This is a genomic window from Marinobacter zhanjiangensis, from assembly GCF_014651935.1.
Taxonomy (GTDB): Bacteria; Pseudomonadota; Gammaproteobacteria; order Pseudomonadales; family Oleiphilaceae; genus Marinobacter; species Marinobacter zhanjiangensis.
This window is the reverse complement of record NZ_BMXV01000004.1, coordinates 57,672-115,342: the sequence shown is the minus strand read 5'-3', so window position 1 is coordinate 115,342 and position 57,671 is coordinate 57,672. Positions and strand designations below refer to the sequence as shown.

Genomic DNA, 57,671 nt, shown 5'->3' with positions numbered 1-57,671 from the left:
TGATGTCCACCCCGGCTGTGGCCGTGGACGGCAAGGTCGTCCACAGCGGCTCCATACCCGAGCACGACAAGATTGTCAGCTGGCTAGAAGCCTGAGCCTGGCGAATGACCGATAGTGCTGCAGGGGCGGGCCTGATCGTCGCGGGATTCGCTTTTTTTGACATTTAAACCGTGTTGAAGTCCATTAATGCCAACCTTTATTTGCTGAATGGAATTGTTCTCTGGTCTCCCACCGCTTCGCTATAGGGCTTTTCGATATTCAACGAAGTTCCGACATCAATTATGCGCTGCGGTGACGGGTTGCAGCTCGGCGCCGGGACCCGGCTTGAACGGAAAATGTCCCGTAAAGAACGACGACCATCAAAACAGGAGACTGTGGTGGCACTGGAAGTAACGCTTTTTACTGTATTTATCGCTGCGCTGATTACCGCCCTGACCACAGGCCTCGGTGCCTTGCCTCTGGTTTTCAGCAACAAAGTCGGTAAGAAATGGCTCAGCGTCGGCGCTGCCATGGCCGCTGGCCTGATGCTGGCTGCCAGTCATAGCCTTACCAAGGAAGGAATAGCAAAACAGGAGTGGCTCGCTCTTGCCGGCATGGTGACCGGACTGATTCTGGTTTACCTCGCTTACCAATGGATTGAAAAGCAGGGAGCGCCAGATGTCAGTGAACTGAATAATGCCGACGCCAAAAAAGCACTCATGATCGTCGGAGTCATGACAGCCCATTCTTTTGCAGAAGGGATCGGTGTTGGTGTGTCTTATGGCGGCAGTCAGCAGCTTGGCGTATTTATCACCGCTGCAATAGCGGTTCATAATATTCCGGAGGGTCTGGCCATTGCATTGATTCTTGTGCCACGCGGAATGTCGGTCACGAAGGCCGCGGGCTGGAGCATTTTCAGCAGCCTGCCCCAGCCACTCGTGGCCGTACCTGCGTATATGTTTGTGAATACGTTTAAACCGGTTCTGCCCTTTGGACTCGGCCTGGCTGCGGGCGCGATGATCTGGATGGTATTTGCGGAACTTTTGCCCGATGCTAACAAAAAGCTACAGCCCGCGACCGTCGGCGCCATTGTGGTTCTTGCCTTTCTGGGCATGATGGTTTTTCAGGTTTCTATTCAATGACAATTCCTGATCAGCCGCTCATCCCAGTGGCCGGCACGGTTCTTACCGGCAGCATCATCGAAAGCAACGCTGCCATGGCCACCAGCCCGGACGAAATCCACAGACAGGCCTCCAGCCCATACGCCTGATATATCCAGCCGGACAGAATGGTCCCCAGCAGCCGGCCGGCGGCGTTGGACATGTAGTAGAAGCCCACATCCAGCGACACGCCATCCCCCCGGGCATAGCTGACGATAAGGTAGCTGTGCAGGGAGGAGTTGATGGCGAACAGCACACCGAACAGCAGCAGGCCGCCGATCACCACCACCTGCGAGGGCCAGCCTGCCATCAGGCCAACCGCAATCGCCGCCGGCATCAGTGCCAGGGCGGCGGCCCAGAGCACGGCGGGCTGTTTGCCTTCCATGTTGCCGGTGATGCGGGGTGCGATGGTCTGGATGAAGCCGTAGCCAATGATCCAGGTGGCCATGAAACCACCCACTTTCCAGAAGTCCCAGCCGAACACCGTGTGCAGATAGACCGGCAGGGCCACCACAAACCACACGTCGCGGGCACCAAACAGGAACATTCTGGCGGCCGACAGCACGTTGATGGCACGGCTCTTCGACAGGATTTCACTGAACTTCGGCTTGGCCTTGCTCTTGCCCAGTTCCTCTTTGAGCAGGAACAGACTGAGCAGCCAGACCAATCCCAGGGCCACGGCCATGATGATCACGGCACCCGTGAAGCCGGCTGCCATCAGCAATACGCCACCCAGGAAGAAACCGACGCCCTTGAGGGTGTTCTTGGAGCCGGTAAGAATAGCCACCCACTTGTAGAGCTTGCCCTGTTCGGCATCCGGCACCAGCAGCTTGATGCCGCTCTTGGCGGACATCTTGTTGAGATCCTTGGCAATACCGGACAGCGCCTGCGCTGCCATTACCCAGGGCACGATCAGCATGGAGGCGGGCACGGTCAGCATACCCAGGGCCACTATCTGCAGGAACAACCCGATATTCATGGTGCGGTTGAGGCCCATTCGGGCACCCAGGTAGCCGCCCACAAGGTTGGTCACCACTCCGAAGAACTCGTAGAAGATGAACAACAGGGCGATTTCCAGCGGCGAATAGCCAAGCTGGTGGAAGTGGAGCACCACCAGCATCCGCAGGGCCCCATCCGTCAGGGTAAATGCCCAGTAGTTGCCGGTAATGACCAGGTACTGTCGGATGGAGGGCGTCATATCAGGCCGCACCCACCTTGCGGGCCAGTTCCACGGTGCGGTTGGCGTAACCCCACTCGTTGTCGTACCAGGCGTAGATTTTCACCTGGGTGCCATTGACCACGATGGTGGACAGGGCATCAACGATCGACGAGCGCGGGTCCGTCTTGTAGTCGATGGACACCAGCGGGCGCTCTTCATAGCCCATGATGTCTTTCAGTTCACCTTCCGCCGCTTCCTTCAGCATCTGGTTCACCGCCTCACGATCGGTAGCCTGCTCCACCTCGAACACGCAGTCAGTCAGGGAGGCATTGGTCAGCGGCACCCGCACCGCATGGCCATCCAGGCGGCCCTTCAGTTCCGGGAAGATCTCGATAATGGCGGTGGCCGACCCGGTGCTGGTGGGAATCAGCGAACTGCCACAGGCCCGGGCCCGGCGCAGGTCCTTGTGGGGCGCATCGAGGATGGTCTGGGTGTTGGTCAGGCTGTGGATGGTGGTGATGGAGCCGTGCCTGATACCCAGCTTTTCGTGAATCACCTTCACCACCGGCGCCAGGCAGTTGGTGGTGCAGGAGGCGGCCGTCACGATACGGTCGGTGGCAGGATCAAAAATGTCGTCATTGACACCCAGCACGATGTTTTTGGCACCAGCCTCCTTGACCGGTGCTGTGACCACCACCCGCTTCACACCCTGGTCCAGGTAGCCCTGCAGCACGTTCACGGTCTTGTTGACGCCGCTGGCCTCGATCACCAGGTCGCAGCCCGACCAGTCGGTTTCGCCGATGGCCTTGTTGCGGGTCACGGCGATGCGCTGGCCTTCGATGACCATATCGCTGCCGTCGGCCCTGGCCTCGTGGCTCCAGGTGCCGTGCACGCTGTCAAAGTTGAGCAGGTGTGCCAGTGTTTCAGCGTCGCCGCCGGGATCGTTGATGGCAACAAATTCCATGTCCGGCCATTCCCAGGCCGCGCGCAGCGACAGTCGCCCCATGCGACCGAATCCGTTAATACCTACCTTGATCTTGCTCATCGATGACTCCCATGTGAGTTGTCTGGTTACCCCGCCAGGCTGCCCTCAGATTGCACGTAGCACCGGTCGGTCAGTCATGGCGTGCAGCCGCTCCATCTCCCGTTCTACCAGCGACGTGTTACCGTCCGACGTCTCATCCAGCACCTTCGTCAGCCATTGCGGCATATGAGGATTGAGAAAATAGTAGATCCACTGCCCCTGACGTTCCGTCTCAAGAAGACCCGCCTCTTTCAGATTTGCCAGATGCCGGCTGACTTTGGGCTGTGATGAATCTAGCGCGGTGGTCAGTTCATACACACAGAGTTTTCTCTGGTCGCGGACCAACAGCAGAATGGCCAGCCGCAACTCATCGCCAAGGGCGCGGAAAACAGTAACCGGATTGTACCCAATGGCCTTCATGCCCGTTTCTTTCTGATGGACCATCGTGAACAGGCTAATACGGTCCTTCAACTCCTTGAGTGTCAGCGCGAAAGTGGCGTGCCGTCCGGTCGATACCGGATCGGGAAAATCCCAGGCAATCTGTTGGGCGGGTTCACACACAGTGCCGCACTCTCTGGATGCTTTTTCGCACAGGGTAATGACGTAATCCCAGTTTTCGCCCTGAAGATCTGCCAGTTCCTTACTGTGCAACCCATAGACAGCAACGCCTGATTCCTGCAGAACCTGCAGTGCCATGGGGTGTGGCTCGGTCGGTTCGGTACCGGCACTGGCCACTTCAAACTGGTCCCCTGCCATGTCTTTCAGCAAAGCCTCCGCCATCAGGGACCGGGCGCTGTTGGCAGTGCAGACAAACAATACGCGACGCTTCATATCCGATTCTCCATATATATTATTTTATGGATATCTGTAATTCCGGATACTAGATCGGTATGATGATGAAGTAAAGTCTGCGGGGATTAAAAATATCCTCTCAACCGAGCCAGATCCGCTGCATCCTTTCGGCAGGTTATTCGTCTACCTGGCAGCTATGCTTTGCGACTCAATCCAGATCCATACATTCCACGAGGTGACAGAAAGCGCGCCATGAGTGATCCAGAGCTTCCCAATATTGACCGGGCGCTGTTCAACGCTCCCACGGCCGATAACGTATTTGCCGTCAACACGTCCACTCATCGGCCCAGAATCCTGCTCCTCTATGGCTCCCTGCGGGAGCGATCCTTCAGCCGCCTGGTGGTGGAGGAAGCCGCCCGCCTGCTTGAGGGCATGGGCGCCGAGCCGCGTATCTTTAACCCGAAGGGACTTCCTCTCGCCGATGCCGAGGAGGATTCCCATCCCAGGGTTCAGGAACTGAGGAAACTCGCGGAATGGTCCGAAGGCATGGTGTGGTGCTCCCCCGAACGCCACGGCGCCATGACCGGCATCATGAAAACCCAGATCGACTGGATACCCCTGTCCATCGGCGGTATGCGCCCGACCCAGGGCAAGACCCTGGCGGTGATGCAGGTGTGTGGTGGCTCGCAATCGTTCAACGCGGTGAACCAGCTGCGGGTGCTGGGCCGCTGGATGCGGATGGTGACCATCCCCAACCAGTCGTCAGTGCCCAAGGCGTTTACGGAATTCGATGACAACGACCGCATGCTGCCGTCGCCCTATTACAACCGCATCGTGGACGTAATGGAGGAACTGGTGAAGTTCACCCTGCTGACACGGGACCGCAGCGACTATCTGACGGACCGCTATTCCGAGCGGGTGGAAAGCGCGAAGGAAGTTTCGAAACGTGTCAATCAACGATCCATGTGAGAGGTAAGTGATGAGCAGCAAGACAGAAGTCACGACAGCCGAAGAACCCAGTGGCGGCATGGATCTTTTCGGCAAATACCTGTCGGTCTGGGTGGCCCTGGCTATCATCGCCGGTGTTGCCCTGGGACAGCTGGCGCCCGTGGTGCCGGAAACACTGTCCCGTTTCGAATACGCCCAGGTGTCGATCCCCATCGCCATTCTGATCTGGGCCATGATCTTCCCGATGATGGCGCAGATTGATTTCACCGCCATCGTGGACGTGAGAAAAGAGCCGAAAGGCCTGGCCATCACCACCACCGTGAACTGGCTGATCAAGCCCTTCACCATGTTCGCCATCGCCTGGTTCTTCCTGATGGTGGTGTTCGAGCCGCTGATTGCACCGCAGCTGGCCAGCGAATACCTGGCCGGCGCCATACTGCTGGGCGCCGCTCCCTGCACCGCCATGGTGTTTGTCTGGAGCTACCTGACCAAAGGCGATGCAGCCTACACCCTGGTGCAGGTATCCCTGAACGACATCATCATGCTGTTCGCCTTCGCCCCCATCGTGGTATTTCTGCTGGGCATTTCCGACATTCAGGTGCCCTGGAACACTGTGTTCCTGTCCGTGGTGCTGTATATCGTCATTCCGCTGGTCGCAGGCTACCTGACCCGCCGCACCCTGATCGCCCGCCGCGGCCAGCAGTGGTTCGATGACGTGTTCATGAAACGCCTGGGCCCGGTGCCGCCAGCAGCACTGATTGTCACCCTCGTACTGCTGTTCGCCTTTCAGGGTGAAGTCATTCTGGAAAACCCGCTCCATATTGCCCTGATAGCGATACCCCTGATCGTGCAGACATTTCTGATGTTCTTTCTGGCTTACGGATGGGCCAGATTATGGAAGGTGCGCCATTGCATCGCCGCCCCCGGCGCGATGATTGGTGCCAGTAATTTCTTCGAGCTGGCGGTTGCGGCGGCCATCGCCATTTTCGGCCTGCAATCCGGCGCCGCTCTGGCGGCAGTGGTTGGCGTGCTGGTGGAAGTGCCCGTGATGCTGATGCTGGTGCGCATTGCCAACAAGACCCGGGATCATTTCCCGGCCTGAATTGATCCGCCTCAATAAAAGTCGAAAACGACCCCGGGGCCGCTGGCGTATATTGAGACCCCCTCCTAGATTTGTACAGGGATCGTACACAAAATTCGGGGCCGTGGATCGTTGTAGCATGACCCCGAAAAAACAAAAAAGGGGAGAGTGCAATGAAACTTTCAAGGAGGCGGTTCCTCGCCTTTACCGGCACAACAGCGGCAGGCTCCGCTGCCTTTGCCGGCGGCCTGATCCTCAACCCGGCCCATGCCGCCGAAGGCAGCACACAGCCCGGCAAGGTCAACCTCGATTATCCGCAAACCACCATCACCAGGGCGGGCGACCTGAAGGTCGGCCAGCCGGTTTCCTTCACCTACCCGGATACCTCTTCGCCCTGCACGCTGGTTAAAACCGGCGAGAAAACCCCCGGTGGCGTCGGCCCGGATGGCGATATTGTGGCTTACAGCGTCCTGTGTACGCATATGGGCTGCCCGGTCAACTATTCCACCGAGGAGCGCACCTTCAAGTGCCCCTGCCATTTCAGCGTTTTCGATGCCGAACTCAATGGCCAGATGGTGTCCGGCCAGGCCACCGAAAACCTGCCCCGGATTCTGCTGAACTACAAGGATTCGGATGATGCCATCGAGGCGGTTGGCGTGGAAGGTCTGATCTATGGCCGCCAGGCCAATATATTGCCGAGCTAAGGGGAATGCGTCATGTATGAACACAAGAAAGACCGGATTGCATTGCCACCGGCCAACGCCCGGAAAACCCAGACCTGTTGCCATTTCTGCATTGTCGGCTGTGGTTACCACGTCTATAAGTGGCCCGCTGACCAGGAAGGAGGGCTGGCCCCCGACCAGAATGCCCTGGGCCTGGACTTCCGCCAGCAGCTGCCGGCTCTCAGCGTCACAATGACCCAGGCCATGACCAATGTTATCCAGGACGATGATGGAAGCTATAAACGGATCATGATCGTGCCGGACAACGACTGCAAAGTGAACAGTGGCCTGTCGTCCACCCGGGGTGGTCAGATGGCGTCGATCATGTACTCACCGCAAACGCCAGTGGGCAGTCAGCGACTGAAATACCCCCGGGTCTTTGCCGGCGACGAATGGCGGGATACCAGCTGGGATCAGGCCATGGCCCTGTATACCCACCTCACCAAGCTCATTCTGGACGACGACGGCCCTGACCAGTTGATGTTCAACCTGTTCGACCATGGCGGTGCCGGGGGAGGCTTCGAGAATACCTGGGGCACCGGCAAGCTGATTTTCACCGGCCTCGGTACCAAGATGGTGCGGATTCATAACCGCCCAGCCTACAATTCGGAGTGTCACGCCACCCGGGACATGGGGATCGGCGAGCTGAACAACAGCTATGAAGACGCCCAGATGGCGGACTGCATATTCTCCGTCGGTGCCAACGCCTACGAGACCCAGACCAACTACTTCCTCAACCACTGGTTACCCGGTCTCCAGGGCCAGTCAACCGACAGGAAGCATGAAGTCTACGAAGACGGCGAAACCGTTCAGCAGACGAAGATCATTCTGGTGGATCCTCGCCGGACGCTTACCGTTGCCCTGCTGGAACAGGCCATCGGCAAAGACCGACTATTGCACCTGGATATTGAGCCGGGTACGGACACTGCCCTGTTCAATGGCCTGCTGACCTACGTGGTCGATCAGGGCTGGCAGGACAGCGAGTTTATCGAGGCAAGCACTACAGGCTTCGAGGATACGGTAAAAGCCAACCGCCTGAGCCTCGATGAAACCAGTCGGATTACCGGCATCAGCAAGGACAAGATCATCAAGGCCGCGGAATGGGCCTACAAGCCCAAAGCTTCCGGCCACCTGCCCCGTACCATGCATGGCTACGAAAAGGGCATCATCTGGGGCAACGATAACTATCGCATCCAGTCGGCGCTGGTGGACCTGGTGCTGGCCACCCATAACGTGGGCCGCCGGGGCGCGGGTGTCGTACGGATGGGCGGCCACCAGGAAGGCTATTGTCGCCCGCCCTACCCGGGTGGCCGTCCGGCTCCGTACGTGGACCAGGAAATCATTCAGGGCAACGGGCAAATGCTCACAGCCTGGGCCTGTAATGCCTTCCAGACCACCCTGAACGCCGAGCAGTATCGTAACGAAGTGCTGCGCCGCAGCGACATAGTGAAACAGGCCCTGCGCAAGGTACGCGGGGCCACTCCGGAGGAAATGGCGAAGGTAATCCACAAGGCAGTCAAGGAAGATGGCGGCCTGTTCGTGACCGTGATCAACCTGTACCCCACCAAATTTGCCGAGGCCGCCCACCTGGTGCTGCCAGCTGCACACACCGGCGAAATGAACCTGACATCCATGAACGGCGAGCGGCGCTTACGCCTGTCCGAGAAGTTCATGGACCCTCCCGGCACCGCAAAGCCGGACTGCCTGATTGCCGCCGACATGGCCAACGCCCTGCGCAAGCTCTATGAAGCCGAAGGCAATGCAGAAATGGCCAAACGTTTCGAGGGCTTTGACTGGCAAACCGAAGAGGACGCATACAACGACGGCTTCCGTCGTGCTGGCCAGCCCGGTGCACCAGTCATCCACAGCCAGGGCGGTTCCACCGGCCATCTGGCTACCTATGAACGGCTACGCGCTGCCGGTAACAATGGCGTGCAACTGCCGATCAAGGAATACAAGGATGGCCAGTTGATCGGAACAGAAATGCTCTATACCGACGGCAACTTCGATACCGACGACGGCAAGGCCCACTTCCAGGGCGCACCATGGAATGGCATGCCGGATGTCGTGGAAGAGCAGCGCAAGAAGTACCGCTTCTGGATCAACAACGGCCGGACGAATCAGATCTGGCAAACCGCTTACCACGACCAGTATGTGGAATTCCGCCGTGGTCGTTATCCGATGGCCCCGCTGGAAATCAATCCGGAAGATGCCAGGGATCTTGGCATCGAGTCGGGTGACATTCTGGAACTGTTTAACGACTATGGCGCCACAACGGCCATGGCGTACCTGGAGCCTGACATCAAACAGGGCCACGTATTCATGGAGGCGATGTATTTCAACTCGGTGATGGGTGACCTGGTAACGCCCTGGACGGACCGGAATATCATCCCCTACTACAAGGGAACCTGGGCCGATATCCGCCGTGTCGGCCGGATTGACGATTTCGCAGACAAGGTAAGCTTCAAGCGCCGGCGATACGTTTGACTGACAGGGGCAGGCCGGCCCGGCCTGCCCCTGTCAGTGCTGCCGGCTTTCTTTCCAGCCAGCGCGGCAACGCCCGCTGTTGGCGATGCATCAAGAGCCCACCGTGCTAGAATAGCCACTCAGTAACCAACCCCCAATCATCATGTCCGGAATTACAGTTAGCCTCCCTTCAAAAGCCCTGGTTGTCGAAGGCGGTGCCATGCGTGGCATTTTTGCTGCTGGCGTACTCGACGCCTTTCTTGAGCACCACTATCAGCCATTTCATCGTGCCTACGGTGTTTCTGCCGGCGCTACCAATCTGATCGGCTATTTGTCCGGGGATCACGGTCGAAACAGGCAAATCATCACCGGGCATGCCTGCCAACGGGATTTCATTGACTGGAAGCGGTTTGCAAAGGGTGGGCACCTGTGTGACGTGCACTGGCTATGGCACCAGTCTTTTGCCGACGTGCCCCTGAACCTCGACAACTATCTGGCGGGAAAGACCGAACTGTGGGTAACAACAACCTCAGCCATGACAGGGCAGGCCCGCTATTTCCGGATTGATGACCTTAACCTGCACGACGTGTTTACCGCCTCCTGCTCGCTGCCCGTCGCTTATCGTGGTTATCCGGAGGTCGATGGAGAGCCCATGACCGATGGAGGCATGGCCGACCCCATTCCTGTGATCAAAGCCTATGAGGACGGCGCCCGGGATATCACGGTGGTGCTGTCTCGCCCCCGCGGTTACCGGAAAAAGCCGCCAAGGTTCGCCTTTGTGCCGAAACACCTGTTCCGGGCCTATCCGGGGCTGGCGGAAGCCTCGCTCACACGAGCAGAACACTACAACTCAGCGCTTTCGTTTATTGAAAACCCGCCGCCGGACTGCACTGTCCATGTGATCGCGCCGCCCGGGGATTTCGCGGTTGGCCGACTGACACGGGACCCGGCACGGCTGGACCTGGGGTACCAGGCTGGGCACCGCGCCGGCCTGATCTATCTGGATGATCTCTCCCCGCTGTAAACTGGTGAGTTTTGTTGCCAGGATCGAAAAAGAGCCGATCAGAAGGATATGTAGTTCGTCATTGACCACTCTCAAGCTGCCACCATGACCGTGGTTGATGAGCCCTGCGGAGGCGGCAAACGCAGCCGCCGATTGCACGGCGCAATCGGCGGGGAACGACCGTTTCGGTCGCCGGTTAACGAAGTATAACCAAAGGTTTTTTAGCAGTTTCCAGCATTTTTGTCGTGGTACTACCCACCAGGAACCGGCGGATGCGGGAATGGCCATAGGCGCCCATGATCAGCACATCAATGTCGTGCTCCTCCTGATAGGCATGCAGGGTCTGCTCCACATCGCCCTGACGGATCGCCAGATGCACCTCCATACCCTGAGCAGTCAGCGCCCTTTCGGCCTTGCTGAGTTGCGCCTGGCGTTCCTCGTTGTCCGAGCCGATCATTACCAGGTGCACGGGCATGCCCTTGAAGACCGGCGTACCGGCCAGTAGCTCGATACTGCGGAAGGCTGTCGGGCTGCCATCGAAAGCCAGCATGGCGCTGCGGGGTTCGCTGAACGCATCCGGCACCAGGAAAACCGGGCGATGAACACTGCGAATCACGGTTTCCAGCTGGCTGCCAACATGCCCGCCAGCTGCCGAGCTGCTCTCACCGTGAAGCCCCAGAACGAACAACCGGGACTCGGGTTCGAGCTCCACCAATGAGTTGGCCAGCTCATCGTGGCGCTGGCGCTTGCTGGGGTTTTCAACTCCGGCCGCCAGCACACGCTTTTCGGCTTCATCCAGCAACAGGTGTCCATGCTTGAGGGCCAGCTTGCTACGCTCTTCATCCAGCTGAACCAGTTCCTCCTGCAGGTGCTCGCGGCTGCCCAGGCCGATATTGCCACTCATATCGGTCTTGACGGGGTATTTTTCTTCATCCAGCACATGCAGCAACATCAGGGGATCCCCCATACGGCGGCTCGCCCACGCGGAGTAATCACACACCGACAGGGCCGCCCCGGAGCCGTCGATGCAGGCTACTACATTGAGAGGCTTCCGGGCCCCGGACTCAGGATTATTGACTGTCATCGTTTCAACTCCGTTAGTGGGCCATCAGACGTTCTACGGCATCCGGTTTATCGTGGACACCGAACCGGTCCACAATGGTAGCGCTGGCTTCATTCAGCCCGATGACTTCCACATCGGCACCTTCCCGGCGGAACTTGACCACGGCCTTGTCCAGCGCGGCAACCGCGGTGATGTCCCAGAAGTGGGCACGACTCAGGTCGATGACCACATTATCAACGGCTTCCTTGAAGTCGAAGGACTCGATGAACTTCTCGGAGGAACTGAAGAACACCTGCCCCACCACGTTGTACCGGCGGGTATCCGTCTCATCATCGTAATCGGATGTGATCACCATGTAGTGACCCACCTTGTTGGCAAAGAACAGCGCGGCCAGCAGTACACCGGCCAGCACACCAAAGGCCAGGTTGTGGGTAGCTACCACCACGATCACCGTCACCACCATCACAATATTGGTCGACAGCGGGTGATCCTTGAGGTTCTTGATGGAACCCCAGCTGAAGGTACCGATGGACACCATGATCATTACCGCCACCAGGGCCGCCATGGGAATCTGCACCAGCCACTTGTCCAGCACCAGCACCATCAGCAGCAGGAACACACCCGAAGCCAGGGTGGACAGCCGCGTACGACCGCCGGACTTGATGTTGATAATGGACTGACCAATCATCGCGCAGCCGGCCATGCCACCCAGCAGGCCGGAACCGATATTGGCGACACCCTGGCCCTTGCATTCCCGGTTACGGTCACTCGTTGTATCGGTAAGGTCGTCAACGATGGTCGCAGTCATCATGGATTCCAGCAGACCCACGACGGTCAGGCCAACGGCATAGGGCAGGATGATCATCAGGGTTTCCAGGTTCAACGGTACGTCCGGCCACAGGAAGATGGGCAGGGTGTCCGGCAACTGTCCCATATCACCCACGGTGCGGATGTCTATGCCATACACCATGGCCACACCGGTCAGTACCACAATGCAGATCAGCGGTGACGGCAGGATACGACCGATCACCGGAATCAGCGGGAACAGATAGATAATGCCCAGGCCGGCGGCGGTCATGGCGTAGACATGCCAGGTCACGTTGGTCAGCTCCGGCAGCTGAGCCATGAAAATAAGGATGGCCAGGGCGTTTACGAAACCTGTCACCACCGAGCGGGACACAAACCGCATCAGCGCGCCCAGCTTCAGGTAGCCGGCAACAACCTGCAGCAAACCGGTCAGCAGGGTCGCGGCCAGCAGGTATTCCAGGCCGTGCTCCTTCACCAGGGTGACCATCAGCAGGGCCATGGCGCCTGTGGCGGCGGAAATCATACCTGGGCGCCCGCCCACAAAGGCAATCACCACGGAAATACAGAAAGAGGCGTAAAGGCCCACTTTCGGGTCCACCCCCGCGATAATGGAAAAGGCGATGGCTTCGGGAATCAGCGCCAGGGCCACCACAATGCCGGCGAGCAGATCGCCCCGTACGTTGGAAAACCAGTTTGCTCGTATACGATTTATCATGCTCTGCACATCCGGTCGATAAAGGTTAAAAAGATGGGACGCAGGCGCCCTGCCCGCATCTATTATTCTTGTTGGATCGTTACAGGGCGTGAAGGACGGGCATCAGCCCGACATTACTCGGTACCAGGGCTTTGAAAAGGGGTAGCACTATCGGGCCGCAGAACAGTCACGGCGCATCAAATAGCGGTCTGAACCTTGCTCAGCTGGTAAACGAGGAGGGAAAACTTGAACGCTATGGCGGAAGGATCGTCACTGTTTGGTTTCAGTATCGTTGATGAAAGTCAGGGGTTGCTCAAAACTGGGCGCGTATTTTACCAGAGTCGGGCCCTGAAAGTAAGGGATGCCTTCGCTGGCTTTGCCGCCGGCCACGTCCTCAGCCTGTTTGTCGGCGGGCCACTGGTGGACCGGATCGGCGCCCGTCGATCATTAAGCTATGGACTGATTCCCATCTTCTGCGGCATGCTGGTACTCAGCCTGCTGGGCGCCCTGCTGGCAGAGGTCGCGGCACCCACGGACACCGAGGCCGGGCGCTATTCCTGACGGGAGAACGACATGAAGCAACAAGAGCTGGACCGGTTCCGGAAGCTATTGGAAGACCTCCGCGAGGACCTTTTGTCCACCAGCGCGGTTCGCGATGAAACCAGCAGCACCGTCCATCTTGACCAGCAAAGCGTTGGCCGTCTCTCCCGGATGGACGCACTGCAAAGTCAGGCCCTGGCAAAAGCCGGCAAGGAACGGGCTAATCGTAAGCTATTGATGATCGAAGCGGCTCTGAAACGTATTGACCAGGACGAGTTCGGCGAGTGCATGGAGTGCGGCGAACCCATCAATCCGAAACGCCTGGAAATCGATCCCACCACACTGCATTGCATTCACTGCGCTCAATAGCACATATACCAGCCCGATCCAGCCCTTGACCTGGTGCCTGCGGCGTCCCTGATCTTTACTGCAAACCTGTAAGCAGCATCTATACTTGAATTGACTGACATCAATGGAGAGACGAACAGGACTGCACCCCGTCAATCCATGGTCCAGACTTATGTTGAGGAACACCAGGGTGGTTACTACCGCTTGATGAACAAGGAGGGATGCTGACCGTGAACTACCTGCCCACTGCTATTCTTTTTTTGACCACGCTCACGCTACCGGGGTGGCTGCAGGCTGCCACCGAAGGGGATGCGTCTCGGGGGGCCGAAGCGGCCGCTGTCTGTGCCAGCTGCCACCAGGCAGATGGTTCCGGCAAGCACAATGAACAGGGCGAATCCTGGCCGCAGTTGGCGGGGCTCGATGCCGACTACATCGCCAAACAGTTGCGGGACTACAAGTCCGGGCAACGGCAAAACGCCACCATGAAGCCTTTTGCCAACATGCTCTCGGAGCAGCAGGTTGCCGACGTCGCGCAGTATTACAGCGAAATGGCCCCTCATCCCGGACAGGGTGGAGACAGTGCCAGCGAGGAGGTGCTTCAGCGGGGCCGGATCCTGGCCCAGCGAGGTGACTGGTCCGAGTATATCGTGTCGTGCAAGAGCTGCCATGGTCCGGACAACCAGGGGGCCGGCTCAGTGTTTCCGGGCATTGCCGGCCAGCATGCCGGTTATATCGAATCGCAACTGAAGGCCTGGCAGGCCGGTGACCGGACGAACGACCCTCAGGATCTCATGGGGACCATCGCAAGGCGCCTGAGCGATGACGATATCCGGGCTGTCGCTGCCTGGCTCGCAACCCAACCCCCGCAGGCCAATTGAGGGAGATACAGTCATGAAATCGACGCTTACATGCGCCATGCTGGCCGGCTCTGTTTTATTCACCGCGCTGGTCTCGGCTAATGAAAACACGGACGATTACATCAATACCCTGACCGAGTTGGGCTTTCCGGCACCGAAAGACAATCAGCTGGTGCACATCCCGCCCACCCTGCAAGATCTTGAGCAGTCAGACGTGCACCCCGAACTCAAGCGGGTGATCAGGCGCGGTTACGACCTTTTCACCGATACCCAACAGCTGAGGGGCGAGAATGTCTTCAACAACATGAACTGCTCCAGCTGCCACCTCGGCGACGGCCGTATGCCATTCAGCGCACCGGTCTGGCCCGCGGCGGTCACCCTGCCTGGCTATCGTGGCAAGAACGACCACGTTAACAACCTGGAGGAGCGCATTGCCGGTTGCTTTACCTACTCCATGAACGGCAAGCCGCCCGAGTATGGCAGCGACGACATGCTGGCCCTGGCCGCCTATCACCAGTGGCTGGCCCGGGGCGTGCCCATGTACCCGGAAAAACCCATCTACGGGCGTGGTTTCCCGGCACCGGAGCGGCCGGAGGAGTTGAGCTACGAGCGTGGCGAGCAGCTCTACCAGGAGCAATGCGCGGTATGCCACGGCGACAATGGTGGAGGCCTGCAAGTGGGAGAGAAAACGGTCTTCCCGGCGCCCTGGGGTGACGACTCGAACAACTGGGGGGCGGGCCTGGTGCGGCTCTTTACCGCAGCGGGGTTCATAAAGAACAACATGCCCCTCGGCCAGCCTTTGTCACTGAGCGACCAGGAGGCCTGGGACGTCGCCTACTTCATCAGCAGTCAGGAGCGACCCCAGGATCCGCGCTATACCGGTGATGTGGCAGAGACCCTGGAAAAGTACGGACCCACCTTCCACAAGCACTCCCTCTACGGCCAGAAGCGGGACTCCGATGGCAAGGTACTGGGTGATCACTCGAACACAGGCGACAAGGATTTCCTGAAACCGGATACGGTCTGGCCGAGAACCTTCGAATAACAGTAGCCGGAGCTGGCTGGCCCCGCGCCCTGATGCCTTAACAGGCCTCCAGCCGCGCGTAGGCCAGCACCAGCCATTTGGCGCCGTCGTCAAAGTTAACCTGCACCCGGGTGTGGTGGCCACTACCCTCGCTATTCAGCACGATGCCTTCACCGAACTTGGGGTGGCGCACCCGCTGCCCCAGGCTGAAGCCGGCCTGCTCCATGGGGGTGGAATCGAACAGGCTTTCATTGGGCCGGGACACCATGGCTGGCCGGGTGACCGTATTACGCAGGCGCACCTCCTGCAGGCAGTCCGCCGGAATTTCACGCACGAAGCGGGACAGGGCGTGAAACTTCTCCTGGCCGTACAAACGCCGTGATTCGGCATAGGTGAGAATCAGCCGCTTCATGGCGCGAGTGATGCCCACATACGCCAGCCGCCGCTCCTCTTCCATACGCCCGGGTTCCTCCAGGGACATGCTGTGGGGGAACAGGCCTTCCTCCACACCAGCAAGAAAGACCAGCGGGAACTCCAGACCCTTGGCCGAGTGCAGGGTCATCAGCTGGACACTGTCCTCGTGGGAATCCGCCTGGGCCTCGCCGGCGTCCAGGGCTGCCTGGGCAATGAACTCCGACAGGGCGTCCTCGCCGTCTTCCACCTCGAAATCCGACAGCGCATTGACCAGTTCCTCCAGGTTTTCCACCCGGGCCTGGCCCTTCTCGCCCTTCTCGTTGGCGTGGTAGTCCTTGAGGCCACTGAGCTCCAGGGTTTCCTTCATCAGACCCTGCAGGCTGGACTGATCCATCTTGTCCGTCAGGGTCTGGATAATGTCGATAAACTTCTGCAGGCCGGTACGTGCCTTCCCTTTCACGGCACCGGCATCCAGCATCCGCTCCGACGCTTCCCACAGGGAAATGCCCTGCTCCGTGGCGTAGGCCCGCAGGTCAGCAAGGCTCTTGGCGCCAATGCCCCGGGTGGGCACGTTCACCACCCGCTCGAAGGCGGCATCATCACGGCGGTAGTGCGCCAGTCGCAGGTAAGCGATGGCGTTACGGATTTCCTGGCGATCGTAGAACCGCAGACCGCCATAGACCCGATAGGGAATGCCCTGGCGCATCAGGGATTCCTCCAGCACCCGGGACTGGGCGTTGGAGCGGTAGAGGATGGCGGCCTCGCTGCGCAGGTTGCCCTCATCCACCCAGGCACTGATGGTATCGGCAATGTAGTTGGCCTCTTCCATCTCGTTGAAGGCGGCATACAGGCTGATGGGCTCGCCGTCGGGGCCGTCGGTCCACAGTTCCTTGCCCAGGCGCCCCTGGTTGTTGGCGATCACGGCGTTGGCGGCCTTGAGGATCAGCTGGGTCGAGCGGTAATTCTGCTCCAGCCGCACCAGGCGGGCATTGGGAAAATCCCGCTGGTACTGCTGGATGTTCTCGATCTTGGCGCCCCGCCAGCCATAGATGGACTGGTCGTCGTCCCCCACCACGGTGATCGGCACCCGGTTGCTGGCCAGGATCTGCAGCCAGGCGTACTGGATGGTGTTGGTGTCCTGGAACTCGTCCACCAGGATGTGCTGGAACCGGCGCTGGTAATGGGCCAGCAGTTCCGGCCGGTGCAGCCATAGCTCATGGGAGCGCAGCAGCAGTTCGCCGAAATCCACCAGGCCGCCCTGGTTGCAGAGTTGTTCGTACTGACGGTAGACCTGCAGCATGGTGCTGGTGAAGTGGTCGCCGGGGTTTTCCTGGATATGGCCGGCCCGCAGGCCTTCGTCCTTGTGACTGTTGATAAACCACTGGGCCTGACGCGGCGGCCAGCGCCCTTCGTCAATCTGCAACTCCCGCATCACCCGCTTGACCATGCGCAGCTGGTCGTCACTGTCCAGCACCTGGAAGTTCTCCGGCAGGCCGGCATCCTGGTAATGGGCCCGCAACAGGCGGTGGGCAATGCCATGAAAGGTGCCGAACCACATGCCCCGGGTGGGGATGTTCATCATCTGTTCGATGCGGAAGCGCATCTCCTTCGCCGCCTTGTTGGTGAAGGTGACGGCGAGGATGCCGGTAGGCGGCACCTGGTCCACCTGCATCAGCCAGGCCATGCGGTGCACCAGCACCCGGGTCTTGCCACTGCCGGCACCGGCGAGTACCAGCAGGTGGTCATTCTGGGCGGTGACCGCTTCGCGCTGGGCGTCGTTCAGGGGGTCGATGATGGGGGAGACATCCATGGGATTCTGCTGTCGCTGCCTGTTTGAAATTGAGGCACGAGTATATCATCGGTGGATGGGGGATTGGTGAGAGGGAGAACTTCAGCGTCGGAGTTTGACCGCCCTCCCCCTCACCCCAACCCCTCTCCCCTCAAGGGAGAGGGGCTAGACATCCCAAAGCCTGCGTCATTCATCCCCTCTCCCTTGAGGGGAGAGGGCCAGGGTGAGGGTGAAGAAGGCGCGACCGGAGTCAGATCAGAACGCCCGCGGCACCGACTGCGGCTCGACAAACTCGAACAGCCCTTCGATACCACCCTCACGGCCGATGCCGGAGGCTTTCATGCCGCCGAAGGGCGCTTCCGGGGCGGGGCCGGTGCCGGTGTTCCAGCCTACGTGGCCGAAGCGGAGGCCGCCGGCGACGCGCTGGGCGCATTCCTCGTCGGCAGTGAATACGTAGGAGGCCAGGCCGAACTCGGTGTCGTTGCCCATTTCGATGGCCTCTTCCTCACTGCTGAAGGACACCATGGGTACCAGCGGGCCGAAGGTTTCCTCGCGGAAGCAGGCCATGTCGCGCTTGACGCCGGAGACAACCGTCGGCGGGAAGAACAGCTTGTCTGTCGGCAGGTCGTCCGGTTTGGTGCCGGCCACCAGGGTGGCGCCTTTTTTGAGGGCATCTTCCAGGTGATCTTTCACCTTGTTGAAGCCGGCCTTGTTGATCAGCGGGCCGATGTCCACGTCGCCGTTGATGCCGTCGCCCACGGTCATCTTGTTGACCCGGTCCGCCAGTTTCTGGGCGAAGGTGTCCATGACTTTCTCGTGGACGAAGATGCGGTTGGCGCAGACACAGGTCTGGCCGCCGCCGCGGAATTTGTTGCCAATGAGGTTATCCGCTGCCTTGTCCAGGTCGGCGTCGTCAAAGATGATATAGGGCGCATTGCCACCCAGCTCCAGGGCCAGCTTCTTGACCTGCTCGGCGGTGTCGACGATGAGCTTGCGGCCCACTTCGGTGGAGCCGGTGAAGCTGAGCATGGGTACGTCGGGGTTCTCGCACAGCTCCTTGCCGATCACGCTGGCCTTGCCCATCACCAGGTTGATCATGCCCTCGGGCAGGTCAACATTCTCGTCGATGATGGTAAACATGGCGATCATGGTTAGCGGGGTTTCGCTGGCGGGCTTGATCACCGAAGGGCAGCCGGCGGCCATGGCCGCGGAGAGTTTCTTTGCGATCATGCCAATGGGGAAGTTCCACGGGGTGATCAGGCCGACCACGCCCACCGGACGATAGTGAATGGTCCAGGTACAGTCCCGGGGTTTTTCTTCCAGGGTATGGGAATTCAGGTTACCAATCGTCTTCGAGAAGTAGTCAAAGAAGCCGGCGGCGTAGTCCACTTCGCCCTGGGCTTCATTCAGCGGCTTGCCATGTTCCAGGCACAGGATACGGCCGATTTCCTCGCGGTTGTCCTTGAGGGCATCACGGATGCCTTCCAGCCACTGACGGCGGGTTTCGATGGCGTAAGGCTCGGTGAGCTTCAGTGCCGACTTGCCCGCCTCGATGGCGGCCTTCACGTCTTCTGCTGGCATCGAGGGCACACTGGTGAGCACTTCCCCCGTGGCCGGGTTGTATACATCAAAGGTATTGTCGCCAGTGGCTTTCCACTGACCGCCAATATAGCCTTTCAGGTTTTTCAGCAGGGGTGACTCGATCATGGTGACTCCTCTTGTATCAAAGACAGTTTGAGAGACCGTTGTTATTGCTTGTTTGAAGCTGTCAGGGGTGTTGACGAAAACCCTCTGGAGTGAGACTACTAGCACCATATTGGCTGCCTTTGTGACGTCTGTAAAGGCAACGGGCAGCGCCACGACAACCATCTATACTGGTCGGACATGACGACTCACCAGGAGACCGGAACATGAAAGCGTATTTTCACCCGTCACAGGACCTGCACGCTCCCAAGACATACTTTACCAAGGGCCAGATGCGTCAGCCCCAGGAGGTGGCCGACCGCACCGGACAGATGCTGGAGGGCCTGAAGGAACTGGGTGTGGAAGTACTTCAGCCCGCCGATCAGGGTGCCGGCCCGATCTCGGATATCCACGACCTGGGCTACCTGCGCTTTCTGGAGTCCGCCCACCAGCGCTGGATCGAGCAGGACGACTGGGGCGAAGAGGTAATCTCCAACATCTTCGTACGCTCCCCCAATCACCTGCAGGGCATTCTCGCCGAGGCCGCCCGCTACCAGGCCGACGGCAGCTCGCCTATTGGCCCCAAAACCTGGGAGGCGGCCTACTGGTCCGCCCAGTCCACCCTCGGCGCGGCTGACGCCATCAAGGCCGGTGACCGGGTGTCCTATGCCGTCTGCCGCCCGCCCGGGCACCATGCCCGCCGCGATGCTGCCGGCGGCTTCTGTTACCTGAACAATGCCGCCATTGCCGCCCAGTACCTGCAGGACCGCTTTGCCCGGGTGGCCATCCTGGATACCGACATGCACCACGGCCAGGGCATCCAGGAAATCTTCTATGACCGCAGCGACATGCTGTACGTGTCCATTCACGGTGACCCCACCAACTTCTACCCGGTGGTGACCGGTTTCGAGAACGAGCGTGGTGAGGGTGACGGTGAGGGTTACAACATCAACTACCCCATGCCCCACGGCTCCAGCGAAGAGTACTTTTTCGAGACTCTGGACAAGGCCCTGCGGGACCTCAAACTGTACGATCCGGACGTACTGGTGCTGTGCCTGGGCTTCGACATCTACAAGAACGACCCGCAGGCCAAGGTGTCGGTCACCTCGGAAGGCTTCGCGCGGCTGGGCAAGCATCTCAGCCAGCTGCACCTGCCCACCCTGGTGGTACAGGAAGGCGGCTACGATCTGGAATCCCTGAGCGAGAACGTGCAGCAGTTCTTCCGGGGTATAGGCAGCGTCTAGCGGGTCAGCCAGTAGTAGGCCCGGCCAATGTGTTCGTATACCAGGCGGGTGCTGTGCATCAGGTAGTAAGTGCGGGGGAGCAGGTTCAGCCCCCCGCCCTCACCGGAGTGGGCAAACCCCATGGGCGCCGGAATCACCTCAATCCCCATTCTTTCAAATTCGGGGATTGCCCGGGTCAGGTGTGCTGCATGGGTCACCAGCAGGATGGTGTCCCGGTCGCCGGCCTTCAGGATGCGGGCGCTGAATTCGGCGTTCTCGCGGGTGTCCCGACTTTCATGCTCCAACCATCGGGCCTGGATGTTGAACGCTTCATCCAGCATGCGGGCCATAAGCTGGGCTTCCGATTCCGCATCCTCCATGCCATTGCGTCCCCCTGTCAGCAGTAACGGCAGACCGGTACGGCGATGCCAGCGAGCCGCCTCCGCCAGCCTGGCCAGGGGCGCTTCTGCCACGGTGTCCTGGCCACGCCAGTGCGGGGCATCGGTTTCCCGACCACCACCGAGTACCACGATCGCGTCTGCCCGGGAGGCCTCCTCCACCGTGGGCACCGGATGATCTTCCAGGCCAATGCTCAGTACCGACAGCGCCGGCGGGATCGACAGAAGGTACAACGTGATCGCGCCCAACGCGATCAGCCACCAGCCGATACGGGGTAACCGGCGGATCAGCAGCAGCCCTGCGGTTACCAACAGGATATTGGCGAAGGGGGGCAACACCGCGAATTTGAGAAATGTGAGCATCGAATGCGTCCTTTCAGGCCCTGGCTGACGGGCCGGGCAGGCCCCTGGCGGGTAGACAGGGCGGCCATTTTAACGACATATGACGGGAGAACACCAACTGACACATCAGTAACGGCGCCTTAGCCTGGCGTATACACCTTGATATTCTCATGCCCCTCGGCCTTCAGGTGGCCCGCGTGCATGCGGCTCATGGTGCCCTTGTCGCAGTAGAGCAGATACTGGCGATGGCGATCCAGGCTTTCCACCTGCTGATTGAGCTCGTAGAAAGGTATGTTGATCACCTCATTGTTGGTGAGCGTCAGGGGCGAGCGCTGTTCCTCATCGGGATGGCGCACGTCGATGATTACATCGTCCACCGCCGGGGTGCTGACCAGCTCCACCTCTTCCGGGGTGATCTCCGCCGTCATCAGCCGTGATACCGGCGTCTCGGTGCGACTATCCACCGCCGCCTGCAGCACGGCCGGGTCCAGCTGCGCCTCATCCTCTTCGACCCGGTGAAGCCTGGCGCGGGTGGCGGGTTTCTGGGAGATCACGCCGCAGTATTCCGGCATGTTGCGGGCATAGGATTCGGTATCGATATCACGGGCGATGCGGATGATCTGCTGCTTGTCCATGGCAATCAGCGGCCGGAGCACGATCATCTCGCTGGCCCGGTCCACCACGTTGAGATTGGTCAGGGTCTGGCTGGACACCTGGGCAACAGCATCTCCCATGACCAGCCCCTCGACTCTCAGCTCCTCGGCAACCCGGTCTGCCGCCAACAGCATCTGGCGTTTGAGCACCACCCCCCAGTGGCGGTGATTCACCGAGCGCATGATCTCGGCCACCACGCCCTCAAAGGGTACGGATACGAACTTCACCGAGTGGGAAGAGCCATACCGGTGCCACAAATGGCTGACTACCTGTTTCACCCCCACCTCGTGGGCATCTCCCCCCAGGTTGAAGAACAGGAAATGGCTGCGCAGGCCCCGGCGCATCATCAGGTAAGCGGCCACCGAGGAGTCATAACCACCCGAGATCAGGGTCATCACCGTTTCCACGCTGCCCATTGGGTATCCGCCCATGCCCTGATGCTTACGATGGGAAATGTGGAACCGGTCCTCGTTGACATCGATACGCACCTCGACGTCCGGATCCTTGAGCCTGACGCCGGCGGCTTCCGAGTTTGCCAGCAGGGCACTACCAACATGGCGTTCCAGATCACTGGAGGTAAAATCATGCTGCCCGGCCCGTTTACCACGGACCGCAAACGTCTGGCCCGCCAGGCGCTGGCCATAGGCGGCGACAGCTTTCTCGGCCACGTCATCCAGGCTGACCAGTGGGTAGACTGAAATCTCCTGGATGGTGGAAATTCCCGGAATCCGGCTCAGCTCATCCAGTACCGGGCTCAGCAGGCCCCGGTTATCCGGCAGGTCCACGTCGATGCGGTCCCAGCAACCTTCCACCCGGATATCGGCATCCAGCCGGACCAGAAGCTTGCGGATATTCTTGCGGAGCTGGCGCATCTGTTGACGACGGACGGGCTTACTCTTGATGGCCACTTCGGCGGCCGGACGGATCAATAACTTCATTGGGAACGGATCGACTATTAATGGACTGGCGTAAAGCGCATAAAGATCTTAGTCTACCCGGTTCCCGTAGTGCCTCAAAATCCGGCCTTGTCGACCCGGGCACAACGACCGATCTGGAGCCAAGGAATACATGCAGAAACAACCAACGGTAAACGCCCTGATCTCCCCGGAGGGCAGCCTTGAAATTCTTTCCAATCACGAAGTCAACCGCCTCAAGGACCGCAGTGAGGGCGGTCTCTACCAGTTGTTCCGCCAGTGTGCCCTGGCCGTGCTGAACACGGGCGCGGAAACCGACGACACCAATGACCTGATGGAAGCCTATGCGGACTTCGACATCCGGCTGGTCCCCCAACCCCGGGGCCTCAAGCTGGAGGTGGTGAATGCGCCGGCCAGCGCCTTTGTGGACGGCGAGATGCTCCGCGCCATTCGCGAGCACCTGTTTGCGGTACTGCGGGATATTGTCTACTCCAGCACCATTTCCAACTCCGTACCCGGATTCAGTCGGGACAAGCCGGAAGACCTCACCAACCTGATCTTCCATGTGCTGCGCAACGCCCGTGCCCTGCAGGCCGGCCGCCAGCCGGATCTGGTGGTGTGCTGGGGAGGCCATTCCATCAGCCGTGAGGAATATTCCTACAGCAAGGAAGTGGGCCACCAGCTGGGCCTTCGAGGTATGAGCATCTGCACAGGTTGCGGCCCGGGCGCCATGAAAGGCCCGATGAAAGGCGCCACCATTGGCCATGCCAAGCAGCGCGTGAAAAATGGCCGCTATATCGGCATCACCGAGCCAGGCATTATCGGCGCCGAAGCCCCCAACCCGATCGTCAATGAACTGGTCATCCTGCCGGACATCGAGAAACGACTGGAAGCCTTTGTGCGCACGGGGCACGGCATTATCGTGTTCCCCGGAGGCGTGGGCACGGCGGAGGAAATCCTCTACCTGCTGGGCCTGTTGCTGCACCCGGACAACGCTGACATCCCGTTCCCGGTGGTCTTCACCGGCCGGCAGGAAAACGCAGAATACTTCGAGATGATCGACCGATTCATCCGCAACGCCCTGGGCGACAAGGCAGCGGAGAAATACGAGATCATCATTGACGACCCGGCCAGGGTCGCGCAAACCATGAAGAAAGGGATTGCCGAGGTGGAGACCTTCCGGCGAGCCATGCAGGACGCCTACCACTTCAACTGGATGCTGAAGATTGACCCGGTGTTCCAGCTGCCCTTTGAGCCTACCCACGAGAGCATGCGTGCGCTGGAGCTGCACAGGCACCAGCCGGTACATATGGTGGCCGCCAACCTGCGCAAGGCCTTCAGCGGCATTGTGGCAGGTAACGTCAAGCAGGAGGGTATCAAACAGGTGGAGGCCAGGGGGCCGTTCGAGATTGCCGGCGACCCAGTACTGCTGGATCCGCTGGAGGATATGCTGGCCGCATTCGTGGCCCAGAACCGGATGAAGCTGCCTGGTGACTCTGCCTACATTCCCAGTTACCGGATTGTCAGCAGGGCGACCGAGACCCAATAAAAAAAACCGGCCACACGAGCACCGTGTGGCCGGTTTTTCTTTTTACCTCAGCAGACGGTTATTTGCCGCCATCTGCCGGCAGACTGGCATAGTAGGCCGCCAGGTTGGCAATATCCTCATCGCTGAGGCCGGCTGCCTGACCCTGCATGACAGGCGCCTGACCACCACTGCGCTGCTTGTTCTTGTACGCCTTCAACGAAGAGACAAGATAGGCTTCGTTCTGGCCTGCCAGATTGGGGTAACCCGGAATCTGGGCAATACCATTCTGGCCATGACAGGCCGCGCAAACCCCTGCCTTTTTCTTGCCCGCCTCCACATCACCAGCGGCAGTCGCCATGCCGGATGCGGCCATACCGGTCATCAATACACCTGCAAAGATCAGTTTTCCAAAGCTCATAGGTCTCTCCCGTGATTTTCTTTATTTATAACACAATGCGTGAGAACGGTGCTTGAGACAAATCAAGAGCGATTTTCGACCTCCGCCTTACGACTTTGGTCCCCATCACTGCTTTTCCTTGGCTTGCCCCATATCTGGTACATTGACACCCGTACTGTAGGGCCTGGATGCCGACCAGGCAATTCGTTAATTTACTGAGCCTCCGCCACCGGAAAAGGATCGAACAGACAGCATGAGCATTCAGACCCGGGAAATCCCCTGCCGCAGCGGCACCCTCGGCATTATCACGCTGGACTCTCCGGATACCCTGAATGCCCTGTCCCCGGCCCTGTTACGGGCGCTTCAGAAGCAACTGGACACCTGGGCGGACGACGACTCTGTCTGCCTGGTGCTGATCAGCGCCAATGGCGACCGGGCCTTTTCAGCCGGTGCTGACCTGCGTGAACTCTACGGGGCATTAAAGGATGATTCCCGTGTCGACCCTGTTACGGAGTTATTCGCCCCGGAATACCGGGTGGATTACACCCTGCACACCTTTCCGAAACCGGTCATTACCCTGGCCCACGGCATAACCATGGGCGGCGGCATGGGGCTGCTGCAGGCCAGCCGCTATCGCCTGATCACCCCGGACACCTTGATGGCCATGCCCGAGACCAGCATAGGGCTGTTTCCCGACGCCGGCGCCAGCTGGTTCCTCAACCGCCTGCCGGGCAGCATCGGCCTGTTCATGGGTCTGACCGGCGCTCGCCTTAACGCCAGCGACGCCATGCGGGTGGGGCTGGCGGACCGGGTTGTCGAACACCGGCAACCGGACGATCTGATTGGCCGTATTACCGACCAGTACTGGAGTGGCGAAATCGCCGCCGACGACAATCGCCTGTTCCGGCTGCTGAACCAGGTTGAAGAGGCACCCAGTGCCCGCCTTCCGGACAGCGAACTGGCCCGTTACGAGCAGGATATTGCACGCCTGTGTCGCCGCGATGAACTGCCCAGGGTGGTGGGCCGGCTACTGGAGAGCCCGGCCGGCAATGACTGGTGGACGGCCTGCATCGACCGGTTGCGCAGCGCCTGCCCGGTATCCCTGTGGCTTCTCGAGGGACAGCTGCGCCATGGCCTGCAGATGTCCCTCAAGGACATCTTCCGCATGGAACTGGTGATGGTCGCCCACTGCGTCGCCCTTCCGGATCTTCGGGAAGGCATCCGCGCCCGGATGATTGACCAGGACCAGGCACCCGACTGGTCCCACAAGTTACTTGCAGAGGTACCTGAGGACTATATCGAGCGCCATTTCGACACCCCATGGACAGAACAGGAAGACCCGCTGGGCGACCTGTAGCGCTCACGGAAGCAAAGCAGCCGGACAGGCGCGGCGGTATTATCCGACCAACCCCTTTGCCTCCGGCCAAATGCGCTACACTGAACGCCCCGGTTACCCTGGCGAGTCACCCGGCAAAGACCAGGAGCACACGGCGACCTGTTAACCGAGACTGGCAAAGGATGCGTTTGCGCCGATGACCCCGCGACTGGTATCAGCTTTCCACCACCATCTGGTTCCGCTCCTTGTGGTGCTCTGCCTGGCCCTGATTCCCGAGGGCCATACCCAGACACTGACCGACCTTTTGCCATCGTCCGCCAGTACCAGCGAGCAGGAACCATCGCAGAACCAGGACGACACCTCCCGGGACCCGTCCACCCCAGGGGACAATGGCGAAGATACCGTCGCAGAACCCCCGCCACCCGAGCCATCCCCCAACCCGGTGCAGCCGGACCTCGACAGTGAGACTCCAGCGCCCGTTGAAAGCCGGCTGCCCGGCGCCGAAACGGCAGACATCCGACAGCAGATCCAGGTACTACGGGACGCTCTCGATCAGCGCCTGGCAGCACTGGAGACCAGCCGCCGGCGACTGACCCAGGCGGAGACCCTGCTGAAGCGCCTCAACAACGAATACCAGAGTTTCGAGCTACGCCTGGAGAAGGCCGGCCTGAACCTGACCGCCGAATACGCCCGCCTGTTACGCCAGCGCCTGGACCGGCTGGAGAGCCAGACCATCGCGGCGGGGCTGACGCGAGGCATCGCCGAGCAGCTTTCAGCGGCCCGGGAAGAACAGCTGCGCCTTGAGGAATATGGAGCCATCACTTCGCCTGAGGTCACTGCCCGGGGCCAGATGAACCAGAAACGCCTCGACCTGATCGAGCAACTGCACTCCGCCGTGACCGAGCACATCCAGATCCTGAACGACTACTACAGCACCGTTATCCAGCTGCAGGAGCGCTTCTATGCCTACCAGGAACTGCTCCAGCAGCGCCTGTTCTGGCTACCCAGCACCGACCCCGTGACCATCAATATGTTCGGTAACCTGTACCAGAGCGCGGCCTGGTTCCTGTCCGGGTTCGAGTGGCCGGCACTGGTCGAAGCCGTCAAACGCTCCACCTCCGAGCGGGGGTTACGCATTCTTCTGATAGCCATCGTGCTTGCCCTGCTGCTGGTAAAGCGGAAGGCCACTCGTCAGGCACTGGTGGGTTCCGGCAAACACGTGGGTAACGTAGGCCAGGACCGGGCATTCCACACGCTGGCGGCGGCGGTGTTTACCCTTCTGCTGTCACTGCCCGGCGTGCTGGCGTTGTCGATCGGCGCCCTGCTGCTCAGGGAAGGCAATGCCTTCATCGCCGCCCTGGCCTCTGGCCTGTCCGGTGCGGCCTTTGTGACGCTCCTGCTGCGCACCCTGCATTCGGTGGCGCGCAAGGATGGGCTGGGGGAACGCCACTTCCGCTGGAACGCGGACACGCTCAGGGCCATCCGCCGCAATATTCCGCTACTGCTAGCCGTGCTGATACCCGTCAGCATCATCATGGCGCCGCTGGACACCCCCATGGGCTCCCCCTTCAACGACAGTCTGGGCCGGGTATTGTTTATTCTCGCCTCCCTGGCCCTGGCCCTGTTCGCCCACCGGGTGATGGCCGCAGTGCGGCTCCATCATGCCGGACAGCGCCTGCTCAAGGGTGTTCACATTCTGGCCGTGGTCACCCCTCTGTTACTGGCGGTGGCTTCCCTGTGGGGCTATCACTACACCGCCTTGCGGCTGGAAGGACTGATTTTCATCAGCGTTAGCTGGCTGGCCTTTGTCATCCTGCTCTATTACATGGCTTTGCGGGCCCTCGCAGTCCGGGAGCGCCGCCTGACCCTGGAACGCCTGCGCGAGCAACGTGCCGCCCAACGCCGGCTGGCGGAAGCCCGGGAAGCCGCGGAGTCTTCCGGCGAAGGGGTGCCCGTGTCCCTGGACATGCCGGAAATGAACCTGAAGGACATCAGCCAGCAGAGCGAAACCTTGCTGAAGATTCTGGCGGTCGCCCTGGCCGCGTCCGTGCTGTGGATGTTCTGGGCCGAGGTCATACCGGCGCTGCAGGTGTTCGATAATGTCACGCTATGGGGCGACGAGGCGACGCCCACGACCCTGGGCGACCTGATGATGGCGCTGCTGTTCAGCGCCGGCACCATCGTTGCGGCCCGCAACCTGCCGGGCACTCTGGAGGTGATGGTGCTCAGCCGGATGAACCTGGAACCCGGCACGGGTTATGCCATCACCACCATGGCCACTTACGTCATTGTCTTCATCGGTATCGCCGCCGCCCTGGCGGCTATCGGCCTGCAGTGGTCGAAGTTGCAATGGCTGGTCGCCGCCCTGGGTGTTGGCCTGGGGTTTGGTCTGCAGGAAATCGTCGCCAACTTCGTCTCCGGCATCATCCTGCTGTTCGAACGCCCGATCCGGGTGGGCGACACCGTCTCCATTGGCGGTACTACCGGCACCGTGTCCCGCATCCGTATCCGCGCCACCACCCTGGTGGATTGGGACCGCAAGGAACAGATCATCCCCAACAAGACCTTTGTCACCGAAGACCTGACCAACTGGACCCTGTCCGACCCCATCAACCGGGTCATCATCCGGGTGGGGGTGGCTTACGGCTCCGATGTGGACACGGTACGTGACCTGCTCCACGACGTGGCCATAAACAACGACAAGGTATTGCACGATCCCGCGCCGGCGGTCTTCTGCGTGGGCTTTGGTGACAGCAGTGTTGATTTCGAGGTACGCGTCTTCATCAAGGATCTGCTGGAATTCATGCCGCTTTCCCATGAGCTGCACTCCGCCATCACCAATTCGCTGCGCGACGCCGGCATCCAGATCCCCTTCCCGCAGCGGGATATTCATATCCGCACCTCCCCCGCACCGTGGAATCCGGAAGCGCCCGGGGATCAGTCCTGACTGGCTGTTGCCGGAATGTACCGGCTCAGCCATTGCCGCAGGCTTTGGTTTCTCGTTTTGGCGGGGCCAGGGGACAGTGATCTGATACCGCACGCATTACCAGGAACGTGATCGAGCCTCCTTACGCCTGCGAGCCAATGTAAAACAGGCCGTAGCAAACACCGAGGCGCCGAAAGCAGGAGCACCGAACCGGTCAGAATGCAGATAATTCCCATGAATATCTGTGCGCTGCGGGGTACAGGTCGGATCAGGCCGTTATGAAACATGAGATCTCATTCATCGCCTATCTTTTGTTATGCTTGTCCTTGAAGTTTTATGCCTCCGCCTACCTCCACAACATATCGGTAGCGCCTATTCCACTCAAATCCCTTAAAATCGCCAACCCAGGATATTCCGCTCAACCGAAATTTCTCCGATCGCCAGCTGAGTAAATACTGCAGAGCAAAGTTTCAGTACATCTGAGCATACTTGTTCTAGCAAACTAACCCCAAATCATGCTGGATATAATTGGCAATGCAAAAACGACGATTGCCAGGGGATACTGAACGATCAAGAACCTCCTTGCATTATTCATCGCAGAAATATACCTATCGCTATTCTTTCTTTTGTCAGCATAAGATCTTGTATACAAAGAACCCAGGAAATTTAAATTGATTAGCAAAGAAACGCTACTCACATTACGAAACTCGGCATCAGCGCTTTCGGAATCTTCACTCTCAAGCAACCGAGCCACATCTCCGATAGTCAAGAAATATTTATAAACAAAAAACAAAAGAAAAGACAACAGCCCAAAAAATAAAAACAACATAGCGTCATGCATAGTGCGCGCAACCTATCTCAATATACCTTTGCAATCACTCTTGAAATCGCTACCGACACTTGGCCCAACCTCTGTCCTTTTAATGCCTGTTCGAGAATTGCCCATCCTGTCTAGACTAACTCACGAAACCAGTATCCCATCACTCCCTACGCAACCGCCCAATAATAAATGAAAAATAAAATACGGAAAATCCAGACAATATCAAGTTAGTCGACGTCTTCTCCAAAAGACCCTCTTCCATTATAATGAAAGGGACGGCGCACCCGAATACAACAACAATAATAATCATCAACCTCGCACCTTTGACGGCTGACAAAGCACGACGATTCAAAATCAAAATAACAAGGCGCAAAACCAATAAATAAAGAAATAATACGACGGCACTCAATTTTTACCACCTTCAACAGACTTTTCTGTCCCATTTTCGCCTCCCACTGCCCCATAGCCGGTGAGGGCACTCGAAACCCCCTCAACCGCCAAGCCAGTATCAGAAGCCTGATTGAATGCAGCTTCGTGCATCGCTTTGTCTCGTCTAAATAAAGTTCTCTCAGGATTACCTAGTGCGCCAATTTTCGGAACAGACCTGGTTAAGCCGAACACGGAAGTTCCTAAGTCCGTCCCAGCATTCAGTAGAGTTCCAACTTTTTCACTACCTGTGACGTGAACGAGGGCTTGTTGCGCTACAGCCTCTGTCCCGCGAATGCCAGCTTGAAAATTATCTACACCTTTTGCACCTATAGCAGCCCCAGCAACGCAGCCCAAGCCTCCTGAGCCGTAACATATCACCCCTCCGAGAATTACTTGGCCTGCGCCCCCGACGGACTGAAATGTGCGCATTAGGACGTCCAAACCTTCTTCTCGAACGAACCCCCAGAAAGAAGGTTCCTTGTATCCCTCTGCCTCGAGAGCGATGTGAGGTACCTCTTGGCCGGCAGGAACGTGCTCCTGTACAGGAGCTATCTCCATCGCCGCGGCAAGGGCAGGAGCCACCCCTTCCGACATGCAACTTTTCAACCCTAAAGGGTCAAGATAATCAATGGGGTTAGGTGTGTAACGATAGTTGTTAATCCCCCCGGCGATTCCCAGTGGGTCGCTGGTGAGATAACGTCCTGTACCCGGGCCATACTCCCTGAACCGATTCTGAACGATCTCCGTAAACTCATCCTCAAACTGCCCCGGCAACCGAATCGGCTGGTGGACATAGCCCTGGGGCGTCTCAGGCTGGCAGTGCCCCCAAGCATCGGCATTCGCCTGCCAGACCCGCTCGCCATCTTTGTCCCACAACCGAATCGGCATCATCCGCCAGTCCAGCTCGTAGTAGTGGGCCTCGCTGTCGATCAGCGTGAGTAAGGGTTCATCGGTTTTCGGATCACGGATGTACCACTGCCACTGCCCTTCCGGGTTCTGTTCGCCTATCAGGACGTCGTTGTGCCACAGGTAGGTGGTAGTACCGGCTTCATTCTTGCGCCAGGCCCGTCTGCCCAGGGCGTCATAGCCATAGGTCACATGGACACCAGGCTTTTTGACTTCAATGAGCTGGCCTTCGGCGTCGAACTTACGGTTTTCTGTCGTCTTACCGATGACCCGTATTTCGGCACCCAGGGTGTCGTATTCCCGTTTGTCGTCGCTGGTTTCGAGCAAGCGGTCGTTTTCAACCTTGCCGCCTTCCGGGACTCGGTTGCCGCCCAGGTCGTAGTGGTAAGTGGTGTCGTTTTCTTTAATGAGCTGGCCCTGGGCGTCACGCTCGTAGTACGTCTCACCACTCTGGCTGTCGATAACGGCTTCCACCCGGGATTCCGCATCCCAGCGGTAGCGTCTTGTAGCTGGGGTCTTGCCCTGCCAGCGACGTTTGATCAGGCAGCCGTAGCGGTCGTGGATCTGGGTCTGTTTGTTGTTGCCCGCCTGGCGTTCGGTTTCCCTGCCCTGGTTGTCCAGGGTGCGGCGGATGGCGGGTTGGCCATTGATATCCAGTTGGGTCCAGTTGCCATGCTTGTCGTAGTGGTAGCGGACTTCAGTGCCATCCGGCAGGGTGATGGTTTCCAGGTGGCCGCCGGTGGTCCAGGTGTAGCTTGTGGCGTGCTGGTCCTGGTGGTGTTCGGTGACCTGGCCTTTGGTGTTCCAGCTCCAACGCACGCGGCGGTCGGCGCAGCTGGCGTGGGTGCGGCGACCGAACCTGTCGTACTGGTAGTGCCGTGTGACCGGGGCGCGGTCTCGGCCCTGGCTGGTCTGGGTGGTAACGCGGCCGCCTTTGTCCCGCTCCACGTTCTGTACCCACACATCCGGGTGTTCCCGGCGGATGATCTCGCCTACTTCGTTGTAGTGGAAGTGGATATCACGGCCGTCCGGGGCCTGGCAGCGGTCGACCTTGCCCCGAGCATTCCAGCCCAGCTGCCACTGGTTGCCGTCGGCCCGGGTGACGCGGGTCAGGCGTTCTTCCAGGTCATAGTCGTAGCCCACGCTGTGGCCATCCGGGCGGCGATAGGCAATGGGGCGGGCCAGCTGGGCATAGTCGTAGCGGTGGGTGTCGCCCACGGCGTTGGTGTAGGTGGTGAGCAGGCCAGCGTCGTTGTAGCCGAACTGGCGGCTGCGGCGGTGCTCCGGGGCCTGTTCCGGGTACTGGTGGACGGCGAGGAGTTTGGCGCCGTCGTAGTCGTACTCGGTAACCAGGTCCTGTTGCAGGTAGCCGGCGACACGGCCCTGTGAATCAAAGGCATAGCGGTGGAGGTTGCCCTGGCGCTCGTCGGCCAGCACCTCGCCATTGGGGCTGTAGCCGATCCGGCGGACTTCGCCGGTCTCGCTGGTGGCCTGCGTCATCCAGCCATTGGCATCGTACTGGTAGCGCCACTGGCTGCCGTCGGGGCGTTCTTCGCTGAGCAGGCGACCGACGCTGTCGAACCGGCGTCGGGTGACCAGGCCATCCGGGGTCTGTTCACCGGTGCAAAAGCCCATGACATTGTAGTGCCAGCGATGTTGCCGGCCATCCGGCAGCTGTTCGATGACCTTGCGGCCCCAGGCGTCGTAGCCATATTGCGTCGTGCGACCGTCCGGTAAACGATAGGCCACCAGCAGGCCACTTTGCTCGTCGTAGGCCCACTGGCAGGTGGCGCCGTCCGGCTCCTGGCGGGCGGTGATGCGGCCCTGGTTGTCGTAGTGAAACACCTGGGTGTTGCCGAAGGCGTCGGTGACAGCGGTCTGGTACTTGTCCGGCTGGTAGTCGAACCGGAACTCGTGGTGGCCGTCGTCGCCCCGGCTGTGCAGGCAGCGGGCGGCCGGGCCCTGGCCCTGCCAGCGGAAACTGAAACCGTAGCCTGTGGGCAGTTCGCGTCGTGTCAGCAGGTGACCCTGATACTGGTAGGTCTCGCGGCCATGGTGGCTGTCGCTGGCGATCAGGTCGCCTTCCTCGCTGTAGTCATAGGTGGCGAGTACCGAGCGGTGCTCCTCCTGGCACAGCAGTATCTTGCTGAGACGGACTCTGGCCTGAGGGGCGGATTTCGTCCATTGGAGTTGAAGATAGCGCTCCGGGGCGACTTCGATACGGTCCAGGCGGTGGTCCCGGTCATACTGGAAGCGCCATTGCTGGCCACGCAGGTTCTGTACCGAGACCGGATGCCACAGGTGGTTGTCGGTGGTGGCGAAGCGCCAGGCGGTGCCGTCCCTCTCGGTGAGTATCATGCGGCTGTCGCGCTTGTACTCCAGTCGCATGCCGGCGCTGACCTGGATGCCCATTTCCCCCGGAGACAGGGCATTGAAGTGGACAACGCGGCCCTGATGATCCAGTACGCCAACGCCCTCTTCCTCCACCCAGATGTAGCGCAGGCAGTCCACGCTCCAGCCGGCGCCAAAGCCCAGGTCGCGGTTGCAGTTGCCTGAGCGGTAGATCCGGCTCCACTTCAGCGGCATTGGTGCGTTTACCTCAAAATCTGTAACTTCAAGGATTTCCTCGCCAGTAGAAGGAGCCACCGGGTCACCCTGACATTCAAGGTCGTCAATGTCGGGATTGGTCAGATTGACGGCGATCATCGTTTCGGACGGGCCGCCACCCGTGTCGGTCGACGTTTGCGAATCAGACTGGGTGACGCGCGGCTGTGCTGCGGCAGAACCGGAAACTCCAACAGTTTGCTCGGCAGGTTCGGCAGGTCTGAACAAAACGACCAGCTCTCCCTCTGCCAGTGCTTTGGCAATTCTCGGGAAAACCCGGTCCGCAGGTTCGGCTATGGCACAAGCTTCCTGTTGCCGGGTATCCAGTGCCTTCCAATCCTGACGTTGATCCTGGTAGGTTTTCCGGAAGGTTCTGTTGAGCCACTCTTCGTATGCAGCAGCGTCGGAAAGGGTCAACTGGGCAATCCCGCCCGGGCGACTCCGGGGCGGGCCAATCTTGTAAAAGTCTCCGGTCTTCGATCGGAAGTTGAGCAACACGTTTCCTGCCATCCTTATGCTTTGTAGTCCACCACCGATAGTCCCACCAGCGGGCTCGTATCCATATCCATAATGACCACTGGCCCCTGCCAGTCGCCCAGCCGGAAGCCTTCGTGCAGCCAGTACCAGTTGAACAGACTGCCCACAGTGCCCAGGGGCCCGATCCGTGCCTCGGCAAGTTCCCAGCGCACATCCTTGCCCACCCAGTCGCCCATCGCGGCCAGACTGAGCATTAGCCTGTCCAGGCTGCCATCGCTGCCCGTGCCCGGCAGGAACAGCACTTCCGGCGCGGGCGCCACGGCCCGGCCCTTCACCATCAGGCTGGTCAGGTCGATATCTCCGTCCAGTCGCCCATCCACCAGACTCAGCGTCAGGCCCAGCCCGACCTCCTCCGGCTCCAGATCTACCCGCATCCGGCTTTCCACCACTGCCTGCGGTTGCGAGCCGGGCATACGGTCAATGGCCGCCAGGGTGGCGGGCGCCTGCAGGCGGTTAATCTGATTCAGGGCGAGGGTGACACCGGCACGGCCGAAACCCACTTCCACCTGTCCTGCCGCCAGATCCTGCCAGAGATGGCGTTGGCTTCTTTCCCGGTCCGGCAGGATGACCCAGGTCGGGCGGTCGCTGTCCAGGTAACCTCGGAACTGTTGCTCCAGCCAGGCCTGCGCCCGGGCGTGATCATCGTGCCCGGGGACGTCTGCCGGGGCACCGGTCAGCACCCCGCCGTTATCCAGAATCTCGTCCAGGGGAGTACCGGCCAGGACACCTTCGGCCCGGGTCAGCCGCCAACGCACCACTGGCCTCCGAATAACGACCAGGGGGCCCCGTTAATCTGCCGGCCACTCCAGTACCAGCAACGTTCACGAAAACCCATCGGCAAGGCACGGAACCGTTTTTGCCAACTGGCCGGGGCCACCCCGTGGCCGTCCCTCAGGATTTCGCCCCAGCACTGGTAGCCAAAGGGGGATGGCTCCGGTTGACGGCCATTATGGTCGCCCTTCAGCCAGCGCAGCTCCCGCCCGGCGGCATTCGCCACTTGCTCGTTGCCGTCCAGGCCTGTACCGGCACCAATGGCCTCCAGCCAGGACAGGAACCGGCGGGCGCAGCTGATACCCATGGCTTCCACCGTGGTTGGGGTATCCACCTCCGCCAGCAACCAGTTGACCATCCACAGCTGCCATTCGTCATGAGCGCCCACCATCAGCGGGTAGAACCAGTCCTTCCAACTGGCGAACCCTCCGGTCTCCGCATCGGCCGGCAGCCGTTCCCACAGGGCTTCCACCAGCGACTTTGACAGCTCGTTGCGCCCGTCCAGCACCAGAGCCCAGTCTTTCCAGGGCTGTGGCAATTTGTCGGCCTGCCCTCGGCGCCACCAGGCGCGGGCCGCCAGCACCTGCAGTTCCGGTGACCGAGGGAAATCCCGGGCCACCGCCAGGTGCGGATAGTTGGCCACCAGCCACCAGCTCAGCGCTTCGCCGCCTGGCTCTCTCGCCAGGGCATCCAGCGCCGGTCTTACCCGGACGCCGCCAATGGACAGGGCGATCTCCAGCCACAGCGTGGCCTCGTCCACGGGCAGCGACGCCAGCGGCAGCAGACTGCCTTCCGCCAGTTTCTCCGGCAGGGGTGAAGCCGGGTCTCCCCGCTCGGCCCGGGTCAGCAGGCGCCGATCGATCTGGCGCAATTGCTCAAGGGAGGCGTCATCACTGGTCAGCAGTGCGCGCCGGGTGGCGACGAGTTCGTCGAGCGTCTGTTGCATCATCGCTGCTGCCGTCAGTTCAGGTTAATCTTCGGCGCCTTGAGGTTAATGACCGACGAACCTTTGACATTAACGGCGCTACCTTCGATGTCGATCTGTCCGGAACTGCTCATGGTGATAGAGGCAGCTCCGGTTTTGATGGTGATGCTGTCACCGGCATCGATCACAATATTCTTGCCAACGGTGACGGTCTGGTTGTTGCCCACATCCACCGTGTCGTCATTGCCGATGGTGGTGGTGCGATCGACGCCCACGTCGTCGGTCTGGTTGTTCTCCACGGTCAGCTCGTGGTCCTTCTCGGCGTGGACTCTCAGCCATTCGCTGCCCAGGGTGTCGTCAAAGCTGATCTCGTTGTAATTGGACCCGCCACCTTTGGTAGTAGAGCGGGATTTGATGCCGGAGATGTTTTTCTGTGACTCCGGGTCATAGGGCATCTGGTTCTTGCCGTTATAGACCGAACCGGTAATCAACGGCTGGTCGGGATCGCCATTGACGAACTCCACCAGCACTTCCTGCCCCACCCGGGGAATGAACTGGGCCCCCCAGCGCTCGCCGGCCCAGGACTGGGCCACGCGGATCCAGCAGGAACTTTTCTGGTCGTACCGGCCTTCCCGGTCCCAGTGGAACTGCACCTTGACCCGGCCATGCTCGTCCACGTGAATTTCTTCACCCGCGGCGCAGGTCACGGTCGCGGTCTGCAGGCCCGGCATCACGGGCTTGGGGATGCGAGCCGGCACATAGGGCTGATTGGCGGGCCGGCACAGGAATTCATTGTGGTAGGCCACACTATCCATCGACGGCTGGTTATCAGCGTTCAGGGGGACTTCCGCCTGGATAAGAATATCGGTAATCAGGAAATCATTGGGGTCCTGGGGACCGTCTTCATGGGACTGGAAGCTGAAGGTCATTCCCGCCCCGAAGGAACGATAGGTGGAAATGGCGTCCAGGGTTTCCGCTTCCATGGCCAGGGCCTGCAGGTGTTTCCTGGTCAGGTTGGCCTTGTCTTTGAGGGGACGGTCCTCGCCATGGTATTCAAACACTTCCCGCTCACCGAACAGGTCGCCAGGTACCTTTTCCCGGCTTCGGGTCACAACCCGATCGTCGGGGCGGGTAAAGTCAAAGCCATGCTCCATCATCTGGTCGGACATGGCACGGTAGCCCCGCTCCCAGTGGGAAATACGGGCGGAGCCGATATTGCGCGAGGTAAACACTACCTGGTTTTCCAGTGCCGGCTGGAAGGCCGTGTCACTGTCGGTAATCACCATGGTGTGCGCGCTGTCGGTGTGCTCGAAGAAAAAGGTCAGGCCTTCGTTGGCCAGCACACGACTGATAAATTCCCAGTCAGACTCATTGTACTGAACGTAGTAACGGTGCGTATAAAGCGCGCCGTTGAGTACCTTGCGGTGGGCAACGTCATGCTCGCCCAACAGGATTTCAACAATGTCCAGGGCGGTCTTGTCCTGGAATATGCGGCAATTGGTGCGGCTGGTGGCGGACCAGGCACGGGGGACAATCCGCGCCTTGTAGCGCTGCCCGTCCTTGTTGTGCATGGGTTTGCCCAGCTCGCTGATGTCGAGAAAATGGCCGTGGAAGTAGCGTTCCCGGGATCCCAGCTTATCACTCATGGCGAGACCGATAACCACCTCCTCGCCGATGTGCTGCTTCATGTTCCTGATCCGCTGATTCGCGGTGAAGCCAACCTCGATCTGGAACAGCCGCGACATGCCCTCGCTGACCGATAGCCTTTCGAGGATCAGTTCATCCTCGCCCAGCGAGCTGTGAATCTTGAGAAAATGATGCTGAGTTTCCTTGCTCATGAACGTCCACGCCATCCTGAATGAATCGGGAAAGGAGGGCGCCCGAAGGCGCCCTCCCGGAGACAGAGAACCCTGTGATCAGAGCTTCTGGCCCTTGACACCGCTGTAGCCGTATACCTTCGGCTGGGTGATGTCGTTCTTGTCGTTGCTCGGGCTGGCCGTCATGGTCAGCTCGGTGTACGAGATGGTGATGCACTCGGTGGGACGATCACCCTGTACAGACAGGCTGTAGTTGGAAATCATGGCATCGGTCAGCTCGATCTTCATGATCTCTTCGATCTCGTCACCCTGCTTGGTGATGAAGAACGTCGCCTTGCGGCCCTTGCCGATGGTGGCTTCACGGAACAGGTCAGGAGACGCGTTGTCCTGCAGCTTGGTGATAGTGATATCGCCCAGGCGGGTTGCAGAGGCTTCGCGATCCATCGCGGTACCGGTGTAGGCCGAGATTTCCCGATGAACGTTGAAGTCCATGGAGAGCACGGTGATCATGTCTTTGTACTGGCTAGCAGTGGCTTCACCAGAAATGCCTTCGTAGTCCAGATAGGTATTCGCTTGCATGTGTATCTCCTTAGTTTTGTCGTACGTCCTGTAACAAGGACATGGTCATCCTGGCCGTCGCTCAAGCGCCGTCCATGGATTCGGTCTGGCGTGCGGATGCCTCCTGTGTGCTGACAGCCACCTGCAGGTCGCCGTCGGCCACAGTGATATCCACCGCCGTAATCGGTGTTTCATCCGCCAGGCATTCCAGAATCTTCCTGGACGCTGCGGGCAGCACATCCCTGTGCAGGATCTGCTGGATATTGCGGGCGCCTGAGCTGGCTTCGGTGCAACGCTCCACCACGGCATCCACCACCCCATCGTCGTAGCCCAGAGCCACATCGTGATGACGCAGCAGGCGCTGGTTGATGCGCTCCAGTTGCAGGCGGGTAATCTCCGCCAGCTGGTCCCGGCCCAGGGGCCGGTAGGGCAGCACGGTGGTACGCCCCAGGAAGGCCGGCTTGAAGATCTCCAGCAGCTGGTCCCAGATGGCCACTTTCAGGGTCTTGGGGTCTTCCGGTGCGGTCATTTCGTCCGCATACAGGTCGGCGATTTGCCCGGAACCCGCGTTGGAGGTCATCAGGATCACGGTGTTGCGGAAGTCCACGTCCTGGCCTTCGCCATCCCGCAGGGAGCCCTTGTCGAACACCTGGTAGAAGATGTCCTGTACGCCCGGATGGGCCTTTTCCATTTCGTCCAGCAGGATCACGCTGTAGGGCTTGCGGCGGACCGCCTCGGTGAGCACGCCGCCCTCGCCGTAGCCGACGTAACCGGGGGGCGAACCCACCAGCTGGGAGACCTTGTGCTCCTCCTTGAACTCGGACATGTTGATCACGGTGAGGTTGGACTCGCTGCCATAGACCTGTTCGGCCAGGGCCAGGGCGGTTTCGGTCTTGCCGACGCCACTGGGGCCCACCAGCAGAAACACGCCCAGGGGTTTCTTCTCGTCGGCCAGGTCGGCCCGGGCCACACGGATGGTCTCGGCGATATCGTCCAGGGCATGGTCCTGGCCCTTCACCCGGGTTTTCAGGTTCTGGTCAAGCTTGAGGATGCCGGCCACCTCATCCGCCTGCATGCGCCCCATGGGGATACCGGTCCAGTCGGACAGCACTTCGGAGACCAGCTGGCTGTCCACCTGCCAGTGCACCATGGGCTGCTCACGCTCGGCCAGCTGGGAACGCAGTTCATTCAGCTCGGCGCGCAGCTCATCGTTCGCTTCCTCGCTGAGCCTGCCCCCCAACTCGGAGGCGGAGGCCACCAGGGTCTGCTCGGTCTGCCAGATTTTCTCCAGGCGCTCGACCTTTTCCTCCGCCTGCTGGCGGCGGCTGGCCAGCTCTTCCAGGCGGCGGCTGTGATCGGCACCGGTGCGGCTTTCCCGGGCGAGGATTTCATCCTCCAGTTCCAGGGCGGCCAGTTCGGCACGGGCCTTTTCCAGCAGCGTCGGCATACTGGCCTGACTCATGGCCACGCGAGCGCAACAGGTATCCAGCAGGGCCACGGCCTTGTCCGGCAGCTGGCGACCGGCCAGGAAGCGCATGGACATACGTACCGCCGTGCCTACTGCCTCATCGGTAATAATGACGCCGTGGTGCTTCTCCAGAGTGGGGGCCAGGCCCCGCAGGATCTGGATAGCGGTGTCCTCGGAGGGTTCGTCCACCTTGACGACCTGGAAGCGACGGGTCAGCGCGGCGTCCTTCTCGAAAAACTTCTTGTATTCGGCCCAGGTAGTAGCGGCAATGGTGCGCAGCTCACCACGAGCCAGGGCCGGCTTGAGCAGGTTGGCAGCATCGTTCTGCCCGGCCTGGCCACCGGCACCCACCATGTTGTGGGCCTCGTCGATAAACAGGATCACCGGATCGATGGAGTTCTTTACCTCTTCGATCACCCCCTTCAGGCGGTTCTCGAACTCGCCCTTCACGCCGGCGCCGGCCTGCAGCAGGGCCAGGTCCAGGGTCAGCAACCGGGCCTTCTTCAGGGCGTCCGGCACGGCACCATCGGCGATGCGCTGGGCCAGTCCCTCGACCACGGCGGTCTTGCCGACGCCGGCTTCACCGGTGAGGATCGGGTTGTTCTGGCGGCGGCGGGTGAGGATGTCGATCATCTGGCGGATTTCGTCGTCACGCCCCAGCACCGGGTCCAGCTTGCCGTCACGGGCCTGACCGGTAAGATCAATGGTGAACTGGGACAGGTGCTCTTCCTTGCCCCGGCCTGCTGGACGACGGGGCTCGGGTGTTTCACTGCCACCCAGCTTCTCCCGTAGCTCCGCCCAGTTGGACAGCAGCTGCTGCGGGTCCAGGCGCTCCAGTTCACGGGCGTGGCGTGTTGCCAGCGCCGCCATGGCCGGGTCGTTCAGCAGGGTGTACAGCAAAGTGGCGCCGCGCATGGCGGGCTCACCGAATTCGATGGAGGTGTCCAGCCAGCACTGGCGCAGCAGGTCCACCAGCCGTGGTGACAGGCTCGGTGTGGCGCCACTGCCGGTGCGAAAGCTCTCCAGACCCTCGTTCAGTTGGTCTTCCAGGCGGTCCAGGCTCAGGCCGAAGTGCTCCAGCACGCCTACCAGGTCCTGATCCCGGGCCTTCAGCAGGGCTTTCAGCAGGTGTTCGGTCTCCACGGTGTGGTGGGTCCGCTGGAAACATTGCCCGACGGCGCCTTCCAGGGCCTGACGGGTGCTGTCGTTCATTTTCTCTACCAGTGACTTCAGTGTCATTGAAGACATCGCACTTATTCCTTTCCTTGGCTTGGCTTGAAGCTGACTTCCACCTGCTGGTCAGAGGTCGGCCCTGCGGCTATGAAACTGTCGGCCCCCAGTCGGCCCTGCTGACCGAGTCTGGTGCCGGTCAGATCGCGGGCACCCGCTACCAGCAGGTAACGCACCCGGGTCTGGCCACCCACCAGCCGGTGAGCCATGCGGGCGATCGCGGCACTGCAGCGACCCTTGGGTAATACATCCCTTACCTGCTGGCGGTTACCGGGATAGAACACCACGTCGGCGCCCCGGTCCGCCATCCAGACGCGGCTGCCCAGCATGGCATCCCCCAGCCGGGCATACTGCCCTTCCGGGTCCCGCCTGGAGGGCAGCCGGCTCTGATCTTCCGGTGCCACTCTGACCCAGCCGCCCTGCAGGGTACGCACGGCCACCGGCATGTCCGATACATCCGACAGCACGGCCCGTAGCGTGGCGGCGGAGCGCGCGCCCCGGGACATGACGCCGCCGTACCAGATTTCCCATTGTTGTTCGCTGCCGGTCAGGGCCTTGAGTATGTTGGTGAAGTCATCCTCGCCCTGGCGCTCCTGGTGGACCGACGGCTGGGTCTTTTCCCAGCTGCGGTAGTACAGCGACAACAGCCGGTGATTGAACAGGTCGAAAAAGTCCCGCATCGCCGGCGACTTCTGCTTCAGTTGCGCCAGCACCATTTCCGAGTAGTGGGCCGGCAGCGCACCACGGGCACCGGTCAGCCCCATGGTGTCTACCGTCAGTTCCGCCTGCTGCAGGCCGTTGGACAGGCGGTTCACCCTGCGCTCGACTACATCCTGACCCGCAAAGCCCATGTGCTGGCTCGACCGGAACCGCACCAGTTCCCGCTCCGGCCAGCCGTCATGGCCTACGCGGTGGTAGCCGGCCTTCTCACCCGGCAGCTGACGCTCGGTACGCCAGACCTCGCGGAAGAAGGTTCCCAGGGGCTGCTTCATACCAGCTCCCTCTCGCCGGCCCGGGCCGGCCAGGCGTGGTAGTCACGGCTGTGCCCACTGAGGCGAATGCGCAGCCGGGTAAAGCTGTTGAGCTGGGCGAACTGGGCCAGGAACCGGTCCAGTACCGCCGAGAACAGGTAGATGCTGGTGCCGGCATACCGGGGCCGGGAAAAAGTAATCCGGAACTCCGTGCCCTGGGTCAGGCCACTACGAACGCCCTTGCCGACCCGGGCGGCGACCCGGCGTACATCGACCTTTTCGATGCCTTCCACCATGGCCCGGGATTCCGGAGTCTGGCGGAAATCGTACAGCTGCAACACAGCCTTCAGCCGCTCGCACGCATCGTCACCGGTGAAGTACTCCAGGTTCAGGTGGCGGATAAACTGCCACCGGCTGGCGCCCTCCAACTCCGGCCTCACCGTGGAGGTAGGGGCCAGCAGGGCCACCGCCTTGTCGATCAGGGGTTCGGAAACCGCCTTGAAGGTCGGATCACCACCGCCGAAGGGCAGACGGTCCGGCACGTTGCGGTTACAACAGCGGGCCTTGATGACCAGCGCCTCGTCATCCGGAATGGCGTCCAGGTCACGGTTCTCGTAACGATTGTCTACCAGGCTCAGGATGGTTTCCGTACCCGGTTCCATCTGTCCGCCGACCCAGTCCGCCGGGCGCCGCTGCAGGTGCCAGAACAGATCCAGGTCGGTCTGCCAACGGGGGTGACCAAGGCCGTAATAGGGTGCCATTTCGCGGATCTTGCCGCTGTTCACCAGTGACACGGACGCCACGCTGACCACCTCGAAGGCATCCGTCTTGCGGTAGCGAGACACCAGCCGGTGTTCGTGACGGGTATCGTCCAGCGGCGAGGGCTCCAGGGTCTCCTCGAACAGGTTGACCACCGGCAGGCACCACAGCCGCATGTGCTCAGCCTGGAAGCTCTTCTCCAGCTCGGAGGAGGTTTCCGACAGATAGAAGGTAATGTCGATTTCCTTCGACTCCGGCCAGCAACCGGTCATTCGGTCAAGCTGGGTGAACAGGAACTTCTCCGGAAACAGGAAGAATTCCGTCAGCAGCCGATAACCTTCCATGCTGCGCTTGCTGTAAGGCACCAGGGCTTCATTGTCATCGAAACCCACCGGGCGAATGCGGTTGGCCGGCAGGAAGGTCAGCTGACGCCGATCGCTCACCGGCGAGACGGCAACACCCAGCCCGGTGCGATGGATCAGGTCGTAAAGCTCATTGCTCAGGTGTGCCTGACCATGGAGGAAAAATCTCAGCCATGGCAGGTCGATTTCACTGAACGGTGTCGGCGCGGACAGGCGCAGTGTGATAACGCTCTGGGCACCTTCCGAGCCCAGTGGCCGGGGGGCATCAAAAGGAGCGTTCTGGAAGTCGGCACTTTCCACGGTGACCGGGGCGATGTAGTGCTCGCCGGGGGCACGAAACTCGCAGTCCGGCATCTTTTCCACCCGGGTCTCGAATGCCTGACCTTCGGTAAGCAGCGAACAATGGGTCTGGGCCCGGGAGGCCGTCAGCTGCAACACCGTCATGGACGGAATGGGGGCCTGGTAATCCGGGTACAGGCTGCCCATCAGGATATCGGTCAGCTCCGGAAAATGTCCGTCCAGGCGCTGACGAATCTGGGACGTCAGGAAGGCAACACCCTCAAGCAAGCGCGACACATGGGGGTCTTCAACGGCTTCGTCACTCACCCGCAACCGGCCTGCCACTTTCGGGTAGGCACGGGCGAACTCGGCTCCCTGGCGGCGCAGGTAGGCCAGCTCACGGTTGTAGTACTGAAGAAGCTCTTCACTCATCAGGCACACTCCTGAAGGGTCACCGCCAGGGTGACCGGCTCAACTTCCGAATCAAATGACACCGGCTCGGGTACCGGGTCCACCAGCAGGACAGCGTCGATACGCAGCCGTAACTGTCGGTCCAGCGGGGTGTCCGCGTCTCGCATGGTGACCTGGATCCGGGTCAGCCGCGGCTCGAACCGGCTGATGGTGTCGCGCACCTCGTCGCAGAGCCACTGGCGACCGTCTTCCGTGCCCAGATCCATCACCGTGAAATCCGGCAGGCCGTAGCCCAGCACCGAGGTCTGCAATTCCTTCCCTCCCTGCTCCAGCGGCAGCCAGGAGCGGCGGGCATTAAGCAGGCACTCCAGATCCCGCCGCACGGCCTGACGGATACGGGCAAGGGTCGGACGGCTGTCGTCCCCTTCCGCCAGCCGGTCAAGCAGACTCATCTGGAGCTTGGTGTTCATTCGTTGGCCTCTGCGGCGGCGGTTTCAGTCGTTTCCGGTTCGTCGCAGCATTCCAGTCGTCGTACACTTTCCAGGGTGACGGCCTCGTCACCCAGCAGGAACATCTTCAGGCCAAGACCGGTCACCAGGCCGCCCTCGTGTTCCTCCCAGTCGGTTTCCCGGCCCAGTTTCTGGCTGGCAGTCTGGCTGCGCAGGTAGGTCAGGGGTACGAACACTTCGCCCTGGCGGCCATCCTTGAGCGTGACACTGGCACGGCGCCAGATCAGCTCCACCGGAGAGGAAGCGGCGTGGAACTCCACTTCCCGGATATCGCTCCACAGCCACAGATAGTAGTGACCGTCGGTACCCAGCCCCTCGAAAAAACCGGCCAGGCTGTCATCGCAATCGCGGAAATCCCCTTCCTGCTCACCAACGCGGTAGCGGGTATCGGTGCGGCCCGCCTCCAGACCATTGGCTGCCTCGGACGCCGCCCCGGGATCGCCCTCCAACAGGTTCAGGTTGACCGCCAGCAGGGCTTCCAGTTGCTCACCTTCGGTAGCGACCACGTCGTCAGCCAGCTTACCTTCGGCCAGGGCCAGACGGGCATGCTGGGCCCGCATCAGCTGGCGCATGTTGGCGGCACCGGCCAGCCAGTCGGGCTGGTGTCTGGCCAGTGACATCAACATGTCGTCGGCCCGCTCCAGCTGACCATCCAGGCACAGCAGTTCGATCAGGCAGGCGCGCATGTCAGTGGCTGAAGGGTCTTTGCGGAGTGTGTTCTGGGCGTGGGTAATGGCCTCGTCCAGTTGGCCTGAAGACAGCAGTTCCCTGATCGCATCCATTCTCTGTTTCCTTCTTCCATGGCCGCTTGCCGGCCAGTAGGTTGTCCTTTCATCCGGCGCTTTCATCCAGCGTCCCGATTGCATGGCTTGCCGAAGCAGGCCGGTACTTTATATCCGGTTAACCGGTGTCAGCTCGGTGATCAGCTTCATGCCGGTGACCAGTTGATCTATCTGGAAATGGGGCTGCAAACGGATCACCGAGTAGAACTTGCCCGGGTCGCCGACACGGGCCTTGACCGAGACCTGGGCGTCCCGCAACGGGAAACGTGCCCGCATTTCATCCGATGCCCCTTCGCTGGCCATGGTGTAGGAGCGCAGCCACTTGCGCAGCTGCTCCTCACAATCTTCCGGCGTGCGGTAGCCGCCAACCCGGTCGCGCCCCATCACCTTCAGGTAATGGGCAAAGCGGGACACGCACAGGGTGTAGTGCAACATCGCGGACAGCCGCGCGCTCATATCCGCCGCAGGCTTGCCATAGGTGGCCGGCTCCTGCACCGATGGTACCGAGTGGAAGGTCAGCATCTCGGTGTTGGCCAGTGGCGCCAGGGGCACGAAGCCCTCGTCCGCCAGGGCCCGCTCCATGCGGTCGGTGATCTGCCAGTCCACGGCGTTACGGCTAGGGAAGAGCGCACCGGTTTCCGTGCTCTTCTGTATCGATGGCAGGTTGTCCACCACCCCGTGGGCCACTCTTTCCGGGCGGTAGCCCCGTATCTGGGCAAACCACCCGGATTCACAAAAGGCGCGGATGGCCACCGTGCCAAAGCCGAAACAGGCCGGCCCCCAGAGGTAGTCCCGCGCCGCGTTGCTGCCGGATTCCCGGAACCGGAAACCCTCGATGCCCTGCCCCGGCCCCAGATGCGGCGGCCGCATCATCATCCGCGGCATGGTGATTCCCAGGAAACGGGCGTCTTCCTCCTGCCGGAGCGCCCGCCACTTCACCAGTTCGGGCTGGCTGAAATGACTTTCCAGCTCGCTGACAGCGGTCAGATCGGCAAAGTGGTCGACACCGAAGAAACTGGGATCAGCGTTGACAATCACCGGGGCAAAAGCGGCAGCCCCCACCCGGGACAGCTCCTTGAGAATGTCCATGTTGGACTGGCCACCCTCGGTGCGGTGACTGATGGTGTAGGCACCCAGCAACAGGCCAAAGGGCTCGCCGCCGGGATTGCCGAATTCCTCGGAATAGATCTTGGCAAACAACCGGGAATGATCGAATTCGATAGACCGGGTCAGGTCCTTGCGCAGCATTTTCCAGCTCAGGTCCAGAACGCGTACCCTCACCAGGCCTTCGTTGTCGCTTTCCACCACCTGGTCGGCCAGCAGCAGCAAGCCGCGCCAGTTGGCCTCCAGGGCCCGGAACTCCGGATGATGAAGGATGGCATTGAGTTGCTCGTTGAGCAGACGGTCGAGCCGCACCAGCATGCCGGCCAGCAGCGCCGTGATATCCGACCGGGTCCACTGCTTTTCCGGGTCTGTACGACCCAGCAACAGCAGCAGTGCCTGCAGGTCGTCGGCCTCGGCCACCAGCCGCTCGGCAAAGCCACGGTCGGGCAGGACCTGGGCCTCCGCCGGTGGCTGACGATCGAGATAGTCCTTGTCAACGAAGCTCAGCGCTGCGCCCATAAAGCATCCCTGCTTATCGTTCATTCCTGATCCTCCACACGGGTTCTGTCCCGCGCAGGATCAGCTACCCATTTCCGGAATCTTGGCCACGAGTCGAAGCGACGTGGTCAGTTCTTCCATCTGCAGCCATGGCTGCAGCCAGGCAATGGCATTGTAGGAACCGGGACGACCCGGAATCTCACGCACCTGCACCCGGGCATCAGCCAGCGGGAACTTGGCGCGGATTTCCTGACCACCTCCTTCGGAGGCGTTCACGTAGTTCAGGATCCAGCGGTTCAGCCAGTGCTCCACGTCTTCCGCTTCCATGAAGGAACCGATCTTGTCCCGGGCCATAACCTTCAGGTAATGGGCAAAACGGGACGTGGCCATCATGTACGGCAGCCGTGCGGAAATCGCGGCGTTGGCGGTGGCATCCGGGTTGTCATAGATCTTCGGCCGCTGGCAGGTCTGGGCACCGAAGAACACCGCGTAGTCCGTGTTCTTGTAGTGACACAGGGGCAGGAAGCCCATCTTGCTCAGTTCCGCTTCGCGACGATCAGTAATGCCGATCTCGGTGGGGCACTTCAGATCGGGGTCGCCATCATCACTCTGGAAGATGTGGGCCGGCAGACCTTCCACCTTGCCGCCGCCTTCGGCACCACGGATCGCCGTGCAGAAGCCGTACTTGGCGAAGGCGTTGGTCATGCGGCTGCCCATGACATAGGCCGCATTCATCCAGCAGTAATCTTCGTGATCAGGCGTAACGGCCATGCCGCTGTCCGGGTCCAGCTCGAATTCCTCGTAGCCAAATTCCTCCACCGGACGGGTGGCCTGGCCGTAGGGCAGCCGCGCCAGTACACGGGGCATGGTGAGGGTCACGAAACGGGAGTCCTCACTCTCACGGAAGGATCGCCACTTGGTGTACTCCAGGGACTCGAAGACTTTCTCCAGATCCCGGGGCTTGGACAGTTCGGTCCAGTCGTCGAAACCGAACAGGCCGGAACCACCCGCGGATACGAACGGACAGAAGCCGGCCGCCGCCACGTTGGACATCAGGCTCAGGGTCTCGATGTCGTTAGGGTGGTTGGTGAACTGATAGTCACCGATCATGGCGCCATAGGGCTCGCCACCAGCGGTACCGAACTCGGATTCATAGATCTTCTTGAAGACCTGGCTCTGGTCGAACTCCACCGCCTTGGAAAGGTCCTTGTGCAGCTCCTTCTTGCTCATGTTGAGCATGCGGATCTTCAGCGTGGCGCTGGTTTCGGAGTTGGTCACCAGGTGATGCAGACCCCGCCAGGAACCCTCCAGCTGCTGGAATTCTTCCTGGTGCATGATCTCCGAGAGCTGCGTGGAAATCAGTTTGTCAATCTGGGCAATGGCCTGACGGAAGGTGATAGTCAGGTTCTTGTTCCAGGTCACCGTGCCCTTCATGGCTTCATCAGCCAGGGTGCGGATGAGCTCCCGGGCACGATCGCTTTCGGTCTGCTTGGTGGCACCAATGGCCTGATCGAGCAGGCTCTGTGACGCTTCTTCGGCTAACGCGGCTTCGTTTTCCACCGCCTGGGTTTCGGCACTCATTCCCTGTCCCCCTGTGTCTCACCGAGATCGGCATTCAGTTTCTGCAGATCGTCGGAGTTGTTCAGAACCCGTTCCAGAAGCTCTTCCAGCTCTTCCGAACGGTCCACCTTGGTCATCAGATCCCGCAGCTTGTTGCGGGTTTCCATCAGCTCCCGCAGCGGCTCCACCTGGCTGACCACCGCCGCCGGCTGGAAGTCGTCCATGGAGTTGAACGCCAGGTCAACGGCCATCTGCGAGTCATCGTCGGAAAGCTTGTTGTCCACTTTCAGACTCAGCCTGGGACTCATCCGACGCATGACATCATCGAAGTTGTCACGGTCGATCTGGATAAACCGACGGTCTTTCAGCGGCTTGGGAGTGTCACTGTTGTTACCCGAGAAATCCCCCATGACGCCAACGACAAAGGGCAGCTCTTTCTTGACCATCGCCCCTTCGGTTTCAACATCATAGGTAATGTGTACCCTGGGCTTCCGGACCCTGGATAGTTTGTCGTGAATGCTGTCCATGTCTCTGTCTCCTGTAGCGCTTCACTGGTTGGGGGAACCTCTGAATAGATCCTGCGTACATCTGCTGCCAGAGTCTTTCAGGATCTATGCAGAGGCTCCTGAGGTGCCGCTATTATTCCCGCGGCTCGGGGGCCGGCACACCGGTCAGACGATAGAAGCCATCACGGGCACCACCATCGTCAATCAATTCCTGCATCAGTTCCGGCAATGACATGTCACTCCAGCGCACGGCCTGGCGAATGGCATAGGACACCGGGGAATGGGGTTCAGTCTTGAGGAAGAAATCGGACAGCCGGCGCAGTTCGGCCAGTGCTTCGGCCCGGCTATCGATGGCCACCTGAACCGGGTCCACCTTCTGGTGTTGCGGCGTGTCTCCGGCCGTTTCGTCAAGGGCATCGGACTCTCCCCCCGGGCCGGATTCCGCGATCAGCTCGGGGATGTGCTGCCGGGTCCATTCGTCGATACGCGCGCCGGCATGATGGGACAGCACCGCCAGGCAGCGATCCAGGGCCTGACGGATATTGGTGGTGGGCTGGGGTTCGCCCATGACCTCGTCCATCACGTCCGACAACTCGCTGAACGCCTGCTGGGCGCGGTGAATGGCTTCCCGGGTGGAGGCCAGCTCCTCGGCAGGCGTACTGGCGACGGCGGCCTGAAGATCATCCGGCGAGGCGGCACCGGTCTTGATCCGGTTGCGGGCCCGATCCTCGTCCAGACGACCGACTTCGGCCGCCTGCTCCGCATGCCAGGCGGCATAGGAGCCACCGTTATCGGACTGAAACAGGGGTACCGAAAGAATGGGCTGAATCAGGGTGCCTTCGGCTTCCAGGCCATTCAGACCCACAAGCGGCGCAATACGGGTGTCCGGGCCTTCTTCGTCCGGGGTCGGGTAGAGGTTGACCCAATGATTGAGCAGTAGCTCCCGGGCCAGCATGAAACCATCCGCCAGACCAACAAAACCGTGCTCCCGGCACAGGGCCTCTGTCAGCCAGGCAACGTACTCCAGATCCTTGGTGCGCTCGGTGAGCAGGACAGGAATTTCCCGGGCCATTTCACGCCACTGGGGTACCTGGACCACTTCGTCATCGGCCAGTACCTGACGCTCGAGCGCGCGGGCCTGACTGCGAAGGTCCTTCAGGGTGAAATACGGCGATGTGGGAGAGGCATCCTCGCGGGTGTCATCACCACAGGGAAGATCCCGGGAGATGTCGGCCAGTAATGCGGGTATGTCCAGAAGATGGGCGGTCTGATCCGTCATGAGGCTTCCTGCCGTCGTACTGTTGATCCATCAATCGTGATCCGTCACGTCACGGTAACCGGAGTTTCATCGGGATTGTCTCATCATCCCCTCCAGTCACGTCGGTCGGACTATAACAACGATCCGGTACTTTCACAATGATACAGGTGATGTTGTCATTGCATTGTTTTATGAGCAGTGAATGCATCATTGCCAGACTGACGTCATGGATCGGACCACCGGTCAGGAAGTCCCTGATTTCGGCGGCTCCCAGCTCCTTGCTGACGCCATCACTGCAAAGCATGAAGTGGTCGCCCGGCTCCACCTGACCGCAACGGTAATCCAGGGTCAGAGCATCGTCGACCCCCAGGGCCCGGGTAATCACATGCGCCAGCGGGTGTCGCTCCGCTTCACGCTCATCCAGCACACCCTGCTCAACCATATCCGCCACTTGACTGTGGTCGCGGGAAAGCTGGGTCACTTCATTGTCTCTGAACCGGTAACAACGACTGTCTCCGGCCCAGAACAGGTGATACACGTCTCTTTCGATCAGCAGGGCCACCACTGTGGAACCGAGGGTCTGCCCCCCCAGCTCTTCACGGCCGAATTGCCGGATACGCTGGTTGGCCTGCTGAATCGCCTGCTCCAGTTCAACTTTACCCAGCATACCGTCATGTCGCCGCCGGGCACTGGTAACCGTGTCACAGATCAGCTGACTGGCCACATCTCCGGCGCGATAACCGCCCATGCCGTCCGCCACCAGCCACAGACCACTGTCGGCGAATTCAACGAAGGCATCTTCATTGTGTTCACGGACCGCTCCCCGGTGGGTAAACGCCACGGATTCCGCCTGCATGATGCCGTTACTCCTCAAGTTCCGCCTGTTGCCAACCATGATTCTGCCACTTTCCTACCATCATCGCTGCAAACTGCCCCACTTTTGGCAGCCCGTCCGTCAGCAGGGTAGCCGGCTCGACAAACGCCGACCCCTGGGTCCACCAGACCGCCTGCCCATTCTGCCGCCTGAGCAGGGCGTCCAGCCACTCGGATTCCCGCGCTTCGCCCGGAATCATCACATTACCCTCCGCCATGGGCCAGGCCAGACGGGTGCTGTCGGAAGTGGGCAGGGGAACATCGGCCAGCTTCTGACGCCAGGGGTCTTCTTCCCAGTTGTCGTCCAGTACTGCCAGAATACTGTCTTCCATGGCGGCAGCCCAGTCGGGGTGGCGCCAGGCGTCCATGGCTATGCCGCTGTAATCCGCTACCGCGATGAACGGAAAATGGCGACCCACCCGGTCCACGGAGGGAATCATGGTGCCCACCACCCCGGTTTCGGCCATGCCGCCGGGGCTGGCACAGAAATGCCAGATCGGCGCGGTCAGGTAGGCATCCATCCAGCCATCCCCCAGTTGATCACGACTGACCGCCAGACTGGCCTGGCACCACTCGAAAAACAGGTCGCGGATTTCAGGGTGCACGTTGTGGGTCAGGAAGTCTCCCCGACCCGGCACCTTTCCCATGTATCCCCAACTCATTATGGTTTTCCTTTTTATACTCAGAGTCTCGACGGCAGACGGAAGTCGTGCAGTACCGACAGGTCGAATGGATGCTTGACCGAATCCGGCGTCATTTCCAGCGTGGCCAGATAGCCATCGGAAAGGATGTCGACATTGCGGGTACGCCCGGAACCGGACAGGCCACCATAGGCCCCCAGGAAACGGAACAGCGCCCAGTCACCATCAAACTTCGCCTGGATGGCGGTATCGGTGCCGGTGCCCCGGGTCAGGGTAACCCTGACGCCGGAGCCCGACGACATGGGCCAGTCAAAGGCCATGGTGCGGGGTGGGCCGTGCCGGTAATTGAGGGTCCGGTCGCCAATTCTCAGCTTGAGGGAGGCCAGCCGGCCGTCCAGATAGGCCGGCTTCAGGGTGAAGGACGCTTTCAGCTCTTGGGTACCGTTGATAAAGAACGCCTCCCGGATGCGACGTGCCTGCCGGAATACCTGCAGGCTGGACTGACGGATGCCCGCCGCCGGCGACAGGGTCCATGGCGAGGTACCGGTGTCCACATGTTCCGCCACATGCTCCTGGAAATAGGTATCCAGTGCGCCACCGTATCCGAAGAACGCCGCGAAGTCCGCCAGCGCCACTTCCGATTCCGCCTCACGGGCGAGGGGATACTGGCCGGCAATGGCCTGCTGGTATTCCCGGTACACATTGCTGCGCCAGACATTGTTCACGCGGCGGGTGGAGGATACTTTCACCAGTCTTCGGGCATCCCCTGGCACTTCACCCAGCCAGGTCTGCAGCTGCGGCGACTGGCTGTTACCGACGGCGGCATGGAGGGTTTTTACCGCATTCTCGAAGTCGGAGCGGGACACAGTGGCAAAAGCGTCGGACATGCCCTGATCCTGTTCCGCCAGATAGCGGGCCATGGTCCGCGCGCGATCCCTGATGGTACCCAGGGTTTCCTCGCTGACCTCATGGAGCGGACGGAAGGCACGATCCACCGGCGTCAGCTCATGCTCGGCGATCACGCTTTCCGGCATGATCCGGCTCATGCGGTCAAACGCCCGGCTGCGGCGGCGTAGCCCCTCCTGTGCCATGTCGCTGGCATTGTCCAGCGCTTCGCCGGTAGCCGGATCCTGCTGCTCCTCCACGGATAGTCGCGTGTTATAGCGAACGGCTTCCACCAGCCGACCAACGGGATCTTCCAGCCCTGCCAGCAGGCTCATCAGGTAGCGACCTTCACGACTGCTGTTGAAGCGCCGCACCCGCAGGTCCGACAGCAGCTGTTCCCAGACATGGATATAGTCGCGGAAGTACCGGTCCTCCACCAGCTGCCTGATGCGTCCTTCATTGAGGTTGCGGAAGTCCTCGGTTTCCTCGCCATACACCCAGGAGTCTTGCAGCAGGTGCCCGACAATCTGGTCGCGCTCCGGCTCGAACACACCACGATAGCCATTGGCCGTGTACAGGCCCGGGACACCATCGCGCATGGAGGCGCCGGAGCGACGCTCGAAAATCTCCTCGGCGACGGTACCAAGTACCTTGTTCACCGTGAACTCGGGCAGCCCCGCGCTCAGGGCGTCGGCCCGGATACGCTGGTAGGCGCGCTCGTCCAGGGGCATGGCGGTCAGCTCGCCCCGGGCCCGGGAGACCAGCTCACGGTCTGCCGGAATGTTGTGGTTCAGGGCCAGATACTGCCCCAGGTGCCGGTCAAGCTCTTCCCGGGAAGGCCGGTTGACCTCGCCGGGAATCTGCCGCCCCAGCATGAACTCGAACCAGGCCGCCACCTGCTCCTGCTGGAAATGCTCCCGGTTGCTGACCATCAGATAGGTTTTCAGGCTTTCGTAGAGGTATTCCAGGTTGCCCAGGTTGCTGGAAATTTCGCTTTCCATGGTCTCCCGGAAGGCTTCGGCAAACCGGTACTGCAGCAGGCGGCCATAGGCACCTTCGGCGGCCTGCGCCAGGGAGCCATTCTGGAAGAAACCCAGTGGATAGTTGCCGCCTTCCGGTAATAGTGTCCCCATCACCCCGGGCATGCCGGCGGCGGTGTTCAGGGTGTCGTTCAGCACCAGCCAGTTGCCGTCACTGGTCTTGAGGCGGCTCATGTCATCCTGGAGCTGGTTCATGTCGTCCCGGTAGCCGGCTATCAGGTCACGGCTCCACTGATACTCCATGTACCAGGACGCCCCGATACCGGCGGTGACCAGCACCATGGCGGCCACGGCCACCTGGCGCAGGCGACGGTAGCGCCGGTCCTTGGCACCGTCGGCCATGGCCAGGCCGTATTCCGAAAAGATGATACTGTCGAACAGGCGATGCAGGAAAAAGCCGTCGCTGGGCAGGCCATTGGCGGGGCGGGCTTTGCCGGGCACGTTCAGCCTGAGCTGGCGATCCACCAGCGAGGACACCTTGTCGCTGGTGCGACCGTCCTGTTCCGAGGACACCAGGTAGATACCCCGCAGCAGGGGCACTTCCTCGTACGCGGAGGGGAAGAAGACTTCTTTCATCAGGTTCCACAGCGGTGCCTTGAGCAGTGCCACCTGCTTGGGGAACTGATAGATACGACGGCGGGTTTCCGGCGTGCGTTCCTGCTGAAGACGGTGCAGCAGGAAGTGACTCAGACGCTCCAGCAGGCTGTTGAATTCCTGCTCGAACATGGCCGGAAGCTGCTCGGCGTCCCGCACCGAATGCAGGTCAAAGGTGATACCGAAGACTTCCTCCCGCTCCTGCTCCGAGAGCATGGCGAAGGTATCCGAGAAGCCTTCCAGCAGGTCGAATTTGGTGAGCAGCACATAGACCGGGAACACCACACCCAGACGGTTGCGCAATTCCTGGACCCGCTGCTTCAGGGCCCGGGCATGAAGCTGGCGTTCGGTGGGTGTCTGCTCCAGCAGGTCGGCCACACTGACCGACAGGATGACGCCGTTGATGGGCTGGCGGGAACGGTACTTGCGCAACAGCCCCAGGAACGACTTCCAGCCCTTGGCGTCACGCTTGTCACCGGATTCCTGGGTGGTGTAACGGCCAGCGGTGTCGATGATCACGGCACGGTTGGTGAACCACCAGTCACAGTACCGGGTGCCGCCCACGCCCTTGACCGAATCCAGCCCCATTTCGCTTTTCAGGGGAAACTCCAGACCGGAGTTGAGCAGCGCCGTGGACTTGCCGGAGCCGGGAGCACCGATGATCATGTACCAGGGCAGTTCGTAGACGGATCGGAAGCGCCCCGGCTTCCACTGCTTCATCAGGGCCAGGGCCTTGCGCAGGTTATTGCGCTGGGTCTCCATTTCCTCCTTGAGCAATTCGTCCTGGTCGTTGCCCGCCATCATCTCGGTGACAACCTTTTCGTTGTCCTTGCGTTGACGGCGGGCGCGCCACAGGCTTACCGCCAGGAAGACGATCACCAGGCTCAACAGGAACACCAGCCGCGCCGCCACCGAGGCCAGGGGCTTGTAATCTGCGATGGCCAGCAATGGGCCGCCAAACCAGATCAGCAGCACCAGGGCCAGCAGGCCCAGGAACAGGAACACCCTGCGCCAGGTAAAAAAACCGGTTATCCGGCGAATCCATGCCATAACTCAGACCTCTTCCTTAGGTTTCCGGTACCAGGAGGATTTCCACGCGACGGTTGCGGGCGCGGTTCTCGGCGGTGTCGTTCTCGAACAGGGGCTCGGCTTCACCCCTGCCCTCCGGCCATAACCGGCCCTTGAGGTTGCCATTGCGCCCCAGCATGTCGGACACCGAGGTAGCACGCGCCAGCGACAGGTGCCAGTTGGAGGGGTACTGGGTGGTGGCAATCGGCCGGTTGTCGGTATGACCGGTCACCAGTATGGAGCCGCTGGTGGATTCCAGGGCCCGGGCAATCTTGCTGATCACCGGCACCATGTCCGCACTGACATCAACGCCGCCGGAGTCAAACAGAGCCTCGTTGCCGATGCGCAGGCGTGTGTCGGGGCCTTCCCCGTCCAGCTCCACCAGACCCTTGTCGATCTCGGTTTGCAGCATCTGCTTCAGGTAGCGCAAGTCGTCCGGATTGCCGGGACCTTCCCGGGCCGGGCGTTCGGGCACGCCGATACTGTTGAGGTCCGCCAGCACCGGCTCGGCAAACGAGTTGAGCATATGAGTGGACCACAGGTAGCCCAGCAGAAGCACCACCGCACAGACAGCGGCGCCCACCCACAGGGGAATACCATGGCTCAGCCCGGAGCCCGGGGTGACCCGGTCTTCCCAGCTGCGATCGAAGGGCGTGGAAAAACGCCCCTGGTCGGCGCAGATTTCGTGGTACAGGCAGTCCCGCAGGATATCGAGCTGTTCCTCACCGCGTTCCTCGACCCGGTACCGCCCCTTGAAGCCCAGGGACAGGCACAGGTACTGCAGCATCATCAGCGGCACATTGGAGGTCCGGCGGGCCTTGTCCACCAGCTCGAAGAAGTGGGTGCCGGACCAGGTCTGGGAGTGGAATTCCGACAGCAGGGAGGCGGCCGCCCATTGGCCGTTCTGGCCCCAGCTGCTGTTGAGTACGATCTCATCCAGCAGGGCGCAGACACAGTAGGAGGCCACATCGACGGTTTCCGGACTCTGCTCCGCCGCTTTCAGTGCTGCCCGGTATTCCCGCACCAGGTCCATGCACTGGCGCCGCAGGTGCGTCATGTCTTCCACGCTCTCCGCCCGTGACAGGCGGTTGGCTACCGATAGCAGGCGCGAAGCCTCGTCGCACACCGGCCCCAGCCGGGTGGATGGCAGCCGGAACCGGCCCGTGGAGTCGGTAGGCAGGCCACGGTCACTGCTGCCACCGGCTGGTGATGAGAGCTGGGTGCGGTCATCGTCGGCTGATGGCCGGTCGGGCCTCGGATCTACCTGCCGGGCCCCCGGCCTGGGCTTGATTACAGTACTGTCGTTCATGTTGTCGTCCCTGTCTGATACTCAACATCCCTGTGTGCGGGCTACTGCCTGATGGCCCAGAGTTCCAGCTTGAGTCCCGGGTAGTTGCCGGACACGTGCAGCGCCAGACCGCCGCTTTGCTTGAGCTGCTCCCAGCGATCACTCTTGTTATCCAGCAGGAAGTAGTGATAGCCGGCATGGAACGGAATCTGCCGCGGCGCCACCGGCAGGGCGCTGATACCGATACCCGGCAGATGGTTGTTGACCAGGTCACGGATGTGCTCCACCGGCCCCAGCTTGATCTGGGCCGGCAGGCGACGGCGGATGTCCTCGGTGGTGAGGTCAGCCTGTACCGCCAGCACGAACTGGGCGGTTTCCAGCATGGACTTGTCGGTGAGCGGCGCCACCTTGATACCGAACTGGGCCTCTTCCAGCTTCAGGGCGACAGCGGTCTGTTCCAGCACCGTGCTCAGCGACTGGCTGAGGGCGGCGGCCAGGTCACCGAAGGTTTCCGTGAGCCGGTCATGGCGGTACTCCGGCAGCTTTGGCGGTACTTTCTCGGCCCGGGTGAAAGTGGCCAGCTCGCCGATCAGCGTAACCACCAGCTCGTAGAAGCGCTCCGGATGCACCAGCGGGCTGTCCTTGAGGTGCTCCAGGGTCGGCTGCCAGCGGTTCAGGGTCTGCAGCATCAGCACATCGAACAGCGTGGTGGACTGCTCGGCGCCCTTCTGCATGCGCCCGGCCAGTGCCCTGCCCCGCTGCTTGACCATGGCCAGGGATTCACGCACCAGCGAGGACAGCGGTGCGATGCGCTCGATATCCAGGCATGGCGGCATGAAATTACGGTCCAGCCGCACTTCCTTGTCGGCAATCACTTCCACCACACGGGCCACCGGAATGGCGGCGAAGCCGGCCAGGTCCTCACGCCCCATGCGCAGTGTCGGATT

The 57,671-nt window shown here is 60.7% G+C and carries 44 protein-coding genes (2 of these 44 cut by a window edge); 15 read left to right on the top strand and 29 right to left on the bottom strand.

The annotated features are described in order from the left end of the window. Positions 1 to 95, top strand: partial view of a thioredoxin family protein gene (locus IE079_RS09580; protein ID WP_189575807.1) — the final stretch only. 142 nt of this gene lie to the left of the window's left edge; the window shows 95 of its 237 coding nt (coding positions 143–237); its start codon lies off the left edge, out of view; it ends in the stop codon at positions 93 to 95. Positions 96 to 377: 282 nt separating this feature from the next. Beyond that, entirely contained in the window at positions 378 to 1,121 is a 744-nt protein-coding gene (locus IE079_RS09575; protein ID WP_227712428.1) for a ZIP family metal transporter, read from the top strand. A 10-nt stretch (positions 1,122 to 1,131) separates the two neighbouring features. On the opposite strand, the gene arsJ is transcribed toward IE079_RS09575, so the two are convergent. The 3 genes from arsJ to IE079_RS09560 are packed head-to-tail and all read right to left on the bottom strand — an operon-like array spanning position 1,132 to position 4,153. Beyond that, positions 1,132 to 2,337 carry an organoarsenical effux MFS transporter ArsJ gene (gene arsJ / locus IE079_RS09570; RefSeq protein ID WP_189575805.1) on the bottom strand — a complete coding sequence of 402 codons (1,206 nt, stop codon included), beginning with the start codon at positions 2,335 to 2,337 and terminating at the stop codon, positions 1,132 to 1,134. Between the two features lies 1 nt (position 2,338). Further along, positions 2,339 to 3,343 carry an ArsJ-associated glyceraldehyde-3-phosphate dehydrogenase gene (locus IE079_RS09565; protein ID WP_189575803.1) on the bottom strand — a complete coding sequence of 335 codons (1,005 nt, stop codon included), beginning with the start codon at positions 3,341 to 3,343 and terminating at the stop codon, positions 2,339 to 2,341. A 45-nt stretch (positions 3,344 to 3,388) separates the two neighbouring features. After that, entirely contained in the window at positions 3,389 to 4,153 is a 765-nt protein-coding gene (locus IE079_RS09560) for a metalloregulator ArsR/SmtB family transcription factor (RefSeq protein WP_189575801.1), read from the bottom strand. Between the two features lie 213 nt (positions 4,154 to 4,366). Between IE079_RS09560 and arsH the strand changes: the two genes are divergently transcribed. From arsH to IE079_RS09535, 5 genes are all read left to right on the top strand, one after another. After that, complete coding sequence (gene arsH / locus IE079_RS09555) at positions 4,367 to 5,083, top strand: arsenical resistance protein ArsH (RefSeq protein ID WP_189575799.1); 717 nt, start codon at positions 4,367 to 4,369, stop codon at positions 5,081 to 5,083. A gap of 10 nt (positions 5,084 to 5,093) precedes the next feature. Then, positions 5,094 to 6,164 (top strand): ACR3 family arsenite efflux transporter, encoded by a 1,071-nt coding sequence (gene arsB / locus IE079_RS09550; protein WP_189575797.1) that lies wholly within the window; start codon positions 5,094 to 5,096, stop codon positions 6,162 to 6,164. Between the two features lie 152 nt (positions 6,165 to 6,316). After that, the gene (locus IE079_RS09545; protein WP_189575794.1) at positions 6,317 to 6,847 is read left to right on the top strand and encodes an arsenate reductase (azurin) small subunit; all 531 of its coding nucleotides are present in this window, start codon (positions 6,317 to 6,319) and stop codon (positions 6,845 to 6,847) included. Positions 6,848 to 6,859: 12 nt separating this feature from the next. Then, positions 6,860 to 9,352 (top strand): arsenate reductase (azurin) large subunit, encoded by a 2,493-nt coding sequence (locus IE079_RS09540; protein ID WP_189575792.1) that lies wholly within the window; start codon positions 6,860 to 6,862, stop codon positions 9,350 to 9,352. A 142-nt stretch (positions 9,353 to 9,494) separates the two neighbouring features. Further along, positions 9,495 to 10,355: a patatin-like phospholipase family protein gene (locus tag IE079_RS09535; RefSeq protein ID WP_189575790.1), complete on the top strand. Its 861-nt coding sequence runs from the start codon at positions 9,495 to 9,497 to the stop codon at positions 10,353 to 10,355. Between the two features lie 175 nt (positions 10,356 to 10,530). On the opposite strand, the gene IE079_RS09530 is transcribed toward IE079_RS09535, so the two are convergent. Then, positions 10,531 to 11,418, bottom strand: coding sequence for a universal stress protein (locus tag IE079_RS09530; RefSeq protein ID WP_189575788.1), 888 nt, complete (start codon positions 11,416 to 11,418; stop codon positions 10,531 to 10,533). 13 nt (positions 11,419 to 11,431) lie between these two features. Continuing rightward, positions 11,432 to 12,919, bottom strand: a complete 1,488-nt coding sequence (locus IE079_RS09525) for a SulP family inorganic anion transporter (protein WP_189575787.1) — start codon at positions 12,917 to 12,919, stop codon at positions 11,432 to 11,434. Between the two features lie 225 nt (positions 12,920 to 13,144). Between IE079_RS09525 and IE079_RS09520 the strand changes: the two genes are divergently transcribed. The 4 genes from IE079_RS09520 to IE079_RS09505 all read left to right on the top strand — a co-directional run bounded on the left by IE079_RS09520 (position 13,145) and on the right by IE079_RS09505 (position 15,688). Further along, positions 13,145 to 13,459 carry a hypothetical protein gene (locus IE079_RS09520; protein ID WP_189575785.1) on the top strand — a complete coding sequence of 105 codons (315 nt, stop codon included), beginning with the start codon at positions 13,145 to 13,147 and terminating at the stop codon, positions 13,457 to 13,459. 12 nt (positions 13,460 to 13,471) lie between these two features. Next, entirely contained in the window at positions 13,472 to 13,807 is a 336-nt protein-coding gene (locus IE079_RS09515) for a TraR/DksA family transcriptional regulator (RefSeq protein WP_189575782.1), read from the top strand. 209 nt (positions 13,808 to 14,016) lie between these two features. Then, complete coding sequence (locus IE079_RS09510; RefSeq protein WP_227712427.1) at positions 14,017 to 14,664, top strand: c-type cytochrome; 648 nt, start codon at positions 14,017 to 14,019, stop codon at positions 14,662 to 14,664. A 13-nt stretch (positions 14,665 to 14,677) separates the two neighbouring features. Next, on the top strand, positions 14,678 to 15,688 hold the full coding sequence (locus IE079_RS09505) for a c-type cytochrome (RefSeq protein ID WP_227712426.1): 1,011 nt from the start codon (positions 14,678 to 14,680) through the stop codon (positions 15,686 to 15,688). Positions 15,689 to 15,725: 37 nt separating this feature from the next. Here the strand turns inward: IE079_RS09505 and uvrD are convergent, their stop codons facing one another. Continuing rightward, positions 15,726 to 17,891 (bottom strand): DNA helicase II, encoded by a 2,166-nt coding sequence (gene uvrD / locus IE079_RS09500; protein WP_189575778.1) that lies wholly within the window; start codon positions 17,889 to 17,891, stop codon positions 15,726 to 15,728. 234 nt (positions 17,892 to 18,125) lie between these two features. Continuing rightward, the gene (locus tag IE079_RS09495; protein ID WP_189575776.1) at positions 18,126 to 19,577 is read right to left on the bottom strand and encodes an NAD-dependent succinate-semialdehyde dehydrogenase; all 1,452 of its coding nucleotides are present in this window, start codon (positions 19,575 to 19,577) and stop codon (positions 18,126 to 18,128) included. A 203-nt stretch (positions 19,578 to 19,780) separates the two neighbouring features. On the opposite strand from IE079_RS09495, the gene IE079_RS09490 reads away from it, so the two are divergent. Further along, the gene (locus IE079_RS09490) at positions 19,781 to 20,797 is read left to right on the top strand and encodes a histone deacetylase family protein (protein ID WP_189575774.1); all 1,017 of its coding nucleotides are present in this window, start codon (positions 19,781 to 19,783) and stop codon (positions 20,795 to 20,797) included. Here the strand turns inward: IE079_RS09490 and IE079_RS09485 are convergent. Both IE079_RS09485 and thiI read right to left on the bottom strand, forming a co-directional pair. Further along, positions 20,794 to 21,537: a YdcF family protein gene (locus tag IE079_RS09485; protein WP_189575772.1), complete on the bottom strand. Its 744-nt coding sequence runs from the start codon at positions 21,535 to 21,537 to the stop codon at positions 20,794 to 20,796. The genes IE079_RS09490 and IE079_RS09485 overlap by 4 nt on opposite strands. Positions 21,538 to 21,656: 119 nt before the next feature. Then, positions 21,657 to 23,108, bottom strand: a complete 1,452-nt coding sequence (thiI, locus tag IE079_RS09480; protein ID WP_189575770.1) for a tRNA uracil 4-sulfurtransferase ThiI — start codon at positions 23,106 to 23,108, stop codon at positions 21,657 to 21,659. A gap of 130 nt (positions 23,109 to 23,238) precedes the next feature. Between thiI and ppnN the strand changes: the two genes are divergently transcribed. Further along, a complete protein-coding gene (ppnN, locus tag IE079_RS09475; RefSeq protein WP_189575768.1) occupies positions 23,239 to 24,633 on the top strand; it encodes a nucleotide 5'-monophosphate nucleosidase PpnN in 1,395 nt (464 codons plus the stop codon). 58 nt (positions 24,634 to 24,691) lie between these two features. Here the strand turns inward: ppnN and IE079_RS09470 are convergent, their stop codons facing one another. Continuing rightward, positions 24,692 to 24,994, bottom strand: a complete 303-nt coding sequence (locus IE079_RS09470) for a c-type cytochrome (RefSeq protein WP_189576339.1) — start codon at positions 24,992 to 24,994, stop codon at positions 24,692 to 24,694. Positions 24,995 to 25,262: 268 nt separating this feature from the next. On the opposite strand from IE079_RS09470, the gene IE079_RS09465 reads away from it, so the two are divergent. After that, a complete protein-coding gene (locus IE079_RS09465; RefSeq protein ID WP_189575766.1) occupies positions 25,263 to 26,366 on the top strand; it encodes an enoyl-CoA hydratase/isomerase family protein in 1,104 nt (367 codons plus the stop codon). 175 nt (positions 26,367 to 26,541) lie between these two features. Then, positions 26,542 to 29,292, top strand: a complete 2,751-nt coding sequence (locus tag IE079_RS09460; protein ID WP_189575764.1) for a mechanosensitive ion channel domain-containing protein — start codon at positions 26,542 to 26,544, stop codon at positions 29,290 to 29,292. Positions 29,293 to 30,496: 1,204 nt separating this feature from the next. Here IE079_RS09460 and IE079_RS09455 read toward each other — a convergent pair. The 19 genes from IE079_RS09455 to tssK all read right to left on the bottom strand — a co-directional run. Continuing rightward, entirely contained in the window at positions 30,497 to 34,132 is a 3,636-nt protein-coding gene (locus tag IE079_RS09455) for a DUF6531 domain-containing protein (protein ID WP_189575762.1), read from the bottom strand. A 410-nt stretch (positions 34,133 to 34,542) separates the two neighbouring features. Further along, positions 34,543 to 35,322 carry a hypothetical protein gene (locus tag IE079_RS09450; RefSeq protein ID WP_189575760.1) on the bottom strand — a complete coding sequence of 260 codons (780 nt, stop codon included), beginning with the start codon at positions 35,320 to 35,322 and terminating at the stop codon, positions 34,543 to 34,545. Further along, positions 35,307 to 36,284 (bottom strand): hypothetical protein, encoded by a 978-nt coding sequence (locus IE079_RS09445; protein ID WP_227712424.1) that lies wholly within the window; start codon positions 36,282 to 36,284, stop codon positions 35,307 to 35,309. Before IE079_RS09445 ends, IE079_RS09450 begins: the two co-directional genes overlap by 16 nt. 14 nt (positions 36,285 to 36,298) lie before the next feature. Further along, positions 36,299 to 38,101, bottom strand: a complete 1,803-nt coding sequence (locus IE079_RS09440) for a type VI secretion system Vgr family protein (protein ID WP_189575756.1) — start codon at positions 38,099 to 38,101, stop codon at positions 36,299 to 36,301. A gap of 78 nt (positions 38,102 to 38,179) precedes the next feature. Then, on the bottom strand, positions 38,180 to 38,659 hold the full coding sequence (locus tag IE079_RS09435; RefSeq protein ID WP_189575754.1) for an Hcp family type VI secretion system effector: 480 nt from the start codon (positions 38,657 to 38,659) through the stop codon (positions 38,180 to 38,182). Between the two features lie 61 nt (positions 38,660 to 38,720). Next, a complete protein-coding gene (gene tssH / locus IE079_RS09430) occupies positions 38,721 to 41,345 on the bottom strand; it encodes a type VI secretion system ATPase TssH (RefSeq protein WP_227712450.1) in 2,625 nt (874 codons plus the stop codon). Between the two features lie 14 nt (positions 41,346 to 41,359). Continuing rightward, on the bottom strand, positions 41,360 to 42,328 hold the full coding sequence (gene tssG / locus IE079_RS09425) for a type VI secretion system baseplate subunit TssG (RefSeq protein ID WP_189575751.1): 969 nt from the start codon (positions 42,326 to 42,328) through the stop codon (positions 41,360 to 41,362). Next, positions 42,325 to 44,139 (bottom strand): type VI secretion system baseplate subunit TssF, encoded by a 1,815-nt coding sequence (tssF, locus tag IE079_RS09420; RefSeq protein ID WP_189575750.1) that lies wholly within the window; start codon positions 44,137 to 44,139, stop codon positions 42,325 to 42,327. Before tssF ends, tssG begins: the two co-directional genes overlap by 4 nt. Further along, positions 44,139 to 44,588, bottom strand: coding sequence for a type VI secretion system baseplate subunit TssE (gene tssE, locus IE079_RS09415; protein WP_189575749.1), 450 nt, complete (start codon positions 44,586 to 44,588; stop codon positions 44,139 to 44,141). Before tssE ends, tssF begins: the two co-directional genes overlap by 1 nt. Next, positions 44,585 to 45,409, bottom strand: a complete 825-nt coding sequence (locus IE079_RS09410) for a type VI secretion system accessory protein TagJ (protein ID WP_189575748.1) — start codon at positions 45,407 to 45,409, stop codon at positions 44,585 to 44,587. Before IE079_RS09410 ends, tssE begins: the two co-directional genes overlap by 4 nt. 108 nt (positions 45,410 to 45,517) lie before the next feature. Next, positions 45,518 to 47,056: a type VI secretion system contractile sheath large subunit gene (tssC, locus tag IE079_RS09405; protein ID WP_189575747.1), complete on the bottom strand. Its 1,539-nt coding sequence runs from the start codon at positions 47,054 to 47,056 to the stop codon at positions 45,518 to 45,520. Between the two features lie 36 nt (positions 47,057 to 47,092). Further along, positions 47,093 to 48,592 carry a type VI secretion system contractile sheath large subunit gene (tssC, locus tag IE079_RS09400; RefSeq protein ID WP_189575746.1) on the bottom strand — a complete coding sequence of 500 codons (1,500 nt, stop codon included), beginning with the start codon at positions 48,590 to 48,592 and terminating at the stop codon, positions 47,093 to 47,095. Beyond that, complete coding sequence (tssB, locus tag IE079_RS09395) at positions 48,589 to 49,098, bottom strand: type VI secretion system contractile sheath small subunit (protein WP_189575745.1); 510 nt, start codon at positions 49,096 to 49,098, stop codon at positions 48,589 to 48,591. Before tssB ends, tssC (IE079_RS09400) begins: the two co-directional genes overlap by 4 nt. A gap of 112 nt (positions 49,099 to 49,210) precedes the next feature. After that, positions 49,211 to 50,356, bottom strand: a complete 1,146-nt coding sequence (gene tssA / locus IE079_RS09390; protein WP_189575743.1) for a type VI secretion system protein TssA — start codon at positions 50,354 to 50,356, stop codon at positions 49,211 to 49,213. A 49-nt stretch (positions 50,357 to 50,405) separates the two neighbouring features. Next, complete coding sequence (locus IE079_RS09385; RefSeq protein ID WP_227712423.1) at positions 50,406 to 51,191, bottom strand: PP2C family protein-serine/threonine phosphatase; 786 nt, start codon at positions 51,189 to 51,191, stop codon at positions 50,406 to 50,408. A gap of 7 nt (positions 51,192 to 51,198) precedes the next feature. Then, a complete protein-coding gene (gene tagF / locus IE079_RS09380) occupies positions 51,199 to 51,870 on the bottom strand; it encodes a type VI secretion system-associated protein TagF (RefSeq protein WP_189575741.1) in 672 nt (223 codons plus the stop codon). Positions 51,871 to 51,890: 20 nt separating this feature from the next. Then, positions 51,891 to 55,418 carry a type VI secretion system membrane subunit TssM gene (gene tssM / locus IE079_RS09375; protein ID WP_189575739.1) on the bottom strand — a complete coding sequence of 1,176 codons (3,528 nt, stop codon included), beginning with the start codon at positions 55,416 to 55,418 and terminating at the stop codon, positions 51,891 to 51,893. Between the two features lie 16 nt (positions 55,419 to 55,434). Further along, the gene (gene tssL / locus IE079_RS09370; protein WP_189575736.1) at positions 55,435 to 56,745 is read right to left on the bottom strand and encodes a type VI secretion system protein TssL, long form; all 1,311 of its coding nucleotides are present in this window, start codon (positions 56,743 to 56,745) and stop codon (positions 55,435 to 55,437) included. A 41-nt stretch (positions 56,746 to 56,786) separates the two neighbouring features. Further along, positions 56,787 to 57,671, bottom strand: the 3' portion of a protein-coding gene (tssK, locus tag IE079_RS09365; protein WP_189575734.1) for a type VI secretion system baseplate subunit TssK. The gene runs 438 nt beyond the window's last position; 885 of the gene's 1,323 nt are visible here — the last part of the coding sequence; its start codon lies off the right edge, out of view — the gene reads right to left on this strand; its stop codon occupies positions 56,787 to 56,789.

Coding starts and splice junctions, on each gene's coding strand:
- arsJ (WP_189575805.1), bottom strand. CDS start 2,337: ATGACGCCCTCCATCCGACAGTACCTGGTCATTACCGGCAACTACTGG.
- IE079_RS09565 (WP_189575803.1), bottom strand. CDS start 3,343: ATGAGCAAGATCAAGGTAGGTATTAACGGATTCGGTCGCATGGGGCGA.
- IE079_RS09560 (WP_189575801.1), bottom strand. CDS start 4,153: ATGAAGCGTCGCGTATTGTTTGTCTGCACTGCCAACAGCGCCCGGTCC.
- arsH (WP_189575799.1), top strand. CDS start 4,367: ATGAGTGATCCAGAGCTTCCCAATATTGACCGGGCGCTGTTCAACGCT.
- arsB (WP_189575797.1), top strand. CDS start 5,094: ATGAGCAGCAAGACAGAAGTCACGACAGCCGAAGAACCCAGTGGCGGC.
- IE079_RS09545 (WP_189575794.1), top strand. CDS start 6,317: ATGAAACTTTCAAGGAGGCGGTTCCTCGCCTTTACCGGCACAACAGCG.
- IE079_RS09540 (WP_189575792.1), top strand. CDS start 6,860: ATGTATGAACACAAGAAAGACCGGATTGCATTGCCACCGGCCAACGCC.
- IE079_RS09535 (WP_189575790.1), top strand. CDS start 9,495: ATGTCCGGAATTACAGTTAGCCTCCCTTCAAAAGCCCTGGTTGTCGAA.
- IE079_RS09530 (WP_189575788.1), bottom strand. CDS start 11,418: ATGACAGTCAATAATCCTGAGTCCGGGGCCCGGAAGCCTCTCAATGTA.
- IE079_RS09525 (WP_189575787.1), bottom strand. CDS start 12,919: ATGATAAATCGTATACGAGCAAACTGGTTTTCCAACGTACGGGGCGAT.
- IE079_RS09515 (WP_189575782.1), top strand. CDS start 13,472: ATGAAGCAACAAGAGCTGGACCGGTTCCGGAAGCTATTGGAAGACCTC.
- IE079_RS09505 (WP_227712426.1), top strand. CDS start 14,678: ATGAAATCGACGCTTACATGCGCCATGCTGGCCGGCTCTGTTTTATTC.
- uvrD (WP_189575778.1), bottom strand. CDS start 17,891: ATGGATGTCTCCCCCATCATCGACCCCCTGAACGACGCCCAGCGCGAA.
- IE079_RS09495 (WP_189575776.1), bottom strand. CDS start 19,577: ATGATCGAGTCACCCCTGCTGAAAAACCTGAAAGGCTATATTGGCGGT.
- IE079_RS09490 (WP_189575774.1), top strand. CDS start 19,781: ATGAAAGCGTATTTTCACCCGTCACAGGACCTGCACGCTCCCAAGACA.
- IE079_RS09485 (WP_189575772.1), bottom strand. CDS start 21,537: ATGCTCACATTTCTCAAATTCGCGGTGTTGCCCCCCTTCGCCAATATC.
- thiI (WP_189575770.1), bottom strand. CDS start 23,108: ATGAAGTTATTGATCCGTCCGGCCGCCGAAGTGGCCATCAAGAGTAAG.
- ppnN (WP_189575768.1), top strand. CDS start 23,239: ATGCAGAAACAACCAACGGTAAACGCCCTGATCTCCCCGGAGGGCAGC.
- IE079_RS09470 (WP_189576339.1), bottom strand. CDS start 24,994: ATGACCGGTATGGCCGCATCCGGCATGGCGACTGCCGCTGGTGATGTG.
- IE079_RS09465 (WP_189575766.1), top strand. CDS start 25,263: ATGAGCATTCAGACCCGGGAAATCCCCTGCCGCAGCGGCACCCTCGGC.
- IE079_RS09460 (WP_189575764.1), top strand. CDS start 26,542: ATGACCCCGCGACTGGTATCAGCTTTCCACCACCATCTGGTTCCGCTC.
- IE079_RS09455 (WP_189575762.1), bottom strand. CDS start 34,132: ATGATCGCCGTCAATCTGACCAATCCCGACATTGACGACCTTGAATGT.
- IE079_RS09445 (WP_227712424.1), bottom strand. CDS start 36,284: ATGCAACAGACGCTCGACGAACTCGTCGCCACCCGGCGCGCACTGCTG.
- IE079_RS09440 (WP_189575756.1), bottom strand. CDS start 38,101: ATGAGCAAGGAAACTCAGCATCATTTTCTCAAGATTCACAGCTCGCTG.
- IE079_RS09435 (WP_189575754.1), bottom strand. CDS start 38,659: ATGCAAGCGAATACCTATCTGGACTACGAAGGCATTTCTGGTGAAGCC.
- tssH (WP_227712450.1), bottom strand. CDS start 41,345: ATGACACTGAAGTCACTGGTAGAGAAAATGAACGACAGCACCCGTCAG.
- tssG (WP_189575751.1), bottom strand. CDS start 42,328: ATGAAGCAGCCCCTGGGAACCTTCTTCCGCGAGGTCTGGCGTACCGAG.
- tssF (WP_189575750.1), bottom strand. CDS start 44,139: ATGAGTGAAGAGCTTCTTCAGTACTACAACCGTGAGCTGGCCTACCTG.
- tssE (WP_189575749.1), bottom strand. CDS start 44,588: ATGAACACCAAGCTCCAGATGAGTCTGCTTGACCGGCTGGCGGAAGGG.
- IE079_RS09410 (WP_189575748.1), bottom strand. CDS start 45,409: ATGGATGCGATCAGGGAACTGCTGTCTTCAGGCCAACTGGACGAGGCC.
- tssC (WP_189575747.1), bottom strand. CDS start 47,056: ATGAACGATAAGCAGGGATGCTTTATGGGCGCAGCGCTGAGCTTCGTT.
- tssC (WP_189575746.1), bottom strand. CDS start 48,592: ATGAGTGCCGAAACCCAGGCGGTGGAAAACGAAGCCGCGTTAGCCGAA.
- tssB (WP_189575745.1), bottom strand. CDS start 49,098: ATGGACAGCATTCACGACAAACTATCCAGGGTCCGGAAGCCCAGGGTA.
- tssA (WP_189575743.1), bottom strand. CDS start 50,356: ATGACGGATCAGACCGCCCATCTTCTGGACATACCCGCATTACTGGCC.
- IE079_RS09385 (WP_227712423.1), bottom strand. CDS start 51,191: ATGCAGGCGGAATCCGTGGCGTTTACCCACCGGGGAGCGGTCCGTGAA.
- tagF (WP_189575741.1), bottom strand. CDS start 51,870: ATGAGTTGGGGATACATGGGAAAGGTGCCGGGTCGGGGAGACTTCCTG.
- tssM (WP_189575739.1), bottom strand. CDS start 55,418: ATGGCATGGATTCGCCGGATAACCGGTTTTTTTACCTGGCGCAGGGTG.
- tssL (WP_189575736.1), bottom strand. CDS start 56,745: ATGAACGACAGTACTGTAATCAAGCCCAGGCCGGGGGCCCGGCAGGTA.